Source organism: Algoriphagus antarcticus (genome assembly GCF_002150685.1).
GTDB lineage: Bacteria > Bacteroidota > Bacteroidia > Cytophagales > Cyclobacteriaceae > Algoriphagus > Algoriphagus antarcticus.
This window is the reverse complement of record NZ_MSSW01000042.1, coordinates 57,672-115,342: the sequence shown is the minus strand read 5'-3', so window position 1 is coordinate 115,342 and position 57,671 is coordinate 57,672. Positions and strand designations below refer to the sequence as shown.

The window sequence follows — 57,671 nt, the reverse complement described above, 5'->3', positions numbered from 1 at the left end:
GTATTTTCACTATGCAGAAGAAGCCTTCAATGTGAACCTCTACTATCATGCTGGATTGTTGTCAACGGCAGAAAATAAATTGATTTATCACCGTCCACCTAATGATACGATAAGCATTTTCTCTAAAGATGGACAGCTAGCAAATCGACTTATAATTGATTTTGCCGAGAATAGGTTGCCGGAAGAAGCAGTCAATGATTTCAATATCGTGGATAGCTACAGAGCTCAGGATGCATCGTTTCGCTATTTACAAACACCTGCTTTGCTTGCTGGAGATTATATAGTTGGGATAATTCTGAGTACAAAACAAGAATTTTGGACCTATGCCTACAAGATTAGCTCAAATGAATTATATTCTTCTAAAGTAGATTTGAGTCAGCTGCATCTGAAAGATATGATGCTTGCAGGTGCCTATAGAGATGATAAAGTAGTCGTGTCCATGATTGATCCTGTCACTTTTAGTCAGGATTCAAAACCAGATGCTTATCCTGAGCATGTAAGAACTCACCTTGAAAATGAGGGATCTGTGTTATTACTTCATTATCTGAAACCTTAAGCTATGATTCAAGCCATTGCAATCGACGATGAATCCATGGCTTTGGAAGTGATTAAAGCACACGCTTCCAAAGTTCCTTTTTTAGAATTGACCGCCACCTTTACCAACGCTGTGGAAGGTTTGGAATACCTGAAAAGCAACCCCGTAGAATTGGTGTTTTTGGACATCAATATGCCGGATATTTCCGGAGTGGAGCTGGCGGCACTTTTGCCGAAGGAAACGCTCGTGATCTTCACTACGGCTTATTCGGATTATGCTGTTCAAGGTTTTGAACTCAATGCTCTTGACTATTTATTAAAGCCTTTCAATCTGGTTCGATTCCTGAAAGCCTGTCAAAAAGCACAGGAATGGCAAGAGCTTCAACCAACCAAAGAGCCTATTTTTATTTACGTGAAAACTGCTGAAGGACAGCTTAAAGTGAGATTTGATGAGTTGATGTGCTGTGAAGCCACCGGAAATTATGTGACTTTTCATCTGAGAAATGAGAAAATCATGAGTCGCCTTACTCTTGCCGAAATAGAAAAGACCCTTCCCTCCTTCTTCCTGAGAACGCATCGCTCTTATATAGTGAATATGAGATTGGTGGATAAGGCTGAGCGACATCAGCTTTTGATTGACGCCAATTTATTTCCTGTCAGTAGTACTTATATGGATCAGGTGATTGAGAAGTTTGAAAAGAGTTGAAATCGTTCCCGTAAATAGCTCCAAGGAGCCTGACTATTCATAACCCTGGACAAAGTGCAGGGTAAAAATATACCCACAACCCTAGAGCCCCTAAGGGTCGAGACTACACAGTTACGCCCCTTCAGGGCTTATTTATCAAACGTTTTCTGCGCCCCCGGCTCTGCTGAGGGTTATGAATGGTTTCAATACTTCGGATCTCATTTTCGGATTAGGAATAATTTGTAGAAAGTGCGCTTCTTTTCTGCTACTTTCTGCGTGATACCTATCTAACTTAAAAATGCTCGATAAACTCCTTTTTATAGTTAAGCGGGGTTTTGCCGATTCTATCTTTAAACTGCTTGTTGAAATTAGAAAGTGTAGGAAATCCGCTTTCGAAGCATACCTGACTAATATTCAAATCCTCATCCTGAAGCAATTTCCTGGCATTGCTAATCCTCACATCTCCCAGAAAATCCGAAAAAGACTTATTTACTCTAGATTTGAAATAGCGGCTAAAGGCACTTTCAGACATATTTACCAAAGAAGCAACTTCTTGCAGTGTTATTTTTTCCTTGAAATTTCTTAAAATGTAATCGAGAATATCCCCCATTCTATCCTTTTCGGATGCGGGGTGGTTATAGGAATAATTGACCTGCGTAATAGTCAATAGCTCTGTGGACTCAGCCAATACATGTAGAATCTCCAATAGCTTGATTATACTCTGCACTCCCTTCAGATTCGCCATTTCCTTCATCAGGGCAGTTATTGTTTGGTTGGTTTTTCCGGTAATTTCCAAACCTCGGGAAGCGCGGGTCAAAAGATTTGATATTTCCTCAAATTCTTCCTTTTCCATAGAACCAGCTCCAAGGAAGTCTTCTGGGAAATAGATCACAATACCATGAATATCCAGACCATTTGCAGGATCAAAGTAGGCGTTGTCACTGCGCCAGACATGAGGAAGTCCGGGACCCGTCAACACTGTATCACCGCCCTTGAAAGGCTTGATGTGATCGCCAATGTAGCGGGTGCCACTTCCACGCAGAATCGCCACCAATTGATATTCAGGATGTGCATGCCATTGTTTGTCAAAAAATGGATCTCGCATTTCTCTAATTACAAAGGCTTTGTTATCAGGAATTCTGGATTTCTGTAAGGGATCTTTCATACTTTCTTGCTGGTTTACTATATCAATAGTATGTTTTCAACTCATAATTTGACAAAATTCAGTCATTTATCAAGCTAAAACAGGGAGAAACGATCAAATTAAAAGATGAATTTAGTAAGCTAAATAATGTTCAAATCCTGATATGATTTTCAAAACCCAAACAGTACCTAAGTCACCCTGTTTTGGACTGGTGATTTTAATGCTTGCTTTCCTTGCGGGATGCGGCCAAAGTAACAAAAACTTCCTTTCATCCACTGATCCCAGGCGAGTAGAGATTCTAGTTCTCGGACATGAAAGCGAGCATCACAATTCAGAAAAATTGATGATGTATCTTGAAACGCCTCTTTTCCAAAAAGGAATTAACCTCACATACACCACGGATGTGATGGATCTGAATTCTGAGACACTTAATAATTACGATGGCTTGATGATCTATGCCAACCATGAGCAGATCACGCCTGAGCAAGAATCGGCTTTGAAGTCTTATATAGAAGGTGGAAAAGCGATGATTCCTATTCATAGTGCTTCGTTTTGCTTCCAAAACTCACCTTGGTACATAGAGGCAGTCGGCGGACAGTTCAGCACGCATGGCACGGGTGATTTCACTGCTACCATCGTGGATGCTGATCATCCGGTGATGCAGGGCATTTCTGAGTTTGAGACTTGGGACGAAACTTATGTCCATAGCCAATTGAATCCAGACATGCACATCCTTATGGAGCGTATAGACGGAGATAAAAAAGAGCCCTACACTTGGGTTCGTGATCAGGGAAAAGGAAGGGTATTTTATACCGCTTATGGTCATGATGAGAAGACTTGGGAGAAAAAGGAATTCCAAAACCTCGTAACAAATGGTATCCTCTGGGCTGTGGGTGATGATGTAAATAAGTTGCTGACCGAGTATAATATACCTACTCCGAAGTTTGAGGATGCTGATATTCCCAACTATGAGAAAAGAGATCCGGCACCTCGCTACCAGTTGCCACTTTCTCCGGAAGAATCAATGAAGCTGATTCAAGTGCCGGTGGGCTTTGAATTGGAGCTTTTCGCGTCTGAACCGATGATTATCAATCCTATGGCAATGGCTTGGGATGAGCGCGGAAGATTGTTTGTTTTCGAGACAACTGATTATCCTAACGAAATCAGAAAAGAAGGCGGCGACGATAAAATCAAGATTTTGGAAGATACTGACGGCGATGGCAAGGCTGATAAAATGACTGTTTTTGCCGAAGGCCTAAATATCCCTACAAGTATGACGATGGTGAATGGTGGACTTTTGATCTCTATGGCACCAGACTTTATTTTCCTAAAAGACACTGACGGCGACGATATCGCTGATGTGAGAGAAGTTGTGATGACTGGTTGGGGCAAAAGCGATACACACGCAGGACCTTCTAACTTGAAATACGGTTTTGATAATAAGGTATGGGGAGTGTTGGGTTATTCAGGATTCAATGGTGAAGTTAGTGGTGTAAAGCATTCTTTCAGCCAGGGAGTTTATCGATTTGATCCGGATGGTTCAGATCTTGAATATTTGGGACATACCAGCAATAATACCTGGGGACTCGGTTTCACAGAGGATTTCGAAACATTCATTTCCACTGCAAACGGGCAGCACTCAGTTTACTTTTCCATGGCAAATAATTACCTGAAGAGACCAATCTATCAGGGATCTGCCAATACCGTTCATGGTATAGATACGCACTACGATATGCCGCACCTTACTCCTTTCTTGAGACAAGTGGATTGGCATGGTAGCTACACAGCTGCTGCCGGACATAACTTTTATACTGCAAGAAGCTTCCCAGAGAAATACTGGAACTCTATCGCCTTTGTAGCTGAACCTACAGGACGTGTGCTCCACAATGCCAAAATCCTTCCTGAAGGTTCGGGCTATACCGAGAAAAACAACTTCAACATCTTGGCAAGTTCTGACGAGTGGTTCTCCCCTGTTCATGCGGAAGTCGGGCCTGACGGTTCACTTTGGGTGGCTGACTGGTACAACTTTATCATTCAGCACAATCCCACGCCTAGAGGCAGGGAAAATGGTGAAGGAAATGCCTACATCAACCCGATGCGTGACCGTGAGCATGGCAGAATCTACCGCGTAACATACAAAGGTGGCGAGCCTTCGAAGATCTTCAATCTGAAGGATGCTGAATCTGATGAGCTTTTGGCAGCTATCCAAAGTGAGAATATGTTCTGGAGATTGACAGCTCAGCGTTTGATCGTAGAGACCAAAGACATGGATGTGGTAGATGGATTGTATGATATAATCAACAATCAGAAAGTAGACGAAATCGGACTGAACGCTCCTGCTGTCAATGCGCTCTGGGCACTACATGGTTTAGGAGTATTGGATGGAAATAATACAACTGCGCAGCAAGTCGTAGAGAAAGCATTAACCCACCCCTCTGCTGCAGTTCGAAAGAATGCACTTCGCGTTCTTCCGAGAAACCCTTCCGCTATGTCAGCCATTTTGGCTTCCAACCTGCTGCAGGATCATGATCTGCATACTAGAAAGTATGCATTCCTTGCAGCATCTGATATGCCCTTCTCAGAAGATGTGGCGAAAAAACTTCTCGAAGCAACAAATGACGAGGATAATCAAAAGGACGCCTATTTACCACAGGCGATATTCGCAGCAGTTCTTGCTCACCCTACTGCATTTTCAGAGAGAGAAAATTCACAAGCGATTCAGGATGTGGAAGGTATAGAACTGAGCCTAGCGGATAGAATATCTAGAAGTCTTGTGGCCGAGCAATACAATTTGGATCAGAGAAATACCATTCTTTTCCCGCCGGATCCTGCTGGTAAAGAGATTGATATCAAGATTATTGTTTCCAAAGCAAATGATCCTATTAGAGGTATTCTTGCTGCTCAGGGAAATGGAACCAATGGCTATAGCTTATACATCTATCAGGATGCAGTTCATTTTGCGATAGCACAGGAAGATGAAGTGAAGATCATCAGCTCACGCAAGAATATGCCGGAAGAACAATTCACGATTGATGCTTCCTTGAAAGAAGATGGAAATATGTCTCTGAAAATAAACGGAAATGAAGTAGCACAAGGCAAGACTAAAGGGCTATTTACAGAGCCCCTTACTCCTGCCCGCGTACGTGTGGGACAAGATGATAGCAAAAATCGGATAGGAAAATATGAAGGTGATTGGTGGTTTAATGGACGAATAAGCAACAAGTCAAGTTTAGCGTTGCGCAAACCGGGAATGGGAATGCAAACAGAAAAAACCGCTGGAGCGGAAGCCAAGCCTGCTTCTGGCAATGGTACAGTTATCAAAATCGCCGTAATACCTCATGAGATGAAGTTTAATAAAGCTACTATCAAAGTGAAAGCGGGTTCTCAGGTGACGATTGATTTCGAAAATCCAGATTTCATGCAGCACAACTTAGTGATAGGTAAAGCCGGTTCTTTGGAAACTATCGGAAAAGCAGCCGATGAACTTGCCCGCGATACAAAAGGTGCTGAGCAAAACTTCGTGCCCAAGATTCCTGAAGTGATTGTAGCTTCTCGTCTGGTGGATCCAAATGGCAAAGAATCTCTAGTATTCACCGTGCCAAATGAGCCGGGAGAATATCCATTTGTTTGTACAGTTCCGGGTCACTGGAGACTGATGAACGGAATTATGATTGTAGAATAAGCATGAGTTTAGACGTAAAATTCGGGGTGAGTACCTGGTTATGGACTTCCCCTTTCAGTTCTGAGACGCTTAGCCTTTTGCCAAAAATCAAAGGCTTTGGATACGATGTAGTGGAGATTCCTGTGGAAGATCCTACGCTGATAGATATCAAGGAAGTAAAGCAAGCACTTAGTGATAACGGCCTAGAGGCTGTTATTTGCGGGGCTTTTGGTACGAGCAGAGACTTTACCAATGAAGAGGCTTCTTTTCATCAAACCAGTTTCGATTACTTGGATCAATGCTTTGAGATAGCTGCTGGGTTGGGTTCCAGATTCGTTGCTGGTCCTATGTACTCTGCTGTGGGCAAAGCCAGATTGGTATCTGCTGAGCAGAAGAAAATAGAATGGGATCGAGCAGTGACCAACCTTAGAATAGTCTGTCAAACAGCCCGGAAGTTTGGTTTGGATATCGCTTTGGAAACCTTGAACAGATTTGAGACTGATCTGATCAATACCTGTGAGGAATTGATGCGATTGATCTCAGATATCAATGAGCCTGAAGCCAAGGTGCTTTTGGATGGTTTTCACATGAATATAGAAGAGCCAAATCCTGAAGCTGCCATTCGCAGAGCTGGAGATAAATTGATTCACTTCCAGGTTTCCGAGAATTACCGTGGAACACCCGGAACAGGTATCACGCCTTGGGATGCGCTTAAGCGCGGATTAGAGGCGGTCAATTACAATGGAGTGGTATCTATAGAAAGCTTTACTCCTGATGTGAAAGAGCTAGCTGGTGCGGTCTGCATCTGGAAGCCGCTGGTACCATCTCAGGATGGTCTTGCTAAAGAAGGTCTGGAATTCTTGAAGCAGTGGGCAGCGGAATAAGTAAGTGGTGAGAGGTGAACAGTAAGTAATTGTGAGTTTTCGAATTAGAAATTGTATCACTTTCAAAAATCAATTAGTAACCCTTTTTAACCCTTGAAATAGAATATCATGAGTAAGAAACCAATAAATATAGCCATTGTAGGTCTTGGATTTGGAGCAGAGTTTATTCCTATTTATCAGAAACATAAGCTGTCAAATATGTATGCGATCTGCCAGAGAAATAGAGAAAAAGCTGAGGAAATCGGCAAAGCTTTCGGAATCGAGAAAATATATACAGATTACGATGAGTTGCTAAAGGATCCCAATGTGGATGCAGTACATATCAATACTCCTATCCAAAATCACGCAGAGCAATCGTTGAAAGCACTTCGGGCAGGTAAGCATGTGGCGTGTACTGTGCCTATGGCTACTTCTGTGGAAGATTGCAAAGCTATCGTCGAGGAAGTCCAAACGACCGGTCTTACGTATATGATGATGGAGACAGTAATCTATAGCCGTGAATTCCTTTTCGTGAAGGATATGTATGAGAAAGGTGAGTTGGGCAAAATCCAATTCCTTAGAGCTTCTCATCAGCAGGAAATGGCTGGCTGGCCAGGTTACTGGGAGGGCCTCCCTCCTATGCATTATGCGACGCACTGTGTGGGTCCTGTTTTGGCTTTGCCAAAGGCGCAAGCTGAATATGTTTCTTGCTTTGGTTCCGGCCGCATTGACGAAAACTTGATCCCTAAGTACGGTTCACCATTTGCCATCGAAACATGTCACATCAAATTCAAAGATTCTGACTTGGCCGCTGAGGTTACTAGATCACTGTTCAATACAGCAAGACAGTACAGAGAGAGCTTTGATGTGTATGGTTCAAAGAAGTCTTTCGAATGGACATTGATCGAGCATGAGGATTCTGTGATCCACACAGGAGAAATTCCTGAGAAGGTGAAAATGCCAGATTACGGACATTTGCTTCCTGAGGAAATTGCATCATTCACTAAAGCTGGAGTATATGATGGAGATGACAATCAGCACTTGTCCTTTATCCAAGGTTCGGGTCATGGTGGATCTCACCCGCATTTGGTGAATGAGTTCTTGAATGCTTTGACCGAGGAAAGAGCTCCTTATCCAGATGCACAGGAATCTGCAAACATAACTTGTGTAGGAATTTTAGCACATGAGTCGGCGATGAATGGTGGTAAAATCATTCCTCTTCCTGAGTTTACTTTCAAAAAATAGGACAGTAAGTCATTACGGACTATAAACAGTAAAATAGATTGGGTTGCAAGAATAAAAAAGGTGGCAGAACGTTCTGCCACCTTTTTTTATACTTATAAATAGATCGGGTTATTAACAACTTTTACTCACTAATTCAATCTTAAAAATTACTTTGCTCTGGTTCCTTCAGCATCAAACATGCCCATTAAGTCTCCCTTTGCATGATCATCGTCTACTTTCTTGAGTGAAAGCGTGACATCGTAGCCGCTGATGTTGAATGCGGTGCTGATGACATCTCCCGTGATCGCGGCAGAGCTCATTTTCTTTTCTTCTGCAGCTCCTGCTTCTGTAAAGTAACCTGTGGTTTTCCCATCGATAGTTTCGAATCTCATCGGAATAGTGGCATCACCTTCAGGAGTTCCTACTACAAGGACATTCCATTTACCCTCGAAGTATTCTGGAGTCGGGGTGAATGGAGTAAATGCAAAGCTCATGGTCACCAACAGGATTAAGCTGCAAACAACTGTAATTTTTGTCTTCATAGTTTTGTGGTTATTGTTTTATAATGATACAATAACCGGAAAATCCTTGAATTCTCAAATTTTGCGTAATATTTTTTTCAAAATTGTAACTAACTGAATGACTCAATCAAACCATGGTATTATCATTTATTCAAAAACATTAAGTTGAGAACTGATGGAAAAGAGTCATGAGGTAGGATTAATGGGGATTTTCCCAGTGAATAATATGAATTGACATTCAAAATAGAGAAATTCTAGTCTCTGAAACGAGTCTCCTAATGGTCTATAAGAATGATTTGTGCTTTGGTCTGGATAACGGAAAATCAAACAGATTTTTATTAAATGCGGCCTTAATTCTACAGCTGAAAATGAAATTGAAAAAGTAAACTTGCCAGAGGAGTCTATCCTCGCGAAAGACCTGAGGATATAAACAATGAACATAAATAGAGCGCTTAATGCCCTAAAATACAAAAAGGGAAACATTTCTGTTTCCCTTTTGAGCCTCCTATCGGGATCGAACCAATGACCTACTGATTACAAGTCAGTTGCTCTACCAGCTGAGCTAAGGAGGCGTATTCCCTTATTGTGATGCAAATATAGCCGTTCACTTTATTTGCTCCAAACCCCCAGAAAAGAAAAACCCTATCTTCCTTATTCTGAGTGAGAAAAATTTAAAACTCTCTTAATATTGACAGTTTGCTTTTCAATTTTTCGACTTCCTCTTCTGCTTTTTGAATCTTCAGATCAAATTGGTCTTTTAACTTATCTGCAGTTTTAGAAGCAGCAAAGAATTCCAAGTTGTTTTTCCACAAAGTGATGTTATTCTCCAATTCAGAAATCTGCTTACGAATGCCATGCTCTTTCTTGTTCAGAGTTTTCACCGCATTAGGATCAGACTGGAGTCTATTCAGATTTAACCTGAAGAGGAAATCTTCTCTTCCCGCTCCTTCTGGACTTAATTTCTCCAAGTACAGATCTACAGCAGTTTTAAATTGAGCCTGGATCTCTTTCATGGCTTTTCTTGGCACAAAACCCAGATCATTGAATTCTCCGACCAATTTGGTCAAAGCTTCTTCAGAAACTTCTCCACTTTCGGCTGCTTCAGTAATCTGATTACAGATCGCCTGCTTGCTTTCAAGGTTTTCTTCGAATTCAGCATTTGATTGCTTGTTGGAGTCCCTTCTATTGTTGAAGAAAGTATCACAGGCCAGTTTAAATCGTTTGTAAAGGCTATCTCTGTTTTTCTCCGGGGTTGGCCCGAGTGTTTTCCAGTCTTGCTGTAGCTTCACCAAAGCGTTGGCAGTATTTTGCCAATCGGTATTATCTTTTAGTTCTTCAGCTTTCACAATCAAATCCTCTGCTTTTGCCTGATTGGTAGCACGGATCTCATCCAGTTCTTTGAAGAATAAATTCTTGTTGTGGAAGAATTGCTTGAAGGAAGCCCAGAATGACTTATTGATGTCCTTACCAGATTCTCTAGGAACGGGGCCTATTTTCTCCCATTTTTTCTGAATATCCAAGATTTCTTTCGTCTTGCTATTCCAATCACGAATTCTATCTGCTTTGAATTCAGCAAATGGCTTTAAAGTCTCAATTAAAGCTTCTTTCTGATCTTGGTTTACTTTGAAAACTTCCTTTTGGCCCTCATAGAAATCTTTTCTTCTATCATAAACAGCATCAGAAGCTCCTTTGAACTTTTGCCACAAAGCCTCTTGCTCATCTCTAGGAACAGGACCGATATGCTTAAATTCCTCGTGGAGGTCATTCAAAGACTTAATTGCATCTTTAAGGTCTTTTACATCCTTCAATGCTAGAGCCTTCTCTACAAGCTCTAATTTACTTTCAAGATTTTTCTTGCGATCAAGTTCTTTGAGCTCGAAATAAATGCTTCTATTGTCATAGAAGCGATCCATAAGTGCGTTATAGCTCGCCCAAAGACTTCTGTTTTGTGATGGGGGCACTGGGCCAATACTTTTCCATTCTTCCTGTAAGGCTTTGATAGTAGACATGCTTAAAGTAGTCTCTTCTCCATCAACCAACTCGCGAAGTTTATTCAGCAACTCGTTCTTTGCCGTAAAATTCGTTTCTTTTTGCTTTTCAGCTTCTTTGCGAAGCGCTACAAGTTGATGACGGTACTCAAAATAATAGGTATTGAATTCCTTCTCCTCATCACTTGGACGGAAGTCAAAATCATCTTCTACTCCACCCTCAGCTTTGAATTTCTCGAGTGCCTCGTCCTTCTCTTTATGTGTGAATTCATCGAAGGCAGCTTTAATCTCATGTACATGCTTATCGATTCTATGAATATTGTCTTGCTTAACTTTACTTTTCAGCAAAGCCACCAGTTCAATTTTGGAAAGTGAAGTGACATCACCCTCATCATGATGATCCTCTTCGCTGTCTTCTTCTGATTCCTCTTCTTCCGAACCTACAGCTACAGCTTGGTCCGCAGGAACTACCTCTTCCTCAGATACTACTTCTTCTGAAGGAGTATCAGTTGGCGTGCTTGTTTCTTCTTCAGAAATGGGTGCAGTTGGAGTGGTAGCTTCTACCTCAGGAGCAGGTTGAGCGATTTCGGGTGATTCGGTCTCTTCTGCTTTATCTTCTTGGGATGTAGCCTCTTCTACAGTTTCTTCAGGCTCAACTGTGGGTTTTATAACCTCAGTTTCCTTTTCGGTAGCTTCATCTAAGGATGGCTCAACTTCAGATTCAGAATCACTGTTCTGGTCTGCTACAGTTTCTTCGCTAGCTTCAGAATTAATTTCTTTTTCGATACCCTTTACCTCTTCAGAATTGGAGGCTTGAGTCACCTTGTCCTTGTCGGACAAATCATTACTTTTCTCAGTCATAAAAACAGTACTATTAGGGGGCAATATGAGCAAAAGTAGGGATTTTGCCTAATTTAATCTTGGATCAAGGGGATAATTTGCTTTTACTTTGAACTCCCCACCCATATTTTTTAGCAAGTTTCTCCAGAGCTCTTCAGGTGTAAAATTAAAGGTTTGCGCATCCAACTTATCTCTACATATTATCCACGTTTCCTCTGACAATTCATCATCCAATTGCTCAGACCCCCAGCCACTATATCCTAAAAAGAATCTCACTGAATCATGGTCAAGCAATCCTAGCTTTAATTTATCCACCAAAGAATCATAATCTCCACCCCACCAAATATTCTCTCCTAAGGAAATACTTCCTTCCAATGCCCTTTCACCGATATATATAAAGTGTAAGGTGTTCTGCTCCACAGGACCACCTACAAATACATCTTTGTCTAAAAAGTCTAACGCTTCCACAAGCTCTCCCAGTTTAAGAATGGAGGGTTTATTAATTATTAAGCCGAAGCTTCCTTCTTCTGAATGCTCACAAAGTAGAACCACTGAGCGAACGAAATTTTCGTCCTGCAAAAATGGCTCGGAAATTAGAAGATCACCAGCTTTGGGATTATGTAGTTCATCTTTACTCATTCTGCTTTAAAATCTAAATTCTTGAAAAATATAGATCATAATTTTTTAAATGCAATGCCAATGGTACTTTTATCTATAAGATTTTATTGATAAACATCCTAGCATGAACATCTCGGCAATACGTAAAGACTATTCTATTAAATCACTGGATCTCAGTGACGTAAATATCAATCCGATGACCCAATTCGAATCTTGGTTTGAGGAGGCTATAAAAGCTGAAGTTTTGGAAGTCAATGCAATGACAGTCTCCACTTTGGGTCTAGATGGCTCTCCAAATGCCAGAATTTTACTTTTGAAAGGTGTGGACACAGGTTTTGTATTTTTTACCAACTATGAAAGTGAGAAAGGAAAGGAATTAGAAAAGCATAATACTGCCGCGTTGACTTTTTTCTGGGCGGAACTGGAGCGTCAGGTACGTGTGCGGGGAAAAGTAGAAAAGGTAACTACGGAAGAATCTGACACCTATTTTTTCTCAAGGCCTCTAGGCTCACAAATCGGTGCTTGGGTATCGCCACAAAGTCAAAAGATCACTTCACGAGCTGAAATCAATGCAAGACAATTAGATGTGGAAAAACAATTTGCCGGAAAAGAGCTGACGAGACCGCCGCATTGGGGTGGTTACCGATTGACGCCCGAAACTATTGAATTCTGGCAAGGAAGACCAAGCAGACTGCATGACAGAATCAAATATGAACTGCAAGATGGCGAATGGATTATTGCCAGACTTGCTCCGTGATTACTTCAGATCAAAAAGATTATCTGATCCTATCATTCGCTCTACAGTAAAGCCTTCCCCGTATTTAACTAGGATTTTATGTCCAAACTCTCTTGCTCTAGCTTCAATAAAAGGAAGAAAATCAGGATCTGAGATAAAGCTCACAGGTTCTTCACTAGATGGATCGTAGAATTGCGACTGGAATGCTAGTATACTATCAATTTTTGTTTGCCAAAATGGAGTTATATCCATTACAAAATCTGGCTTTATATAATTGTTTTGGATATAGTGATAGACAAACTTTGGTCTCCATACCTCTTGCTGCACTCCGTCAAGTTGAGTTTCTATCTTACGAAGTCCACTCATGAAGCAAGCTGTACTAGCTAAGATTGAACCTTTGCCATGATCTGGATGCCTATCAGAAACCGCATTAGACAACACTATCTCAGGTCTGTATTTTCTGATCATTTCGATCAGTTTCAACTGATGGGCTTCATCATTTTGGAAGTAAACATCCTTAAACCCTAGGTTTTCTCTGGCGGTTAGTTTTAGGATTTTGCTGGAAGCATTTGCTTCTTGAAGGCGTATTTCAGGCGTACCACGAGTTCCCATTTCTCCCTGAGTGAAATCTACTATCCCTACTTTATGGCCTTTGGATACATGGGAAGCAATAGTTCCAGAGCACCCAAGTTCTGCATCATCAGGATGTGCTGCAAATACCAAAATATCAAGCTTTGTCATTTTTTAATCTGGCTAGCGAACGCGAAGGTTCTGTCCTATTCTTAAAATTGTGCGGGTAGAAATGTCATTTAGTCTGGTCAGCGCACTGACTGAAACTCCGTATTTGCGTGAGATAGAGCCCAGGTTCTCTCCTTTTCTTACTTTATGGTAAGCATTAGTCCTGGCTTGGACAATATTGCCAAAAAGTGACGGCGTTATTAAATAGTTTTGACCCAATATTTTATTATCTGCAAAATCATAAACATTCTGAGCGTCAAAAGCTAAACCTCTATATCTCAGCTCATAATGCAAGTGTGACCCTGTACTTCTTCCCGTGTTTCCTCCTTTGGCTATCAAATCCCCTGCTTTGACCTCTTGCCCTATATCGACGAGCTGTTTAGATAAATGACCATAAAGGGTTTCCAGACCGTTTTTATGACGGATTACGATGTAGTAGCCATAGCCATATCTATCATAAGATTTTATACGGACAATTCCATCAAAACCGCTATAAACAGGGTCTCCAGTTTCTAAGTCCAAGTCCGTGCCATAGTGCCACTTTCTCCATCTATAGCCATAAGGTGAGGTCACAGAAGTTGTTTCTAGAGGCATTTTCCAATCGTAACCAAAAAACTCGTCGTAAAGTTGAATGTTGACCGTATCTTTAAAGTTCTTAGGATCGAAATTATAAATGTCAATTTTATTTGAATCCCAAGAAGAGTAATATTCAAACGCGGTGACCCAAATACTATCTATTTGAATTTGTTCAGAAACTTTGATCAACTGATTCGTTGGAGCCCAGATCATGATATTCTGATCCTCACTGATGATAGAACGTACTCTACCCAAGTTAACATTATTTTCAAAAATAATAGAATCAGTGACTGAAGATAGGGTCCTAAGGTAAGATTCTTGATCGAATGCCCTTAGTTCAATATTTCTCCTCTCTTGGCTCGCTCCGGTGGACTGGGTGGTGTTATTCTTCTTAATAATCTTTGGAAAAATCTGAGCATTGGCATTTAATGCGCCAATGCTCAGATTTAAACAAAAGACTACAAATAGGATCGAATACCTCATTTATTGGGTTTAATCATTCTCAAACTCAGACAAATATCGTTCAGCATCCAGGGCGGCCATACAGCCTGTACCTGCCGCAGTGACTGCTTGTCGGTAGATATTATCTTGGGCATCTCCACAAGCGAAAACGCCTTCAACATTGGTTTTGGTACTCCCCGGTATTGTTTTGATATATCCGGCATCATCCATATGGATAAAATCTTTGAATATTCCAGTGTTTGGTTGATGACCGATAGCAACAAAGAAGCCAGAAATAGCAATTTCTGATTTATCTCCTGTTTTATTATTGAAGATTCTAAGGCCATTTACTTCCTCTTCACCTAGGATCTCGTCTGTCTCAGTATTCCAGAGAATTTGAATTTTAGGATTATTCATGACGCGTTTCTGCATGATCTGTGAAGCACGCATTTCATCCTTACGGATAAGCATGTACACCTTACTACAGATGTTAGATAAGTAGGAAGCTTCTTCACAAGCCGTATCTCCCGCACCCACTATCGCTACTTCCTGCCCTCTGAAAAAGAAACCATCACACACGGCACAAGCAGAAACACCTTTGCCATTTAATCGGGTTTCACTTTCGATTCCTAGCCATTTGGCAGAAGCTCCTGTAGAAATCAAAACAGTATCTGCATGGATCGTGACTTGTTCATCGATGATTACCGTATGTGGAATTGTGGTAAAATCCACACTTGTCGCCAGGCCATAGCGTACTTGTGTACCAAATCGCTCTGCTTGCTTTCTAAAGTCTTCCATCATCTCAGGTCCTATCACTCCATTCGGGTACCCTGGATAATTTTCTACATCATTAGTAATGGTCAATTGACCGCCTGGCTGTGCACCAGTATATAATATAGGACTAAGTCCCGCTCTAGCAGCGTATATAGCTGCAGTATAACCTGCTGGTCCTGATCCAATGATCAAAACTTTTACTTTTTCAATTTCTGGTTTCATTAATAGGGAAGTATTAAATCGGGCAAATTTTATGAATTCTACATTAGTAACAAAGTTGCATATAGTTAAAATTCCCTAAGCTTAGGACTTAAGGGAATAATACTATCTACAGGCGGACACTAAGGTAAAATGAAATGAAATAAAAAAAGGGGGTTAAAACCCCCTTTTTACTTGTGTGCTTACTTATCCGAGGTAAGGTTTTAGCGTCTTACTACGGGACGTATGTCTCAATCGTCGGATTGCCTTCTCTTTGATTTGTCTAACTCGCTCTCTGGTTAGGTTGAATTTTTCTCCGATTTCTTCCAAAGTCATTGCATGCTCACCATTTAGACCAAAGTAGAGCGTGATCACATCAGCTTCTCTTTGGGTCAAAGTGGAAAGTGCACGTTGAACTTCTTTACGAAGTGAATCATTCATCAAGCCATCATCTGGCTTTGCATCACCGTCATTTTCCAATACATCCAAAAGGCTGTTTTCTTCACCTTGAACGAATGGAGCATCCATAGATACGTGTCGGCCAGAAATCTTCATGGTATCCACGACTTCATTCGCAGTTACTTCCAGCACTTCCGCCAATTCCTCCGGAGATGGCTCGCGCTCAAATTTCTGCTCAAGCTCGCTGAATGTCTTGCTGATCTTATTCAGTGAACCTACTCTGTTCAATGGAAGACGAACAATTCTGGACTGTTCTGCAAGTGCCTGAAGGATAGATTGCCTAATCCACCATACGGCATAGGAGATGAATTTAAATCCACGAGTTTCATCAAATCGCTGTGCAGCTTTGATCAATCCAAGGTTACCCTCATTGATCAAATCCCCCAAGGAAAGTCCTTGGTTTTGGTACTGCTTGGCAACTGATACTACAAATCGAAGGTTGGCCTTGGTCAATTTTTCCAGTGCCAATTGGTCACCTTCTCTAATTCTCTTAGCCAAAACTACCTCTTCGTCTGCTGTCAACAGGTCAACTTTTCCAATCTCTTGAAGATATTTATCCAGGGATTGACTTTCTCTGTTGGTAATCTGTTTGCTAATCTTTAGCTGCCTCATTCAGGAATATGATTTGTGAAATTTAATTGTTTAAGAAAATCAAATTAATCAAATGTTTCGATTAACCTTATGCACTAAGCTTTGGTTTTTATGGTTTTGGCAATAAAGCTTTTCTTGAAAGCTTGAATTTGCCAGTTTTCTTATCGACATCGATCAATTTAACCTGTATTTCTTCTCCTGGCTCAAGTACACCGTCCATGGTTTCTAATCGTTCGTGCTTTATCTCGGAGATATGAAGTAAACCATCCTTACCCGGCATAAATTCCACAAAGGCGCCAAAAGGTTGAATATTTTTCACTTTACCTGTGTAGGTCTCTCCTATTTCAGGCTGAGCCACGATTGATTTGATACGTGCAAGTGCAGCATTAAGTTTATCTTGATTAGCAGAGAAAATATTGATTTTACCTTGATTGTCGATCTCTTCGATAACTATAGTTGCTCCAGTATCTTTCTGGATTTCCTGAATCACTTTTCCGCCTGGCCCGATCACAGCACCGATTAATTCCTTAGGAATCATCATGATAAATGAACGTGGAGTATGTGGCTTCAATTCTGCCTTAGGCGCAGCAAGAGTTTTGGTGATTTCATCCAAAATATGAAGTCTTCCGTCTTTAGCCTGAAGCAATGCTTCTTTCAATACGGAATAATCCAGTCCTTCGACTTTCAAATCCATCTGACAAGCAGTGATCCCTTTAGCAGTACCTGTCACTTTGAAATCCATATCACCTAAGTGATCTTCGTCTCCTAAAATATCAGAAAGAATAGAATATTTACCAGTCTTCGCATCAGAAATCATTCCCATTGCGATGCCGGTGACAGCAGATTTGATAGGAATACCAGCATCCATCAATGCCAATGAACCAGCACAAACGGTAGCCATGGAAGATGAACCATTAGATTCCAAGATATCAGAAACGATACGGATAGTATAGGGATTCTCTTCTACTGGAGGAAGAACTTTTCTCAAAGCTCTCATGGCTAAATTACCATGACCTACTTCTCTTCTTCCCGGGCCTCTGTTTATCTTTACTTCACCTGTAGAGAAACCTGGAAAATTATAGTGAAGATAAAATTTGTTGTAACCTGAAATGGTCGCTCCATCTACCATCATTTCATCCATCTTTGTACCTAAAGTACAAGTAGTAAGAGATTGAGTTTCACCTCTGGTAAATAATGCAGAACCGTGAGCAGATGGCAAGTAATCAACAACAGACCAGATAGGTCTTACTTCGTCAAGTTTTCTACCGTCCAATCTTTTCTTCTCGTTCAAGGTCAAGTTTCTTGCAGCCTCCTTGTGGATTTTGCTGAAATATGGACCAATTAGACTTGCTTCGAATCCGTGATCATCGCCTAAGCCAGATACAAATTCTTCTTTAATTTCTTTGATCAAAGCCGAACGCTCAGATTTGTTAGCAATCAGCTTGCTTACTGAGGCGTAAAGTTTGTCATACACATCTGCTCTCATCTTATCGAAAAGTGCTGGATCAGACTTCTCATGATTATATTCTCTCTTTACTTCCTTGCCTACAAGCTTGGTAAGCTCTATCTGAGCCTGGCAATGTCTCTTGATTTCCTCATGAGCATATTGCATGGCTTCAAGCATCTCTTCTTCCTGAATCTCGTTTGCCTCGCCTTCTACCATTAGGATAAAGTCGAGTGAACCTGCTACGATAAATTCCAAAGAAGCCGTTGCTAACTCAGTTGGAGTAGGGTTGATTTTCAACTTGCCATCAATTTTCGCTACGCGGACTTCAGATATAGGGCCATTGAAAGGTATATCGGAAACAGCCAAAGCAGCAGAAGCAGCAAGACCGGCTAATGCATCTGGAAGCACATCCTCGTCACCACTGATTAATGAAATGGCAATCTGAGTATCTGCATGATAATCGTCAGGAAAGATTGGTCGAATAGCTCTATCTACGATACGGCTAATCAAAATCTCGTAATCAGAAAGCCTTCCTTCTCTCTTCAAAAATCCTCCAGGAATTTTTCCTGAGGAGGCAAATTTCTCTTGATAGTCAACAGACATAGGTAAAAAATCCACCCCTTCTCCAGCTTCTTTCTTGGATACTACTGTAGCCAAAAGCATAGCTTTTCCCATCTTCACTACTACTGATCCATCAGCCTGCTTGGCCAATGCGCCAGTTTCTATTGTAATTTCTCTGCCATCTTCTAGGGTGATGGTCTTGGTGATTAAGTTCGGTAACATAAATGATTGTTTGTTTGCGTCGTTAGTGATAAAAGTCTTCGATAACCTAAAAATAAAAAAGTAAGGTTCTCACTCAAGAGAACCTTACTAAATTGGTTATTTTCTGATTCCTAGCTCGGCGATGATTGATCTATATCGCTCGATTTCTTTCTTATGAAGGTAATCCAATAGGCTTCTTCTCTTACCTACTAGCTTCAACAAACCAAGTCTTGAGGAGTGATCCTTTTTATTTGACTTCAAATGCTCAGTCAAATGCTTGATTCTGTGTGTAAAGAGGGCAATCTGAGACTCAGGAGATCCTGTGTCAGTAGCAGATTTTAACCGTCCATGATTCTTAAATAACTCTTCTTTAATCTCTGAGGATAAATACATGTTTAGCTAAATTTTGTAAAACAACCACAAATGTAGGGTTAATTTTGAGAAAATGAAAGCTTAATGCGCTTTTGAGCGAAGAACTTTAAAGCGCTTCTGAATGCTTTTCCAAATGCTTACATAAAAGTCTCCCTCAAACAATCGAGCATCTTTTCGTGCTTGCTTCACAAAGAATAATCCAAAAGGGAGCAAACATAAATTTGAAAACCAGGTCCCAAATAAGGGGTCGGTAATACCTTCCTTTGCCCACTTCTCACCCGTAATTGTGAGCATATAATAGACGATAAAGAAAATTATGGAAATCAAAACAGGCATTCCCAAACCGCCTTTTTTAATAATAGCTCCAAGAGGTGCGCCAATTAAAAACATCGCAAAACAGGCAAATGCTTGTGTGTATTTTTGATACCAAGCTATCTGAAACCTTCTGTAATCTCTTTGATAATTGTCGATTTGGGTCATTTTAGTATTGAAATTGTTTTGCAAACTCCGAGAATTATTCAACGCCATTGTAATCGCATTCTGATTATATCCTCGCTTTGTGACCATAGAGTCTATTTGTGCCTTCTCTATATCTGTTAATGCTGCAGTTCGTGGCACTTTGACCACTTTAATAGGAACTAAACTACTATTTGTATCCCGTTCAGCTAGTTTAGTTTGAGCCTTTTCTTTGCTTTTAGGCGAAAGAAATAGTGAATCACTGCGTGAAATCTTACTGGAAGCAGTGACTGACTTTATATTACTAATAACCGAATCGTTGGTCGTGGAGAGAGTCCTTGATTCTGGTTTATCAATCAATACGGATGAAGTATCTATCTCTGCTAGGCTTTCAATTAAGTAAAGGGAATCTAATTGATCTCTATCCCTTTTCATTCTTTGTGTTCTGATAGAATCATCCAGCGCTTTACGCTCCAGTATGTCCGCTGCAGGTATGAATTTTCTATCTCTTGTAAAAAAGGGATAAATACTTTCAGAATTCTGATAGTTTTGATAGAGCTGCTCATTGACTAAGGAACCAATTGAGTCGAGGCCTAGCTTTATTTCGGATATGTTTTTAATAGACCTGTTAGTTGACCAAGCATCTTCCGCAGTCCTATTGAGCTTGAAAGTATTATTTAGATCAAAAACAATCACATTTGCATCAAACGATGTCCGATTGAAGTCATTTGGTTTTTCAGCAATTCCTCTCGCTTGTCTATCTTCATGATAGTTTATCCCATGAAAAAGGGAGAGCTTCATATAATTTTCGCTAAAAAAAGGTTCCATCCTGCCAGAATCTGCAAGAGTTACATCTAAATTACCCGTTCCGTTTCCAGCATGGCTATAAATCAAAATATCTTTAAGCCCATACTCTCCTACTTTCTCATTGACTTTGATACTATATCCAGGAATACCATCGTAGAAGACCCCAGCTTTAATATCCAAGGCTGGGGATTTCATTCGAATGTCGTAGAGTAAACTAAAAGTCTTAAGATTTACCTTAGGCACCAGATAATTATTTGACAAGTAAGCTGCAAATGATAATACTATCACAAATACGCCGATTGGTCGTAATGCACGTAACAAGGATATTCCGCTGCTTTTGATAGCTGTAAGCTCAAAATGCTCTCCAAGATTACCAAAAGTCATCAAACTGGAAAGCAATACTGCGAGAGGTAATGCCATAGGAGAAATACTGATAACAAAATAGCCTATCAGCTCCATGTAGATCCAAAAATCCAGACCTTTCCCAAAAATCTCGTCGAAGTATTTCAGCATGTTGACGGTCAACAGGATGAAATCCACAACAATAAAGGTCAATAAAAATGGGCCTAAAAAAGACCCAAGTATAAGTTTATCTAGTTTCTTCATTATTCAAACTGCTCACAAGGCAAATACGAAGCCTTGGAGTCGAAGTTCAAATTTGGTAAAATCAATTGAGATTACCCACCTATAATTTCTTTCAATCTTCCAATCATCCCTTCCCAGATAGCGACTAACTCATCATCTTCATAGCTATCAGAGTAATCTATCACTTTTAAAAACAACGTTTGGGTGAGATCATTTTCTTCCAGTTTAAATTCTATGAAAGCATGATCTGACTCATCTGGATTTTTAGGATCGTAAAATTCAAATTTGACATGGGAATTACTTCGCTGAGAAGCTAGACGGGCATAATGGTCCTCGTTGTCAAAATTGAAGATATAGTTCTTATCCTCGTTTATTTTCACTTCATCTGCAAACCACTCTTCTAGTCCACTCGCGGTACTCAAATAATGGAATACTATTTTTTTGGAGGCATTGATTTGATAATCAGCCACAAACTTATTTTTAACCATGATATTCGCTTTTACACTATGTAAAAAATCACTTTTTTAAAGAACGTCAACTTGCATTTCACAGTACAAGACCTCATATTTGCATTCCCATTTGAAAGGGAGGTTTTCTGGGTTGATAATATACGATTCTCAACAAAATCATTAGACTGATGAATGTGCTTTAATATAGGCATTAATTTCAAAAATCAATACCCCATAAATGATTCTGAGGTATTAGAAAATGTTTGAAGTAACTGAATAAACATTAAAAAATATTTGGAGAGGTAGCTCATCCCGATATGTATCGGGAGTTATTATACATGGCGAGGTAGCTCAGTTGGTTAGAGCGCAGGATTCATAACCCTGAGGTCGGGAGTTCAAATCTCCCTCTCGCTACTAAAGGCTTTCAGAAATGGAAGCCTTTTTCTTTTTGCTTAAATTGAAAATAAAGAGAAGCGCAGGCAAGATTCCGTATAATCACAAAAATAATATTCTTCCTCATTATTCTTACACTCAGGATTCCTATACGCTACCTTTTAGACTTACATGCATAACCGATAAGGATTTGCGACCTACAGGTAAATTCAAATCTCGTTTTGTTATCCAAGAATACTTTGGTGAGCTTCAAAAATTTTCCCCCAATCACTTCCCTTTTGTTTCCTGTATCAAGTTTGCAACCAATGCCGTCCATCCAGTTTGATGGGATGCTCCTATGCCCCTACCATTGTCTCCATGGAAGTATTCATAAAAAAGGATAAGATCTTTAAAATTCTCGTCTGCATACCATTTCTTATGTAGAGAATTTACCGTGCGATCTCCATTTTCATTTTTCTCAAATATCTTGATCAATCGCTTACTTAACTCTTGACTGATTTCATTGAGATCAAGGAGATTTTTTGATCCGGTAGGATATTCAAACTTTAAATTTTCACCTGCATACTTAAAATATTCCTTCAGCGCATCGATGAAAAGATAATTTAAGGGAAACCACACTGGCCCTCTCCAGTTGGAATTGCCCCCAAAAAGAGAAGTGGTAGACTCCGCAGGTTCATAACTAATTCCATAATCAACCGAGTCAATCGTAATGTTATAGGCAGTTTCGTGGATTTTTGATAAAGATCGTATTCCATGAGGGCTAAGGAATTCATTTTCATCTAATAGGGCTTTAAGCAATTTCCTCGCTCTATCTTCAGGTACTAAGGAAAGAAGCAAATCTTTACCCTCATCATAATCCTGGATCACCTTATACTTCAATTTACCCCTTCTGTATTTCACAAACCACAACACACTTTTTTGAAACTTAGGCAACTTCTGTAGCACCTCTTTCTTTATACAAAACACAGCTGCCAGCGAGAGCATACCGGCAATAGATCTCACTTTTATCGGCATAAAAGTATTATCTGGAAGTATAAGTTGATCGTAAAAAAAAGCATCCTTGTCATCCCATATTCCTTCGAAGTCTTTACTCATTTTATTAAGCGATTCTGCAATAAATACAAAATGGCCAAAGTATTTGGTAGCCATGTCTTCAAACGTTTCATCTTCCAAGGCAAGTTCTAAACTTATTTGGAGCATATTCTGACAAAATAGCGTCATCCATGCGGTACCATCTACTTGTTCAAGAATCCCATTACCTGGCACCCCTTTGCTTCTGTCAAATACGCCTATATTGTCCAAACCTAGAAACCCCCCTTCAAATACGTTGTTCGATCTTCCGTCTAGTCTATTGACCCACCAGGTGAAGTTCAGGCTGAGCTTATTGAACATTCTTTTCAAGAAATTGATGTCCCCTTTTCCTGTTGCATTTTTTTCCAAAAGGAAAATTTTGATAGCAGCCCAAGCCTGCACGGGAGGATTGACATCGCTCAAAGACCATTCATAGGCTGGTATCTGACCATTGGGAGCCATATACCATTCTTTTGTAAAAAGTAGTAACTGCTTTTTTGCAAAGTCTGGATCTATCAATGCGAAAGTGACACAATGGAAAGCGGTATCCCATGCTGCATACCATGGATATTCCCATGCGTCTGGCATAAGCATAATATCATGGTTGCGCAGCTTATCCCAACTACTGTTCCTGCCCCTTAGTCGGGAAACTGGCGGTTTGGGTTCTTTAGCATCACCTTCCAGCCATGTCTCTACATCATAATTGTAATATTGTTTTGACCAAAGTAAACCTGCTAATGCCTGTTTTTGAATAGCAGCCTGATCTATGGAGATGTCAGCGGTTAACGTCTGATAGAAAATGTCAGATTCAGATTTTCTGGCTTTGAAAATTGTCTCAAAGTCTTCATCAAAAGGATTTTCCACAGCTGATTTGCAAAGTCTGAGCCGAATGATAACCTGCTCTCCTCCGCCGATATTTCGCTGATATAGAGGTGAAAATTTAGTTCCGCTTTGATTTTGGCAAGCTTTAGAAAAATCGTTGTTTACTACAGCATCGTGAAAAAGATCCTTTTTGAAAGAGTGATCGTTTTTTACGCCAAATAATTTTTCTGTATTGGTCTCATTTTCGGTAAAAAGTAACTGGTCAGCTTCTTCAAAATATAAATTGTAGTTGCCCACATAGGAATGTGAAATAGATACAAAGTGAGATTTGCTCTTCGATTGCTTTTGAATGGCTGGCTTTGGATCGATCTCTCGGAAACTCCAATAGTTGCGAATCCATAAAGTAGGTAAAATGCTGAGTGGTGCAGCCTCAGTATTTCTATTTGTAATGGTGATTTGGATGAGTAAATCTTCAGAATCTGCTTTCGCATATTCAGTGATCACATCGAAATAAGCATTTCCATCAAAAATACCAGTATCGAGAATCTCGTATTCTAAGGCATTTCTGTCTCTTTTTTGATTTTCCTTAATTAGCTCTTCATAAGGATATTCGTTTTGGCTGTACTTATACAGCTGCTTCATATACGAATGGGTAGGTGTATTTTCTAAATAGTAATACAACTCTTTCACATCCTCTGCATGGTTTCCCTGATTTCCAGTGAGTCCAAAAAGTCGCTCTTTTAATATTGGATCTTTACCGTTCCAAAGTGCCACAGCAAAGCAAATGTTGCAATATTCATCTGATATGCCAGCGATCCCGTCTTCCCCCCAGCGGTATACTCGTGACCGTGCATGATCGTGTGGAAAGTATTCCCAAGCGCTTCCATCTGCACTATAATCTTCCCTGACAGTCCCCCATTGTCTTTCACTCAGATATGGACCCCATTTTAGCCAGTCTTTTTCTTTGGTGTTTTTCTCTAAAATGCGCTTTTGCTCAGCAGATTCTTTTGACATCTTTATCTAAAATTTTAACCGTTTTCTGTAAAACCAGGATAGCAAGTCATGCCTCCATCTACAAATATTGTAGTTCCATTGATATATTCAGACTCATCAGATGCCAGCCAAGCAGCCGTACTTCCAATATCCTCTGGTACCCCAATTCTCTTATATGGAATAAGCCTATGCAGTTTCGTTAAAGCTTCTTGGCTTTCCCAAGCATCTTTATTAATAGGAGTCTGGATTGCACCCGGAGCAATGCCATTACATCGAACCTTGAGAGGAGCATATTCCTGACAAATACTTTCCATCAACATGACTATGGCTCCTTTTGTAGCTGCGTAGTTAGCATGCCCAGACCAGGGAATAATCTGATGAACAGAGCTTGTGTGTATAATTTTACCCAAAGAACTCGAAACTTCAGGACGCATTCCACGCCTTAGGAATTCTCGGATTGCTTCTCTAGCGCATAAAAACTGCCCGGTTAGATTCACATCCAAGACCAGCTGCCAATCTTCAAGTTTCATTTCATGCAAGCTTGAATCTCTTTGCAAACCTGCATTGGGAACACAGATATCAACAGTGCCAAAATGGTCTACTGCCTGTTTGAACATACTGACCACTTGATCCTCTTTACTCACATCACACTTCACAGCTATCGCGCCTCCGCAGCATTTATCTCCTATAATAGCATGAGCGATCTCTTCTGCTTTTTCAGGGTTGGAAATGTAATTGACTATTACATTTGCGCCTTCTCTGCCCAAAGCATAGGCAATTGCCTCTCCTATTCCTGAATTTGCTCCAGTGACTATGGCTGTTTGTCCTACTAATCGTTTGTTGATTTTTTGCATGTGTTCGTGGATTTCTAAGAGCATTCTTTGGAAGAAGTTTTTATTACAAAGAATGCTTTTGGATAAAAGGTCTAGTCGAACTTTCAAGGTATAAATATGAGGTAGTAATTTCATTAATAAAAAATATGTATGTACGCTTTTCTGCCAGTAAGCGAATTCTCTTTGGTCAATGGGTTGGAAGACCGAAGACCGGTGTAAATCAGAATTCAAGGTGTCTTTGAATTTTTGATCCTATAAATTTTCTACTGGCAAGATTCCGTATAATCACAGTAAAAAATCGCAGAAACCAAAAATAACCTTATCAGTCAACTCTTTTAGAACACGAAGCCCAGTAGCAGGTAAATTTTGCTTTTGGAGGGAGGTGGATATTCATATCCTCGCATTACCTAACGAAAATATATTATCTATTTTTAGCAGATGATATCTCCCGAAATAAAGAATCCACCAACTTCACTTTTTGAGAAATTCAAGTTTCTTGGACCTGGATTTATACTTTCAGCTTCCATTGTAGGTTCAGGAGAATTAATCGCTACTACTGTACTTGGAGCAAAAGGAGGCTTTATCACGTTTTGGATTATTCTAGTCAGTTGCTTGGTCAAAGTCGCCATTCAGCTGGAGTTTGGAAAAAATGCCATTGTAACCGGAAAGCCGCTTATGGGTTCATTCTCCAAGTTGCATGGGCCAAAAAACTGGGCAGTTTGGACTACCTTTTTATTGACACTTTTCAAGATTCTTCAATTGGGCGGGATGATTGGTGGAGCAGCCATAGCTTTAAGTATGCTTTTGCCTCAGCTCTCCCCTATTTTACTTGCTTTCATTTTGGGCGCAGTTACTAGCTTATTGATTTACAGAAATTACTACAGCATCGTTGAAAAGACTTCTATGTTTATGGTGGTGGGCTTTACTGTTTTTACGCTTGCTTCTGTGATAGCTGTTAACTACAGTCCGTTTGGTTTTACTTTTTCAGATTTGGCAAGTGGTTTAACCTTTACTTTACCTTCAGATCTGATTTTTGTCGCTATAGGTGCTTTTGGGATCACGGGAGTCGCAAGTGACGAGATTATTGCTTACACCTATTGGTGCCTGGAGAAAGGCTATGCCAAATATACTGGTGAAAATGACGGCAGTGAAGAGTGGAAAAATCGGGCAAATGGCTGGATAAAAATAATGTACTTGGATGCAATCGTCGCAATGGTAATCTATACGGTAGTCACTGCCGCCTTTTATTTATTAGGAGCCTCTATCCTATATGGCAATGAGGCTATCCCAAGTGGCAATGAACTGATAGAAACCTTAGCCAATATCTACACACAAACGCTGGGGGAAAATGCCCGTCTTGCTTATATCACGGGAGCATTCTTTGTGCTTTTTTCAAGTGTATTTGCTACACTGGCTTATTGGACGAGACTGTTTCCGGATATCTTCGGAGAATTAGGTTGGATAGATTGGCAAGATCTGAAAACCAGAAGAACTTGGGTGGCGATATTGGCCTGGGTTTTACCAGTTCTCTGGGCAATTGCCTTTGCTTTTGTGAAACTCCCTGCTTTTATGGTCTTGTCTGGAGGCGTGATAGGCTCTGTCTTGCTATTATTGGTTGTCTATGCAGCCATTCAGTTTCGATTTAAGAATGATGCTTTAAACCTAGCTTCAGGATATTTGTCAAGCATTCTGTTTTGGCTAAGTGTGGTTTCTATAGGAATGGTATCTGTGTATGGAATTGTGAAGCTGATCTAAGTCAAATTGAATCATGGATTAGCAAAAATTCTACAATTCAGATCTCTCCAAAATCAACACCATATCCTGCTCAAGTGGATTTTCAAATTCAAGCACATGACCTTGCTTATTCAAAGAAATTGCCTGATATGAATTCTTAACTGGGTCAAACCAACGCACGTTATATTCAATACCATCCAGTACAAAAAGTTTAACGAGCTGCTTTACGGGAGAATAAACCAAAATAGTTGATTTATCCTCATTAGCCACGACCGATACAAAATGATTAAATACCTTATCTCCAGGCTGCTCGACCAGTAATTCATTTGCTGGTCTGAATTTCACCCAATCAAACTTGCTAATCATCTCATGTAAGTAACCTATCTGGTGACTTCCATAGAAGTCAAGGCTTTCTTTCCAGGTATGCGTTCCTTTGGACGAACCATGGTTTTCTATTTCCTCTCCATTTCTCAGCCAAGGCCATATCCCATTGGCTCCGTAAGTAATTCCAGAAATCGGTGCTGCAAACACACTCCAATAAGAGGCATTTCGGACATCCTTAGCAGTAATTTTAAATCCAATCTCCTCGTAATTTGGTTCAGTATTGATGAGAGGAACCGGGCGGATCTTTTGCCACCTGTCAGCAACTGGTCCTTTATTAATCCAATTGACGGTATTTGCTTCATTGGAATGTGAAGATTGGTAGGTGACCACATCATACCATTCCTGATCTTCGTACAAGTCCCCTATCCATGACAATCCATGCGGATGCAGCGTAACCAAACCTAGATGCTTTCCCTCTCCAAAAACCTGAGAACCGATTGATTTCCATCTTTCTTCCAAATCCCCGTAATATTTACCGTCTCCCCCCAGTGTCCATAGCACATGGTTTCCCTGATATCTAGCGACAATATACTTTGCCAGCAAAACTGCTTCTTTTATCGGCAAATAATAGCCTGGACTAAATTCGGATCCTTCTCCAAATGGAAGCGCCCAAAGAATAACTGGGGAAACGACCAAACCCTTTTCATTGGCTTCTTCTATTTTCTGATCAATTCGATCAAAAAAAGTTGGATCGAGCGTAATTCTACCTGAACCGGTAAAAGCTACTTTTCCTTCGGCATTTGAAGTTCCACCTCTCCATTGAGTAGTTACCAATTGAATGGTATTATAGTGATGGGCCTTTCTATTGTTCAAATAATAATCCCATTCTTCATCAGTTGATTTCAAGGCTCCATTCCAGGCAGTACACGCTGTCCAGAAAAACGGAGTTCCGTCGGCAAGACTTAGATGATAGGTACCTTTTGGTTGGATCAGGTTACCTTTTTGGTAAATATCCAGCTCACTTTCATTTTCTATGCATTCGAAAGTTCCTTTGACCTCATGCAAACCTGAGTTATTTGTATCAGATGAGATAGATCTAAAATTCCATACACCCACTTCATCTGGCATAAATCTAACTTTCCAGTTTCTTCCTCCATCCCAAAAGCCTCTGACAGTTTTCTCCCGACCTGAAGGTGAAGAAAAAGTGATATCAAATGTATTGACATCATAAAGGGCATTTTCATAGTCTTTTGAGCTAGAAAATGTATGTTCAAACCGATCATATTTAGCCGTTTGGGCGAAGGAAAAGTGATGGCAAAGTGAGAACAGAATTATAAAAAATAATCGTAGGGATATCATAAACTATCTTCGGTTACCAGTGTCTTCGAATTAATTAAGGTAGTAAGATATGCAAATGAACGTTAACCAGATTTCCACCTAAATCTCCTAAACCAAAAAAGCCTTCCCGAGGGAAGGCTTTTAATAAAATAAGACAGTGCAACCTTATTTTACAGTTTCAACTACAGCTTTGAATGCTTCAGGGTGATTCATGGCTAGATCTGCCAAAACCTTACGGTTAAGTTCGATCTCACCTTTCTTCAATAATCCCATTAATTGAGAATAGGATACGCCGTGCATTCTTGCACCTGCGTTGATACGCTGAATCCATAAAGCTCTGAATTCTCTTTTCTTCGCTTTACGATCTCTGTACGCATACTGAAGACCTTTCTCATACTTGTTTTTGGCTACTGTCCAAACGTTGCTACCTCTTCCGAAGTAACCTCTTGTGGCTTTTAGCACTTTTTTTCTTCTTGCTCTGGACGCAACCGCGTTTACCGATCTAGGCATAGTGTTTTGTTTTTTGACAGTTGGTGCCTATTGCTAGGTCTTGATTACCAAACTATCTGGTGAATAAATAAACCTTAATTAATTAATTTTTTAAGCTACTGCTGAAAATCAGATTCTCAACATTGCTCTTACTCTACCTTCGTCAGATTCATGAACTAGACCAGTTTTGGTCAAGTTTCTCTTTCTTTTGGTAGCTTTCTTGGTTAGGATGTGGCTTTTGAAAGCGTGTTTCCTTTTAATTTTGCCGGTTCCCGTTAAAGCGAACCTCTTCTTTGCACCGGATTTGGTTTTTACCTTTGGCATTTTGCTGTATTTATTTAGTTGAAATTTATTTCTTTCCTGCCTTCGGAGCGATGAAGATGTTCATTCTCTTTCCTTCCATTTTTGGAAGCTGCTCTACTGCACCGAATTCTGCCAGCGCCTGAGCGAATTTCAGAAGTAGCATCTCTCCTCGTTCTTTAAACACAATGCTACGACCCACGAAATGTACGTATGCCTTCACCTTTGCGCCTTCTTTCAAGAAATTGATTGCATGCTTCAGTTTGAAATTGTAATCATGCTCATCCGTATTCGGTCCGAATCTGATTTCCTTCAAAACAATCTTCGCTGCATTGGATTTGATCTCCTTTTGCTTCTTTTTCTGCTCGTACTTAAACTTTGCGTAGTCAAGGATTTTACAAACTGGAGGTTCAACATTGGGAGAAATCTCTACAAGATCCAGATCATTTTCCTGAGCGAGTTTGATGGCTTTTTCGAGTGGGAGCAGTGCGTTACCGCCTTCGACGAAATCTCCAACCAGTCTTACTTCACGTGCTCTGATTTTGTGGTTTACTTTATAAGGCTCTTCCTGTCTACCTCTATAGGGTTGTCTTTGGTTTCTCAAGTTTGCGTTGATTGTTTTTATGAAATTGGATGCAAATATCGGAATTATTTCTAATTAAGAAAAACTGAATTAAATAATACCCTAGTATTACTTACTCAATGATGCTGAAATAATCCCTTGAAAATAATTTATAAACTCCTCCGCTGAGAAGTTACCTAGATCTCCTTCACCATGTTTACGGACAGAAAGCTTTCGCTCTTCCTGCTCCTTTTCTCCCACTATTAGCATAAAAGGCACTTTTTTAACTTCAGAGTCACGGATTTTTCTTCCGATTTTTTCATCTCTGTTATCTATAGAACCTGATATTCCTACCTCTTCGAGGATTGATTTTATCTCTTCAGCATATTCTACATATTTTTCAGAAATAGGCAAAATATTTATCTGCTCAGGAGAAAGCCATAGCGGGAAGTTGCCAGCACAGTGCTCGATGAGTACCGCAACGAAGCGTTCCAGAGAACCAAACGGTGCTCTGTGAATCATCACAGGTCTGTGTTTTTGGTTATCCGAGCCTATATATTCCAACTCGAATCTTTCTGGTAATTGATAATCCACCTGGATAGTTCCCAACTGCCATTTTCTTCCCAGAGCATCTTTGACCAAAAAGTCCAACTTTGGGCCATAGAATGCCGCTTCACCTAGCTCAGTAACTGTATCTAACCCCTTCTCTGCAGCAGCTTCGATAATCGCGGATTCTGCTTTGTTCCAAGCTTCATCACCGCCAATGTATTTGGTGGGATTTCCCGGATCTCTCAAGGAAATCTGGGCAGTGTAATCGTCAAAACCCAACGCTTTGAAAACCCAAAGAACTAAATCTATTACCTTGATAAATTCCTCTTTCACCTGATCCGGGCGACAGAAGATATGTGCATCATCCTGAGTAAATCCTCTCACACGAGTCAAGCCATGCAGCTCACCACTTTGTTCGTATCGATAAACTGTTCCGAACTCTGCATAGCGAATCGGCAGCTCTTTATAGGAATGCGGCTTATGCTTGTAGATCTCACAATGATGTGGACAGTTCATCGGTTTCAACAAAAACTCCTCACCTTCATGCGGGGTAGTAATCGGCTGAAATGAATCCTTACCATATTTCTCGTAGTGCCCAGAAGTCTCATACAAAGCTTTGTGGCCAATATGTGGTGTAGTTACCTGCTGATATCCAGCCTTATCCTGCGCTTTCTTCATGAAATTCACCAATCGCTCACGCAATAAAGTGCCCTTAGGAAGCCAAAGCGGAAGACCCGCTCCTACTTTCTCAGAAAACATGAATAATTCTAATTCTCGTCCTAATTTTCTATGATCTCGCTTTTTTGCTTCTTCCAGCAAAGTCAGGTAATCGGATAGCTCCTTAGCTTTTGGGAAAGTAACGCCGTAAATACGAGTCAGCATTTTGCGCTTCTCATCCCCTCTCCAATAAGCTCCAGCGATGTTTGTCAGCTTCACAGCCTTTACAAAACCAGTATTTGGAATATGTGGGCCACGGCAAAGATCTACGAAGTTTCCTTGCTGATAGAATGTAATTGTACCATCTTCCAATCCTTCCAAAAGATCTAATTTGTACTCATCTCCTTTTTCCTGGAAATAATTGATCGCGTCTTTCTTCGACACATCTGAGCGGAGATATTCATTCTTTTCCCGAGCCAATTCGATCATTTTCTTCTCTATGGCTTCGAGTTCGGAACCGTCCAGTGTCTTATCACCAAAATCTACATCGTAGTAGAAACCTGTTTCGATCGGAGGTCCGATACCGAACTTGATACCCGGATGAAGAGTTTCCAATGCTTCTGCAAGCAGGTGAGCTGAAGAGTGCCAAAAAGTATTTTTGCCTTCTCCGTCATTCCAGGTCAATAATTGGACTTTTGAATCTTCATTGATCGCTCGGGTAGCATCCCAAACCTGTCCATTTACTTTTGCGGCTAGAACGTTTCTCGCTAAACCCTCGCTGATACTTGCAGCAATCTGTAGTCCGGTAGTTCCTTTGTCATACTCCTTCACAGTGCCATCCGGAAGGGTAATGTTAATAAGTTGTGACATGTGTAAAATTAGTTCTGCCCATACAAAAAGGCATAAATATTAAGCTGCAAATATGCAAAACACGAATGCAACCAAAAAATATATGGGAAGGGAATATGGAAATGAATACTTATTTCTTCACGGTATAGACGATTAGTACAGGATTTTCAGAGTCTTTGGCTGCAAAAGCTGCTTTGTGAAAAATATTTTTAGGTGCCTATTTTCAAGGCTTAAAGAAGCGCGGTGGTTTCATTTGTCGTCCGCGAAAAGTAGTTAGAACTAAATTGTTGAGCAGTGTGTTCAGACGTTTAGTAAAGCTTTTAAAAGTTTTTTAGGGTCTTGCCGGTTGTCCCAAAATGCTGCTATAATAATTTGTTCATCGGTGACTTTGTAATAAATACTAAACTTGTCCAAAGCTGATACTTTAATATCTTTGAAATCAGTCGATGTGTAAATAAAAGACTTTTCCGAAATTTGGTTGGTTCTTTTGGAAACTAATTTTAAAAGTTTTTTAGAATAGCTGGCTGACTTATTTCTTAACCCAATATTCTAAATGCCGACAAATTGAAGGTCTGCTGTTCTTGTCCAGATTATCTTGCGTTTAGCCATTCCTGATTTCTTTTGTCCATTGCTTCTTGAGAAATCAGTTTTCCGTTTTTTATATCTATCTCGCTCATTTCCAACATCATTTTTTGTTCTTCAGTCAATTCCACCTTACCGGATAAAGGCGCACTTGAAGAAATCAGTTTATCAAGAGCTTCTAAAAAATCTCTGTTTTTTATTGAAAGAAGTTTTTCTATCAATTCATTTCTTATACTGTCAACTGTAGCCATATTATTCTGCTTTAAGCTTAAATGTCGTGATTTATTTCTTTTTTTCAAATGCTTCTCAAGCTGTTAAGCCAAGTAACTCAAGATTAAATCAATTCTTCAAAATAGCCTATTTATGGTGGAGATTTGGTTAAAAATTCTCAGCTTTTTATAGACGAAACTCGACTAATAGTAATTGATCACTAGGATATAACTTCGATAGGACCTACATTATTTAAAAACTCTTACCAAAACTTACTCCTGCCCAATAAGGATAGAAGGACCAATTTCCTCCTGTTCTTGGCCGAGAGTCAATAATTGGCGTATAGCCAACCCTAAAAAAGAATCCACCCTCAGGTTTTTGGTATCTATAGCCTATCCTTAGAGGTATGGAGGCATCATAACCCACTTTTTCGATTAATTCTAAGGTTTCCGGATCAAAATCGAGGGTACTCGCTAGGTAAGATGTTAAACCAAAACCCAATTCCAGATGATGGTTTGACTTGCCGTAAAAGGCTGATACCTCTACGGGTACTAGTGGAAGCCATGTTGTTTTAGAATTTAACCTTCGAGGCAGCATAGAAAAACCTGCACTGGCATTCAACTTTAGCTTCCCTTTCTGATGGAAAATTTTGCTGTAGTTAATCGCATAGATTCCAGAACTTCCGCCAACTTCGAGATAAACAGCTTTTTTTGCGGTGAATGTTTCGGTTTCGGTTTGGGCAAAAGATTGAAATTGTTTTGACATCAAAACCAGCAAGAGGACGATAAAAATTGATTTAAAAGAAGCTAACATAATTTTAAAATCTTGTTTAAGGACTGATCAAATACAAACCTAAAAACTTTTTCCAAAACTCACACCTGCCCAATAAGGATTGAAAGACCAATTTCCTCCTGTTCTTGGCGGAAAGTCAATAATTGGCGTATAGCCAACCCTAAAAAAGAATCCCCCTTCAGGTTTTTGGTATCGATATCCGACTCTAAGAGGAATGAAGGCACCAAAAACCACTTTATCTCTAAATTCAAATGTTTCCGAAACTAATTTTAAGCTCGTGCTTAAGAAGGAGGTAAACCCAAAACCCATTTCCAGATGATGATTTGACTTGCCGTATAGGGCTGTGACCTCTAAAGGAATAACGGGAAGCCAACTAGTCTTCGAATCTAATTTTTCATTCCGCCACATAGAAAAACCTGCACTGGCATTCAATTTTAGCTTCCCTTTTTGATGAAATATCTTGCTGTAGTTGACTGCATATCTTCCAGAACTTCCTCCGACCTCAAGATAAACCGCATTTTTTGCGGTAAATGTTTCGGTTTCGGTTTGAGCCCTAGCCCCGAAGGAAATAGCTATAGCAAAGATCAAAACTAGCAATAATGAAGAATTATGTTGATGGTCCATGATTTTTCAATTGAGATGTGTAAAACTCATATTAAATTCTTTGGTCAATTTTCAATTATAATTTGTTCTCTTAAGACTTGATCTCCAGAATAAATATGAAGGAAATAAGTTCCGGGTTGTAAGCCTTTAGTATCTAAATAAACCTTATTTTCTATAGATTTTCCAGTACCCACTAATTTCTCAGTTCGATCAAAAATGTCAACCTTAAATATAACAATAGATGGTTTACTATTCTGAGCCTGAGATTCACCATCAAATGATTTTCCTAATTGGTTGTTTTCAGTATCATATTCAACAAACAAATCACCAGATGAGGGATTGGGATAAATTTTAAAATCACCTGAAGACATCATATAGCTACAAGGTTGGACAGTTATTCCAGTCAAAGAAGTAGCACCACAGCCGTTGTTGACCGATACGCGAACAGGTCCGTAAGAATTATTGTATGAAGGAAGATAAAATGTTATTGTATTATTGGATGTGTTTTGCACATTCCATCCTGATGGATAAGTCCAGCTGTAGGTGTATCCATTTTGATGTCCTGTAGGAACATTGGCAGTATAAGTGTATGAATTGCCATTGCAAACCATTCCGGCACCTGATACCGATACTTGATACTGACTAAATGGACCGATTTGGACAGAAAAGTCTCTTTTAGTACTATACCAAAAACCCCCCGATCCTGGTTTTGATATTGAACCTTGGACGGAAATGGTATAACTTCCTGCAGGGGTACCCGCAGGTGCGACTATACTCACCGTTTCATTTGTAAATGCTGAATTTCCACCTCCATTGATAGACCAACCTGCAGGAGCAGTCCATTGATAGGGATAATGGTAAAAACAATTTCCAGTCACAGGAAAAATACTGGCTAAGGTTGGACTTGTGGTGTAAGAATAGGCTTGTCCTGGGGTACACATGGCTGGACCTGAAATTGGGCTTGGAATCGGTACTCGTGAATTTGTCGAAATAATTTTTTCTCCATCACCATGCCAGGAGCAATTACGTGCATTGACTTTAATTTCGTAAATTCCGACATCGGGAAAAGTAAAAGTGAAACTTGCACCCGTACCATTGCCTACGATTTCAATACCTTTATAAACAGTCCAAAAAATATTACAGGAATAAATTTGGTATCCAAATTCTCCGCTATATGTTTTTGCGGTATAGGTATAGGTTCCTTTCGGACAAACAAAACTAGATGCTCCCTCAATAACGACATCTACTGCTGCATAGGCTTTAGGGGAAAAAACGAACGCGGCAAAAATTAGAAAAACAAAAATAATCTTTGGTCGGAAGAACCGATTGACAGTCAAAACAATGTTGAGAATCGAAGAAAAAGAAGGAATTGGTTTCATATTTAACATTGACTATTTTTTTCATCTAAAAATTAATTTGAAATAAATCTAAAAACTAATTAAAAGATTAGCAACTGCTTTTTTAAGAAAAATTATATTTTTTCTTTTCTAATCACAAAATAAACTGCGCACTAAACTTTACATGATATGGCTTTGCTCCCGGATTATCCAAATAGGTCATTCGGTGGAAAAAGTCCACCCGGAAAAATTTAAAAATATTCTCTACCCCATAGCCCAATTCCAAATAGGGCTTGGTCGGATCTAATCTTCCAAAGCTCTGAAGCCTATTTCCCTCAGGATCAACCCTAGGTGAATTCAAGGTATTTTTATCGCTTACACTGCCAAAAAGCACATTCGCATTGGCCACAGCACGCCATTTTAATTTTTTGAGCAATGGAATTTTATTCAGTAAAAAGCCTTCGAAATAATGTCTATACCGCAAACTAGCATACTGATCTGAGGCAAACTCATTGAAATTCATCGTATTGAAAGCGGCAGAGGTGTAGAAGAAGGTCTCATTCCCCAGATGATTTTTCAACACTGGATATGGAACTTCACCAAACACTTTGCCTGCATCAAACTCGTATCGGGAAACGCCAAACATGCCCATGTTCAGTCGCTGATACACATAGAAATTCAACTTGGAATAAGATACATCCCCTCCAAGCCAGTTCATTCCTTTGGCATAGCTCAAGTCAAATATTGGCCATTTCAAAGGGCCCAAGGATGATCGCTCATTGTCATTGATCAAGATTGTTTCATCACGTCCATAACGTAGGCCAAACTTCGCTTCGGTAGTTTCAAAATTGGATCTGTACTCTCCTGTCCCCTTTTCGAAGTAATAGAAATTGTAAAGCGGTTCGAATTTCATGAATGTCAGATCTGAATACATAAGAAATCCTTTGAAAAACTCACGCTGAAAATTCACCTGATGCTTTCTGCTGAAATACGGTCTTCTCAGCGTCCCAAATCTACTGGCTGCAAGAAAAATACTATTTCCCTGCAAACTGGAAATCTCTAAACCGACTTGATCAATTTCCTTTTGTGTAGATAATGAGACAGAAGTCCAATGCATTCTATCCAAGATTCGCGTGACCTTTGCAGAATACTTCAGCTGAGTGTCTTTAAAGCCATAACCTCCATAGCCATAGAGGACCCATTTATTACTGAATTTCAGATTGGTTCGGAATCCCATTCCCAGCCTCACTCCTTCTATATTGTTATAATTGAAAAAGCCCGGCCAAGGACCAATATCCACTTTACCCAGCGGCAAATAGCCTGTTCCAAAAAACTTAAGACTCTCAGAATAAAAGCGAATGATTGGGATTCTCTTTAAAGTATCCACCATTTGCAGCACTGCTATCTCTTCTTGAGTGAGAATATCCTGGCGATTATCTTTCCAGAATTCCTCACTCGCCTCATCAAAGTCAGGCATTAGTACGACTGATTGATTGAAAAAAGATGTGGGTTGCGGCTCGCCTACCATTATACTATCTGCTGAAGTATAGAATTTTGCCAGTAAGCCCGCCGTTTTTGGAGTGATTTGACCAATTTTTATCTGAACTCGAGTCTTGGAAGGAATCAATGGGCCTGCAGAGGTAGAAGTCATCTCCTGCTGGATTTTGATTCGCTCTATGAAATTCAGGTTTGCCTCTTTCGGTATCGTCAAATCCACCTGCTTCAAGCCATACGTCTCTTTATTTATCCAAACAGTCCCGGAGAATGCCAAGTCTTGCTCTCTTAAAGGATAGACTTTCAATAAGTAGCAGGAATCATTTCCAACCAACACTGAATCAACTAGATCATAATCGTAAAACTGCTTCCATCCGTCCGCTATAGGCGATACAAATTCCTTCCCTACGATATTTAGCCAGTTTTTATAGAAATTGTATTCTTGAAAAGCTGACCCGGTAATCTGTGAAGTGGTCGATCCATCGGTGATGCCTACTCCGGTAACTTTGGATTTCTCGACTACTTCTTTTCTGAGCTCTGGATTATTTCTAAAGTAGAATTTGGAAAGTGTCTCTGAAAAGAAAACAGGCAATATTTTCTCACCTTCGTCATTAGTCAGCTGCTTTATAGAATCAAGAACAGCGGTAACTTTTTGCACGGTTTTCCTATTGGAAAAATCCTCTGAGACATGGTCAATATCGATTTCTATCTTTGTATAGTTATTTGTTTGATAAGCAGATAATCCTCTTTTATCAAAGTCCTTTTTTCGATCTACAGCCTTCCTTATTATTTCAAATGCAGGGTTTTCTCCAGCTTCAAAAACAAAAGCTTCCATTTCAAAATCTGAAGGCTTGAGCTGGAAATTGATGGTTTGCTCACCTATTTTTTGCAAAGCTTTTACGCCAGTGATATACCCCAAATAACTTACCGTTATACTATCTGTTAATGCCCTCGCATCTAGGTTATAATTCCCTTCAAAATCAGTAGAAATCCCCACTGTAGTGCCTTTCAAAAGAACTGAAGCAAACGGAATCGGATCCCCTGTAGCAGAATCTGTCACTTTCCCTTTCACTACAAATTGGGCAAAAGACTGGGTGCTGAGAAGAAGGAGGAAAAGGAAAAAGTAATTACGGGTCATGAAATATTTAAAGCACTGAACATTAATTCCTGCAAAATAAATTCATTAACCATTCAAATTGCTACTTGGGCAGGTAAAAATTACTAAGGTTAGTATATCAGGAGAGGTATAGAAAAGGAAATTAGAAAAATCCGCTAGTATATTTGAGATTGAAAATCGAGAATCATGATATACGATATTATAATAATTGGTGGTGGGATTGTAGGCTTGGCAACTGCACTTAAAATCAAAAAAGCACGTCCAGATCTGAATATCGCCATTTTGGAGAAAGAAGATCAGCTAGCAAAGCACCAGACTGGCAATAATAGTGGGGTCATTCACTCTGGGCTATATTACAAGCCTGGCTCTCTGAAGGCTACCAATTGCATCGGCGGATATCATGAACTCATTCAGTTCTGCGAAGAAGAAAAAATCCCCTTTGAGATCACAGGAAAAGTAGTAGTTGCCACAAGAGAAGCCCAAAAGCCATTGCTGAACAACTTGTATGAAAGAGGAATTCAGAATGGATTGGCGGGAACTAAGTATATCACCTTAGAGGAGTTGAAAGAGTATGAACCTCATTGTGCTGGAGTAGCAGCTCTTCATGTTCCCCAGACTGGAATAGTGGATTATTTTCAAGTCGCGCTAGCTTATGGAAGGAAGATAATCCAGAATGGCGGTGAGATTTTTTTGAATCATAAAGTACTAGGAATAAAGCAACAGGAAGGTATCAATTACATTGAAACTTCTAAGAAAACCTTTCAAAGTAAATTGGTAATTAACTGTGCCGGACTTTATTCGGATAAGGTTGCACAGATGAGCGAAAAAGATCCGATAGATGTGAAAATCATTCCGTTCAGAGGTGAATACTTCAAACTTAGAAAGGACAGAGAGTTTTTGGTCAAAAATCTAATTTACCCAGTTCCTGATCCTAACTTCCCTTTCCTTGGCGTTCATTTCACTAGAATGATAAAAGGTGGCGTAGAAGCTGGGCCAAATGCAGTTTTAGCTTTTCGCAGGGAAGGATACAAAAAATCACAAATCAACCTCAAAGAGCTTGCTGAATCGTTGGCTTGGCCTGGATTCCAAAAAGTGGCAGCCAAATACTGGCAAACAGGCTTTGGCGAGATGTATAGATCTTTTTCGAAAGCGGCATTTACCAAAGCACTTCAGGAATTGATACCTGAAATCCAAGAATCTGACCTTACCGAAGGCGGAGCTGGAGTAAGGGCTCAAGCCTGTGATCGCACAGGTGGACTTTTAGATGATTTTGCAATCAGAGAATCTGCGCATGCCATCAACGTCCTCAATGCTCCTTCCCCAGCCGCTACCAGCTCTCTTGCTATTGGCGGAACTGTGGCCGACTTGGCCTTGAAAAGATTTATGTAACGGTTGAGATTCCAGATAAGCGATCCGGATGAAACCTCGAAAGTTTATAAAATGAGTGCTGAGCCACATCTTCAAGGAGCACAATACAAAAATTTAGTTTAAACCCTTCGACTTCGCTCGGGGTGACAGTGCTCTTCGAAGGTTTGATTATACTTGAGTGTTCACAGAATCAGGCAGGTAACGGTTAGCTAATTTGATCATTTCATCACCTTTGACTAGGTCACTTGCACTGAGTTCAGAAGTATGTTTATGACCAGAAGCACCAAGTAGTTCCTGGACTGCGTGAACCGTGTTTTTGTGGAAATTATAAACCCGCTCTGATTTGTCTGTAATCACCAATCCCCTAACCAAGCTTGCTTTTTGCGTAGCTACTCCAGTCGGGCACTCATTTGTGTTGCAGCGAAGTGCCTGAATACAACCTATGCTGAACATAAAGCCTCTTCCCGAATTACATAAGTCTGCTCCCAGGGCTATGTTTTTCAGAATCGCAAAAGCACTGATGGCTTTACCTGAAGCAATGATTTTAATTTGACTGCGTATCTGAAACTTTTCCAATGTTATCCTTACGAAAATCAGAGCAGGCTCAAGAGGTAATCCTACACTATCTGAGAATTCTAAAGGCGCAGCACCCGTCCCGCCTTCCGCTCCATCCACAGTAATGAAATCCGGATAGACATTCTTAGCCACGATCTCTTTACAGATCGCCGTAAATTCCTCTGTTCTACCTATGCAGAGCTTGAAACCTACAGGTTTACCGCCGGACAATTCTCTTAGTCTGGTGATAAACTCCAGCAACTCGGTAGCATTGGTAAATGCACTGTGAGCAGGTGGTGAAAGGATGGTAGTTCCTTGCAAAACACCGCGTATTGCAGCTATTTCTGCTGTATTCTTCACTCCGGGAAGTACTCCCCCATGACCGGGTTTCGCACCTTGTGAAATCTTAATTTCTATCATTTTGACTTCCGGCCAATTTGCTTTTTCGGCAAATTTCTCCTCACTGAAATTACCGTGGTCATCACGGCAACCAAAATAGCCTGTACCGATTTGCCATACCAAATCCCCTCCTTCTCTATGATGTTCAGATATCCCACCTTCTCCCGTATTGTGACAAAAACCGCCTTTTTTAGCGCCAAGATTCAATGCTTTAATAGCATTAGAGCTGAGTGAACCAAAGCTCATTGCAGAAATATTAAAGATAGATGCTGAATAAGGTTGCTTGCAGGAGTCATTTCCGATAGTCACCCGTGGATCTTCATCTTGCGTGTGAATCGCGTAGATAGAATGTCTAAGACCAATGTAATCTTCTCCACTAATATCTTTCTGAGTACCAAACGGATGAGTGTCATTCACATTCTTTGCACGTGTATAAACTAACGAACGTAGGTTTCGACTAAATGGTCTTCCATCTGTGTTTGTTTCAATAAAATACTGTTGTATTTCCGGACTTATTTTCTCAAGTAAATAGCGAAAATGTCCAAGTACAGGAAAATTTCTCAGGATGGCATGAGTCTTCTGATTGATATCATAAATACCTATAGCAAAGAGAATTACAAGAATTCCTAATATGAAATATCCCAATTTGAACTGTACAAATTGGAAATACCACATTAGAAAAAATGTAAGTAGTGACAGCAGCACCAAGCTTCCGAAAAACACTTTTCTCATATCAAATTCTTTTGGTGATTTGGTTCACAATATAGCAAATGCTAAAGTCTAAGCTTAATCCAATAGGAATTCTTGAACTCTAAGTTCTGCCCAAGTGAACTCTTGGCCTCGAACCACAAAACCTGTATGCCCTCCTCTCTTTGGCATTTCGAGTGTGAGCTCATTCATTTTTTCTGCGAGCTTGACTGGGTAGCATTCAGCCCCTAGCAGCGGGTCATTTAGCGCATTTATAATTAAGGTGGGAATGGCAATCGAAGGCATCCAATTATCAGCACTTACAGCTTTGTAGAAGTCATCTGCATCTCTGAATCCGTGCAATTTGGCTGTAAAATGTGTATCAAAAGAATCAAAATCATTGACTTTCTCCAGCAGATCCAGATCTATCAATTCGGGATATTGAGCTGCTTTTGCACGAATTTTAATTTTAAGTTTTCCTAAAAATCTGTTTCTATAGAAAGAATTGCTTCGACGTTTCAGTGTAGTAGCACTTGAAAGTAAATTGCACGGGGTAGAATACACTGCGGCTCGTTTAATTTCTATTGGCAAATCTCTACCTTTTTCCCCAAGGTATTTGAGTGTTTGAGCGCCTCCCATACTTATTCCTGTCAGGTAGATCTCTTCGTATGAATGAGTTCTAAGCACATGAGAAATCGTAGTTTCCAAATCATAACTAGCTCCATGATGATACAAGATTGGCCTCAAATTGATCTCCCCGCCGCATGAACGGTTGTTCCAAACCAATACATCTATTTTATTGGAATTGAACAATTTAACCATTCCTTTTACATAATGACGCTCAGAGTCGCCCTCTAATCCATGGGAAATAATCAACAGTTTGGAGCTACCAACCTTCGACCAATCCAAATTCAAAAAATCACCGTCTGGTGTGTCAATTTTTACTCTGGTATAGGCTACATCAAAAACTTTTCTAAATAAGCTGGGAATAATCGTTTCCAGATGTCCATTGAATAAGTATGCCGGAGGCCCTGAGTAGCTTGATTTGATTATACTCATGAGACCTCAAAAATAAAAAGCTTTACATGAAATTCATGTTCTCTTAAAATTCGAAAAGTATTTACCCATTACTTTTGCAACGTAAAATTCTTCATAGGGTACTTGATTTAAAAAGTGGAGCGGCGGGTGCTAGCTCCTTTTTTTTATAGGGTTAATTCATAAACCCGATTAATTGCCAGGTCTAACTTTTCTTGCAAATTTTGGTAATGCGAATCAAAGGCTAATCCCTCGTATCCTTCATTTTCAATGATCTCTTTACCAATTTGTAGCTCTTCAATGATGTGAGAAAATTCAAACATACTAAGCGTAGGCTTCATCTTGTGGCGAATTTGCTGAATTATAAAATCATCTTTTACGAATGAACCTTCAGCATATTTTTCTTTAAGTTCCATAAGTCCTTTATAAAGCGCTAAAGTCAATTCCTTCTGAAATTCTACATCACCCTCTGACATGTCGCAGATAAGCTGATCAAGTTCTGGATAAATTAGTTCCATATTCGTTAGTTGAATGTTGCTATACCAGCAAGAAATCCTGTGGACCAGGCAGCTTGGAAATTAAAGCCACCAGTAATTCCATCAATATTCAAAACTTCCCCGGCAAAGTAAAGGTTTGGGTAATAATTACTTTCCATGGTATCAGGATTCACCTCATTCAAGGCTATTCCTCCGGCTGTTACAAATTCTTCTTTGAATGTGGTTTTGCCTTCGACTCTCAAAGTATAGCAAAAAAGATTCTGTACCAACTTATTGATTTGCTTTTTCGAAAGTGTAGCAAATAGTTGCGAATTTTCTATTCCTGAACGCTCGCAAAAATGCTCCCAAAGTCTTGAAGGAATATCAAAAAGTGAATTGCTTACTACTTTGCGATTAGGGTGAGCGAGTGCGTAGCTTTTGATATGAGCGTTGTATTCCTCCTCACCAAATGCTCCATTCCAATTGATTAATGCATTGGCTACGTAATTTCTGTCTTTTAGCCATTGCGCTCCGAAAGCTGACAACTTCAAAACTGCCGGTCCACTTACTCCCCAATGTGTCACTAATACCGGCCCTCGATAAGTCATTTTGGTGCCTTCGATTTTGACTATTCCATCTGCCACTGATAGACCCATAAGTTCACGTAGAGATTCCTTAGGAGTATTGAAAGTGAAAAGTGAAGGAATAGGTTCTACAATACTGTGCTTGAGATCTTTGAGAAAAGAGTAACTATCTAATTTCGGATGACCGCCAGTTGCGATGATTAATTTATCTACTACGATAATACCTGCATCTGTTTCAAGTTTATATTGCTTTTCCACAGGAGTTATTGACTTAACTCCACATGATTTCCGAATGGAAATATTGAGCTTGTGAGCCTCTTTGAGCAATACATCAATGATGGATTGGGATGAATCCGAAACAGGAAACATCCTTCCGTCTGCTTCCACCTTCAGTTCTACTCCTCTACTTTCAAACCAATTGATGGTATCCTCCGACTTGAATTTTGGAAAAATACGTTTTAGAAATTTCTCTCCACGAGGATAGTTTTTGACCAATTTCGAGATTTCCATCGGTCGATGCGTGACATTACATCTCCCACCACCCGATACTTTCACCTTGGATAATAGCTTGGGTGATTTTTCGAAAATGGTAACTTCTCTACCCTGCCCGCTTGCGTGGATCGCTGCAAAAAATCCAGCTGCTCCACCTCCAATTACACCTATTTTCAAAACTTATAATCTATTGAAATACAACTTACTAATACAATCATCTTTTCCTTCTGAATGAACCTAAAATCCCTCTTGTCAATTCTCTGAAAATCGTTTTTCCCAATTGTCTCACCATCGTATTTTTACTCAGTTCCTCTATGAGTGAAGCTTCTTGAGCTGTTCTTTGTGTTGTCCTAGCTGGAGCTTTTGGACCTGGTAATTCGGCTTTTTTTTGAACCTCCTCCAGATCAGCCATTTTTTTTTCTAAAAGCTCAAAAGCACTTTCTCGGTCTATGTCTTGATTGTATTTGTAAACTAAAGCAGAATTTTCGATTACAGCATCTATTTCCGAGGGATTCAAAATATCCATTCGGGTAATCGGGGCTCTGACTAATGTATGCGCTAGAGGCGTAGGAATTCCTTTTTCATCCAAAGCAGTGATCAGCGCCTCTCCTATTCCCATGGACGTCAGTACTTCTGAAGTATCATAATAAGGCGAATCAGGATAGTTTTCAGCAGTTTTGGTAATTGCCCTTCTATCCTTTGCGGTAAAAGCTCTCAAGGCATGCTGGACTTTCAGTCCTAATTGACCTAAAATACTATCTGGAACATCCGTGGGAGATTGGGTACAAAAATACACTCCAACTCCCTTAGATCGGATCAACTTCACAATAGCTTCTATTTTCTCCAGAAGGTCCTTTGAAGCATTGGAAAATACTAAATGGGCTTCATCTATAAACAGGCAAAGCTTAGGCTGATCAGCGTCTCCTTGTTCGGGGAAGGTTTCATAGATCTCCGAAAGCAGGCTCAGCATAAAGGTCGAAAACAGCTTGGGACGGCTTTGAATATCAGTCAGTCGGATTACGGATATCACACCTTTACCATCTTTGGTTCTCAAAAAGTCCTCGACATCAAATGATTTTTCACCGAAAAAACGCTCAGCTCCTTGCTGCTCAAGCTCGATAATTTTGCGCATGATAGTATTCACAGAAGCGGATGAAACCTGTCCATATTCCTTTTGGATAGCTTCTTTGCCTTCATTAGTGATGAACTGAAGCACTCGCTTTAAGTCTTTCAAATCCACTAAAGGCAGGTGATGCACGTCGCAATAGCGAAAAATCAGAGAGATCACTCCTTGTTGCGTATCATTGAGCTCAAGTATCTGAGCAATCAAAACTGGCCCAAATTCAGAAACAGAAGCCTTCAGTCTAACTCCCTTTTCGTCAGAAATAGACATCAGCTCTATCGGTAATCCCATCGGCACATAATCCACTCCTATGACCTGAGATCTGTTTTTGATAAAATCATTGGCAGTACCTGGCTGAGAAAGACCTGATAGATCACCTTTCAAATCCATCAAGACCGATGGAACGCCTTTCAGTGCCAATTGCTCGGCGATCACCTGCAAGGTTTTTGTTTTTCCTGTTCCCGTTGCACCTGCTATAAGTCCATGTCTATTCATGGTCTTTAGTGCGATTTTGATTTGTGCACCAGTCACTGGCACTCCATCCAAAATTCCTGTACCAAGCATAATTGAGTCTTTCTTATATTTTTGACCTTCGGCCAAATGGGTGATGAATTCGTTTGTTTTACTCATGATGAAAATGATTGTTAATCCAAACTACAAAAAACATTCATGAATGAGGACTGCACAACCACGGTTAAAATAAAAATATGGAATTAGGTGAAATTTGTGCGGTGAAAAGTTGTAAGTATTTAGATGTAAATTATGATTAGTCAATGAGTGAATTTTGATATCTATCTCCTTGTCGAGGCCGTCTGTAGCCAGATAGGCTTGCCGAACCTATGTGAACTTCGTGGTTAATTTCCATTCAGAAAGAATTTCTAGTAAGTCACCATCGGCTCTAGAGTCTTTGCTTCCTCTATGAAGTCAGCCACTTTAAAGGCAGCAGGAACTACTCTTGTTAACCCCTTTTCTTGCTGGGTTCTCACCAAAGCAGCATGTAGATTTTCAGCATTTCTGGTTCTCAGTTCCCTCATTGTATCCACTCCGGCAGATTTAAGAAGTTCAGTAAATTGGCTTGCTATTCCATTAATCCTAAAAAGATCGGCCATGTTCACCCACACCAAGATTTTACTTTCATCTATGCCCGATGCATCTGCAATAGCTTTTCTTCCAGCTTTACCACCTCCTTTTTCCAGTAGGACTTCTATAGAAGTTACTCCAGCAGCCGCAAGTCGGTCTTTCATAGCAGGACCTATGCTCTCGATCATTGTGATTGGTTTTCCCATTTTTTGATTTATTAGGTTAAAATAATCTGAGTAAAATTCAGTATTCAGCTCAACGAATAAATATGACTCTGGATTAGAGTTTGATCCAATAATAAAGGCAATTTTAACTTATAAATCTATTTCTAAATTATGGGCAAATATGCCCATTTGGAAATATTAACTTTAGGAAAAAGAAACTTCTACCTTTACTGCTTCCCTAGAAAAATTATATTCCTGTGAGCTTTAGATTTCTCCTCCCCATTCTCCTATTCAGTTTTATTATTTCGTGTTCATTTAGCCTGATTTCGCTTGGACAAATAGGACCCAATCTTGGTCAGACAGATCACTGGATGAAAGGCGCTAAGGCAGCTATCGAGAGAAATGACTTCGAGGCCGCAAATTCTATTTTTCGAAATCTGATCGATTCAGGTCAGCCACTTCCAGAGGAAATGCCTTATTTATTTGCTGAAACTCTATTTGAAATCAAGCAATATGACAACTCAGCTAATTTTCTCAATAAATACCTAGAGTTAACAGGCTTCACTGGCTCACATTATAAAGGAGCTCAGGAACTCCAGAAAAGACTGAAAAGTCCACTGACTGATATCCAGCAATGCCAGCTTTGCGACCGTAGAGGCTATCGCTACAAGACATGTTTTACCTGTGAAGGAAAGCGACAGATCGAGCAGGATTGTAACTATTGCAAAGCAAAAGGTGTGGTAGGATGCAGTCGATGTAGTGGGTCAGGAATGATCACAAAGATGAATATCTTCAAAATTGTAGAGTACTTCGAGTGTGAAAAATGCGCTGGCAAAGGACGACTTACTTGTCCAGTTTGCGAAGGAAGTTTAAAGGAAGTTAGTTCTTGCCAAACCTGTAATGGAAGTGGGAAATTGAGTTCGGAAGATGTCTGTGATCACGTAGAAGAATCTCATGAACATTAACAAATAAAGGGTTAGCGATAAGAAACAAGTGGTGAAAAGTAGTTAGTCAGAAGTAGCTCAATCACAAGTAACATATCTCAGAAAACAATAAATTCCTGAATGTCTTCTTCGGTAACTCTTTAAGAATCGAAGTTTTCATCAAAAGTCAAATCGTAAGTCACGGTCTTCGTTTATCCCTCTATGAGCCTTGCGGTAAAACCAGCATAAAAAAACCGGCCTAAGCCGGTTTTAAGATCATTTACAATATTTGTCGTAGGCATCTTCTGACCCGGGATATTCGAGAGCGGTTGCGAGTTGAAAATCCTCACAGGCACCTTTCACATTTTTTGTGGAAATTTTCAACAATCCTCTGTTAAAGTACGCTTGCCCAAATTCCTTATCGACTGCGATTGCATTCCCGTAAGCTTTCAAAGCTTCGTCAGGTTTGCCAAGTTGATGTAAGGCTCTTCCTTTCATGAAAGACGCCATAGCGGGAGCACCTGATATCTCAGCTGCTTGATCAGCATAAAGCAATGCATTTGTATAATTCTTCTGAATGTAATGCACATTAGCTAAACTAAGTAACACCTGAAAATTTTTCGGCTCTACTTCCAACGCTTTTTCAAAATCAGCCTTTGCTTCTTCATAATTTCCCTGCTCCTCATTCGCTCTGCCCCTGTTATAGAGCATTCGAACATCATTTGGGTTAAATTTCAAATCTTCAGAATACTCGTCTGCTGCCTCAGCATACTCTCCTTTATTGAAATACTTGTCTCCAGAACTCGTCTTCTTTTCTGTACAAGACAAAAGAGACACTGAAATTAATAGAGCTATAATCGCTTGTATACACGTTTTCATTGTAGTTTTTTTAGACTGCTACACTATTATCCCTTAGGGCATCATTGAGGGATGTTTTGAGATCAGTAGAGGCTTTTCTTTGACCGATAATCAAAGCACATGGAACTTGGAACGTGCCTGCATTGAACTTTTTGGAGATAGATCCAGGAATCACTACAGAACGATCAGGCACATAGCCTTTGTATTCTACAGGCTCAGACCCCGTCACATCAATGATCTTAGAACTGGCAGTCAACGTGACTCCAGCGCCAATTACTGCTTCTTTACCGATTCGAACGCCTTCAACTATGATGGCTCGAGAACCGATAAATGCACCATCTTCGATGATTACTGGCGCTGCTTGAATAGGTTCTAACACTCCTCCGATACCTACTCCACCACTCAAATGAACATTTTTGCCGATCTGCGCACAGGAACCGACTGTAGCCCAGGTGTCAACCATCGTGCCACCGTCCACATAGGCGCCAATATTAACATAACTTGGCATCATCACGACTCCGCTAGCTAAATAAGCACCATAACGGGCTACAGCGTGGGGCACTACACGAATCCCCTTTTCAGCGTAGTTTGTTTTAAGAGCCATTTTATCATGGAATTCGAAAGGTCCTACCTCGATAGTTTCCATCTTCTGAATCGGGAAATATAGAATTACAGCCTTTTTTATCCAGTCATTTACCTTCCATTTGCCATCTTCACTAGGCTCAGCTACACGAATCACTCCTGCATCTAGGTCGGCTATAACAGCTCTAATGGCTTGTTGAGTTGTTTCTTCTTTTAATAATTCCCGGTTGTCCCAGGCCTTTTCAATGATTGTTTTCAGTTCCATTATTTTGGTTAGTTTCGTTTAATGAGTGAACAGTCAGCTTCCCGAATTCCAGTCTTAATCGCGTCAAGCCTTAAGCCAGCCAAAGATACAAGAGCTTGGGGAAAGCTTGGCCTTTCACTGCGAGAAACAGAGCAGTTTACCTTAAGTTTTATGGGGTTTTTGCAATACCCCGTGGGAAATTGCAAAGATGAAAAGTATTATTCTTCAGTTTCAAACACCAACTCAGTCTGGGCAAGAATCTCCTCACAGTTCAGGTTTCTAAGAATCTTATTGATGGATCGTCCGAAAATCCTCATTTGTTGCACCTACGAATACCTTCCAATTGCCGCGTTTTTTAAAGGAATTTTAGGTTATAAATTGGTCTATGATGTGCAAGAAAATTATGTCAAAAACCTTGATCTAAACCCAATTTTAAACCCGGAGAAAAATTCTAAAATTAGCCGAATTATTAGAAAAATGGAAAGCGTAAATGGAATCGATTTGTTCCTGCTTGCAGAGAAATGCTACGCGGAAGAGATGCCTGAAAAAATTCCATTTTTGGTATTGGAAAATAAATTTGCCGGAGAAATAAAGGCTGGAAATCCAATTAGATTTGGGAAAAAACAAGGCTACATTTTTTTGATTTCTGGTACGCTGACTCCAGCTTTTGGCACACTCGAAGCAGTCAGTTGGTTCAAGGAAATCCTTAAAGAATTCCCTGAATCCATGCTTAAGATCATTGGACATTGCACCTTGCCGAGCTTCAGAATTGAGCTTGGAAAAGCCTGTGAAAATATCCCGCAAATTCAGCTAAAGTCATCCAATTTCCCTATTCCTCATGAGGAGATTCTAATGGAATATACAAGAGTAGATTTTGCGATTTTACCTTATCAAAATAGGGAATCCATACAGGATAAAATACCTACCAAACTTTTCGAATCCGCAGCTCTTGGAGTGCCTGTTTTGATTGGAGGAAATCCTAAATGGTTGAAGTTTTTGGCTCCATTTTCCGGAGGATTTCCTATAGATTTTTTCGACTTGGGCCATGCTTCTCAGCAATTCAATGCTGCGCTCGAAAAGGAATATTTCACTCAAATTCCTGATGACTCTGTCCTGTGGAAATCTCAGCACGCAGAATTCATCTCAGCGATCAACTCCCTTTAATTTCTGAACAGGCTGTGGATTACTATCCACACTTATCCACCCATGCCCTATTATCTACACTCGTTTTCATAAAATGGAAACTGGAAAATTCCATCTGAAATCGTGTAGAATTAAAAAAAGATATAATTTTAACTTGCACAAATTCAGCTGTTTGAAACGTTTTTAACTAGTGTCTAATTTTATTTTTAGTCAAGACTAAAACCGTAAACACATTTGAAAATGAGTTATCCACAGGTGATTTAGTCTCTATCAAATATATTTTTAGCTATATCTAAATTATTCTTTATATTTGCCTCAGTACTAATTGCACTACCATGGTTTTAACCACAGCAGAGGAGAATTACTTAAAAGCGATCTATCATCTATCGGACGGAGGAACAAAGAGCGTGTCCACTAACGATGTGGCGGCACAGATAAAAACTAAAGCCGCATCTGTCTCCGACATGCTACGAAAACTTGGAGAAAAAGAGGTGATAGAATATCGAAAGTATTACGGGGTTAACATCACGGAAGAGGGTAAAAAAAGAGCACTTCAGACCATCAGAAAACACAGGCTGTGGGAAGTGTTTTTAGTAGATAAATTACAGTTTGCCTGGGATGAAGTTCACGAGGTAGCAGAGGAACTCGAGCACATCCAATCGCCCCTGCTTATTCAGCGTTTGGATGAGTTTTTGAACTACCCGAAATTCGATCCTCATGGAGATCCAATACCTGATGAATTTGGTGATGTGAGAGCTCGGCCAAGAGTGGCGCTGATCGAAATGGATATAGATCAATCGGGTCAGATCGTAGCAGTAAAAGACAGTTCCGCAGCCTTCCTCAAGTACCTCGACAAAGTGGGTGCATACATCGGCGCAAGAATTAAAGTTCTGGACAAGGTAGAGTTTGATGGATCGATGGAAATTCTCGTCGATCAGAAGAAAACACTCTTTATGTCGAAGGATGTTGCTGCAAATATTTTGGCGATTCAATCATGAAAAAACTCCTGGTTATATTGCCAATTCTCCTCCTTTCATTTGCCTGCAAATTTGATAATCCAAAAGAAAGAATAAAGCCAAAAATCGTGGCGACCACGAGCATCCTGGCAGATGGAATTAGGAATCTCGTTGGTGAAAATGCGGAGGTGGTTTCCCTAATGCCTGCAGGAGTTGATCCACATTTGTACAAGGCTTCTGTTCGAGATTTGGACTTACTTCAAAATGCCGACTTAGTCATTTATCATGGTCTATTCTTAGAAGGAAAAATGACGGAGATTTTCGAGAAACTGGCCTTCAGCCAAAACCTGATCAATGTCTCTGAAAACATACCGAATGAGTTACTCTTAAGATCAGGACCAGAAGCTCACTCCGTAGATCCCCACATCTGGTTTGATGTTTCGCTATGGTCTTTGGCTTTGTCACATGCCTCGGAAGAAATCATAAAATGGAAACCAGAATGGAAGTCAACAGTAAATAAAAACACGGATTCTTATCTGTCCGAATTAGCAAATCTGCACCAGGAAAATCTCACCAAAGTAGCCGAGCTTCGTAAAGCAAATCAAGCGTTGATTACTGCCCATGATGCGTTCTCCTATTTTGGGAAAGCATATAACCTGGAAGTTTTGGGACTTCAGGGTTTGTCTACATTGAGCGAACCAGGACTTAGAGATTTGACCGGCTTGGTGAGCTTTATCATAGAGAGAAACATCCATGCCGTTTTCGCGGAGCAGACTATTTCCCCAAAAGCAATAGAAGCCGTGGTCGCCGGATGTGAAAATCAAAACCATGAAATAAAACTGGCGGGCCCGCTCTACACCGATAGTTTAGGTGCTTCAGACTCCCCCGCTGGCACTTATATAGGAATGGTAACCACCAATGTTCAAGTAATTTTTGAAAGCCTAACACAATGATCATAAACGTAGAATCCCCTATTTTAGAAATACACGACCTGACGGTCAGTTACGATCAAAGTCCTGTATTATGGAATGTTGACTTAAGTCTACCTGGCGGAAAACTTATAGGAATTCTAGGTCCAAATGGTGCTGGAAAGTCAACACTAATTAAAGCCATCATGGGTTTGATACCAATAACCGGAGGCTATGTTAAGCTTTTTGACCGAGAGTTAAATGACGTAAGAAGTCGCATCAGCTACGTTCCCCAGCGAGAATCTGTGGATTGGAATTTCCCTGCCTCTGTGCTGGATGTCGTGATGATGGGAACCTATGGAAAACTTGGTCTTTTTCGAAGACCCGGAAAAAAGGAAAAGAAAATTGCGATGGATTGCCTGGAGAAAGTAGGTATGCAATCTTTCGTGGATCGTCAGATCTCTGAACTTTCCGGTGGCCAGCAGCAGCGCGTTTTTATTGCAAGATCACTAGCTCAGGAGGCAGATTTGTACTTGATGGATGAGCCTTTTGCCGGAGTCGATATGGCAACGGAAACGGCAATTTTCCAGCTTCTCCAAGAAATGACCGCCGCTGGCAAAACGGTAATAGTGGTGCATCACGACATACATTCTGCGATGAATTACTTTGACTGGATCATCATGCTGAATCTTCACTTAGTAGCATCCGGCCCAAAAACGGATGTAGTAACAGAAGAATTACTTCGTAAAACTTACGGTGGCAAACTCAACCTCCTCACCAAAGTCAGCGACATCATTAGACAAAAGGATTTTAACCCATTGAAAAGCTGATGAGCGATTTTGTCTATTTCTTTACATTTCAGGATTCTTCGATTGCCTTTGTAGTAATCGGGATTACCCTGTTGGGCATTGGCTCTGCTTATGTGGGAACTTACAGTTTTCTAGACAAAAAAGCCTTGCTCGGCGATGCCATTTCGCATGCGGTACTTCCGGGTATTTGTTTGGGATTTATGCTAGCTGGCGAAAAGAATCCCATTTACATTGTCACCGGTGCATTTTTGTCTGGAGCGCTTGCTACATTTCTTACTTCCTGGCTGAAAAGCAACACGAGATTAAGCGACGACGCGATTATTGCTTCCATCCTGTCCATCTTTTTTGGATTCGGAGTGGTTCTTCTCACAGTCATACAGAAATCAGGAAACCCAGAAATGGCTGGCCTCAATCAGTTTATTTTCGGAAATGCAATTGCCATTCTTGAAGAGGACCTCTATATCTATGGCGGTCTCGCGGTGCTGATCATTATCACACTGACGGTCTTCAAAAAGGAATTTTCGATGTTAGTCTTCAATGCTGACTTCGGAAAGTCAATTGGCTATCCCATGGGAGCGATTCGATTGATATTTAATGTGCTGATGATTTTGGCAGTGGTGATCGGAATCCAAGCAATCGGAGTAGTGCTGATGGCTGCACTGCTGATAGCACCCGGAGCTGCAGCGAGATTCTGGACCGACAAGCTCAGCAAACTTTTGCTTATCGCCGGAGCATTTTCAGCCGTTTCAGGAATCATGGGTACCTATGTTTCATTTGTGATCCCCCAAATGCCTACAGGCCCATGGGTGGTAGTCTTTCTTTCTCTGTTTGCGTTTGCATCTTTTCTTTTTGCTCCAAAAAAAGGAGTGCTTTCACGCTACGTAGCCAGAAGATATTATTTGAAAAAAACGCATCAAGACCATTTATTGAAAGCTATTTTTCATGGAATAGAAAAAGGTAAGAGCTCCTTCCCGATAGAAGAAATCTATCAGTCCTTTCCTTACAGAAAGGGTGAAACAAAGCAGTCTATCGATAATTTAGTTAAATCAGAGTTATTGATTAATAATCAGGGTTTTATAGACTTCACTCCGAAGGGAAAATCAGAAGCAAAAAGAATCGTAAGACTTCATAGACTTTGGGAACTATACCTCAATGAGTACATGAATATCGCCCCTGATCACGTGCATGATTCTGCCGAAAAACTAGAGCATATCCTTACACCTGAACTCGAAGCTTTGCTTGAGAACAGGCTTAATTATCCTAAACTCGATCCTCACCAGGAAACTATCCCCCGCGACAACGATGAGCTTTGACCAAAACGCATTTCTGATCATTTTCACCGCCTCCATTATCTCCATTTCCTGTGGACTTCTTGGTGTTTTTATGATGCTGCGCAAAATGTCTATGACTGGAGACGCCATTTCCCATGCAGTGCTTCCTGGGATTGTAATAGGCTTTTTTGTGTCAGGAAGTCAGCGTGGATTAGAGGTTATTATTGGAGCGGGATTACTCGGGATACTAGCCACGCTGATAATCAACTGGCTGAAAAACAAAGCTAAAGTTCAGCTTGATGCATCCATTGGTATCACGTTTACCCTACTATTTGCTATCGGAATTATCCTCATAAATATGCTTGCTTATAAAGTGGATTTGGATCAGGAATGTGTGTTATATGGTGAGATTGCCTACCTGCCTATTGACCTTTGGATCACTAATTCAGGCTTTAGCATGGGGCCAAGAATCACCTATTTGGCAGTATTGAATTTGGTTCTAGTCAGTGCGTTTATATACTTATTATACAAAGAGTTAACGCTAACAAGTTTTGATGAAAACTTTGGTCTGGTGATAGGTATTCCTGCTGGTGCAATTAATCTTGCTTTGATGAGTATGGTATCTTACACGACAGTGAGCAGTTTCGAAGCAGTAGGCGCTATTTTGGTCGTTGCCTTATTGGTTGTACCTCCTGCTACAGCTTTCCTATGGACTAAAAAATTAACATCTCTTATCAAACTTACCTGCGCTTTGGGTATTTTTATTGCTATAGCAGGATATTATATGGCATATTTGGTGGATAGCTCAATTGCTGGGATGATGGTTGCAGTTGGCGGCGTCATATTCTTGGGGAGCGCTTTATTCAAAAGCATCAAGCCGAATTTCATATTCGGAACTTCCACACCGAGCAAGCCGTTGGAGATTTGAAACTTAAAAGCATGAAAAAAATAGTAATCATAGGCTTACTTCTAATAACTGCGCATTTTGCGCAAGCGCAGGATAAAATAGAATGGCTGAAATTTGAAGAGGCTGTAGCAGCTACTGAAGCAAATCCAAAAATGCTTTTGGTGGATGTGTACACCGATTGGTGCGGCTGGTGCAAGAAGATGGACAAGGAAACTTTCACCGATCCAGCTGTAGTCAAATACATCAATGATAATTTTTATGCCGTCAAAATGAATGCTGAGGATGACAATCGAAAGTTTGATTTCAAAGGCAAAGAATATACTGAAGCAAAAATGGCGGCTGCTATGCGTGTCCAGTCCTACCCTAATTTTGTGATCATCGACCCTACCTTAATGAATATCACCCAATTACCCGGTTATAGACAGCCAGTGGAATTCTTGGCCGGATTAGGAGAGATAGTAGACAAAGGAATTGGCGCAAAATGAGTTTTTCCCTTTCTGAGCAAAATGACACCATCATTGCGTTAGCGACCCCACAGGGTGTAGGAGCTATAGCAGTTATTCGCCTTTCAGGCAAAGACGCCATTCAGTTGACAAACGAAGTCTTTTTTGGCAAAAACCTATCAATTCAAGAATCACACACCATCCACTTTGGCACTATTCGCGATGGAGAAAAAATCATCGATGAAGTGTTGGTATCACTTTTTATAGCACCTAAATCATTTACCAAGGAAAATGTAGTGGAAATCTCCACACATGGCTCTTCCTATATCGTCAATCAGGTTCTCAAACTGTTTATCCGTAAAGGTGTACGTCCTGCAAAGCCGGGGGAATTCACTCAACGTGCATTTCTGAACGGTCAGTTTGATCTGGCGCAAGCTGAGGCTGTTGCAGATTTGATTCATGCAGATTCCGAAACTTCCCATCAGGCGGCACTTAGCCAAATGCGTGGTGGATTCAGTTCTGAAATTCAAGAACTTAGAAATCGATTGATCCATTTTGCTTCCATGATAGAATTGGAACTGGATTTCGGTGAGGAGGACGTAGAGTTTGCAAGTCGCGAAGAATTGCGGGCACTTGTTGAGCGTTTACTTCGTGTCGTTGAAGAGTTGATTCTGAGTTTTGATCTGGGTAATGTGATCAAAAACGGAGTTCCGACTGTGATCGCCGGAAAGCCAAATGCTGGAAAGTCCACCCTTCTCAATGCCTTGCTCAATGAGGAAAAAGCAATCGTCTCAGAGATCGCTGGAACCACCAGAGATTTTATCGAAGACGAAATCAATATAGGAGGTGTGATCTTCCGCTTTATAGATACGGCTGGATTACGGGAAACAACAGATATAATTGAAGCAATCGGTGTGAGCCGAACTCAGGAGAAAATGAAGTCAGCATCCTTGATTTTGTACCTATTTGATTTGGGTGATACTGATTTGGTAGAGATCAATAGAGATATCAATAAATTGGAGAATCAAGGAGTTCCTTTTCTGAAAGTTGCGAATAAGGTAGACAAGGGTAATTCACAGTTAATTAGTGAGTTAAAAGATAAATATCCTGATACTATTTTCATCTCTGCTGGTAATAAAGAGAATTTGGAAGAGCTGAAATCCAGAATACTTGTGTTGGTAAATCTGGACAAATTCAGAACCGGTAACACTGTTGTGACTAATGTACGCCACTACGATTCCTTGGTCAAAACCCGTGAATCCTTATTGGACATTCTTACTGGTTTGGACAATGAAGTGACCAATGATTTTGTGGCTATGGATATCCGCCGCTCGCTGCATTTCCTTGGCGAGATCACAGGTGAGATCACCACAGACGATTTGTTGGAGAATATTTTTAGGAATTTTTGTATCGGGAAATAAGTTTCCAAAAACAGTTCTTTATGCAATAGAATCTGCAAATTTGAATTAGAGACTCTTTTCTTTAAAGTCTTAAAGTATGGATATCGTAGAATTAATAAAAAAATATAGATCGTTAAAAATCGATGAAGTAATTGATCATGAGAAATTCAACCTCATTTCAATTGTTCATCATTCTACTTCTATAGAAGGTTCTACGCTGACTGAAATTGAAACTCAAGTTTTGCTGAATGAAGGGCTTACACCAAAAGGAAAGCCTATCCATGATAGCTTAATGGTTACCGACCATTTTAAAGCATTACAGTTTACACTCAAAGAAGCTAATAGTAAAAAACCAGTAACACCCACTTTTATTCAAGAAATCAACGCCCTTGTCATTCATAGTACTGGAGCGGTTTATAATACTGTTTTTGGAACGATTGACGCACGAACTGGCGCGTTTCGAAAGGAAGATGTAAGTGCTGGCTCTTCCTACTTCCCCAATTATGACAAAGTAGAATCTTTGACTACAGCTATGGCAAAGAAGGTCAATGAGTTAATGAATTCGGCCATTGACATAGATGAGCAGTTAAATCTTTCTTTTGATGCACATTTCAACTTGGTCAGTATTCATCCTTTTTATGACGGAAATGGACGCACGTCAAGGCTACTAATGAATTATATTCAACGCTATTTCAACTTGCCGTTGGCAATCGTATTTAACGAATCCAAAGCTGAATACATTCAAG

The 57,671-nt window shown here is 40.2% G+C and carries 50 protein-coding genes and 2 tRNA genes (2 of these 52 cut by a window edge); 19 read left to right on the top strand and 33 right to left on the bottom strand.

The annotated features are described in order from the left end of the window. Both BVH04_RS14410 and BVH04_RS14405 read left to right on the top strand, forming a co-directional pair. Positions 1-556 carry the 3' portion of a 6-bladed beta-propeller gene (locus BVH04_RS14410; protein ID WP_086542165.1) on the top strand. It extends 587 nt beyond the left edge of the window, so 556 of the gene's 1,143 nt are visible here — the last part of the coding sequence; its start codon lies off the left edge, out of view; its stop codon occupies positions 554-556. A gap of 3 nt (positions 557-559) precedes the next feature. Continuing rightward, positions 560-1,240: a LytR/AlgR family response regulator transcription factor gene (locus BVH04_RS14405; protein ID WP_086542164.1), complete on the top strand. Its 681-nt coding sequence runs from the start codon at positions 560-562 to the stop codon at positions 1,238-1,240. A 271-nt stretch (positions 1,241-1,511) separates the two neighbouring features. Here the strand turns inward: BVH04_RS14405 and BVH04_RS14400 are convergent, their stop codons facing one another. Then, positions 1,512-2,384: an AraC family transcriptional regulator gene (locus BVH04_RS14400; RefSeq protein ID WP_086542163.1), complete on the bottom strand. Its 873-nt coding sequence runs from the start codon at positions 2,382-2,384 to the stop codon at positions 1,512-1,514. 142 nt (positions 2,385-2,526) lie between these two features. Between BVH04_RS14400 and BVH04_RS14395 the strand changes: the two genes are divergently transcribed. The 3 genes from BVH04_RS14395 (at position 2,527) to BVH04_RS14385 (ending at position 8,132) form a co-directional block, all read left to right on the top strand. Next, positions 2,527-6,045 (top strand): PVC-type heme-binding CxxCH protein, encoded by a 3,519-nt coding sequence (locus BVH04_RS14395; RefSeq protein WP_205635857.1) that lies wholly within the window; start codon positions 2,527-2,529, stop codon positions 6,043-6,045. A gap of 2 nt (positions 6,046-6,047) precedes the next feature. Further along, positions 6,048-6,908, top strand: coding sequence for a sugar phosphate isomerase/epimerase family protein (locus tag BVH04_RS14390; protein WP_086542162.1), 861 nt, complete (start codon positions 6,048-6,050; stop codon positions 6,906-6,908). 108 nt (positions 6,909-7,016) lie between these two features. Next, a complete protein-coding gene (locus BVH04_RS14385) occupies positions 7,017-8,132 on the top strand; it encodes a Gfo/Idh/MocA family oxidoreductase (RefSeq protein ID WP_086542161.1) in 1,116 nt (371 codons plus the stop codon). Positions 8,133-8,278: 146 nt separating this feature from the next. Here BVH04_RS14385 and BVH04_RS14380 read toward each other — a convergent pair whose 3' ends face one another. From BVH04_RS14380 to BVH04_RS14365, 4 genes are all read right to left on the bottom strand, one after another. Further along, complete coding sequence (locus tag BVH04_RS14380; RefSeq protein WP_086542160.1) at positions 8,279-8,653, bottom strand: hypothetical protein; 375 nt, start codon at positions 8,651-8,653, stop codon at positions 8,279-8,281. 478 nt (positions 8,654-9,131) lie between these two features. Continuing rightward, positions 9,132-9,204: transfer RNA gene (locus BVH04_RS14375), tRNA-Thr, on the bottom strand. Positions 9,205-9,303: 99 nt separating this feature from the next. Then, the gene (locus BVH04_RS14370) at positions 9,304-11,481 is read right to left on the bottom strand and encodes a DUF349 domain-containing protein (RefSeq protein WP_086542159.1); all 2,178 of its coding nucleotides are present in this window, start codon (positions 11,479-11,481) and stop codon (positions 9,304-9,306) included. Between the two features lie 48 nt (positions 11,482-11,529). Continuing rightward, on the bottom strand, positions 11,530-12,099 hold the full coding sequence (locus BVH04_RS14365; RefSeq protein ID WP_086542158.1) for a YqgE/AlgH family protein: 570 nt from the start codon (positions 12,097-12,099) through the stop codon (positions 11,530-11,532). Between the two features lie 103 nt (positions 12,100-12,202). Between BVH04_RS14365 and pdxH the strand changes: the two genes are divergently transcribed. Then, entirely contained in the window at positions 12,203-12,835 is a 633-nt protein-coding gene (gene pdxH / locus BVH04_RS14360; protein WP_086542157.1) for a pyridoxamine 5'-phosphate oxidase, read from the top strand. On the opposite strand, the gene bshB1 is transcribed toward pdxH, so the two are convergent. From bshB1 to BVH04_RS14320, 8 genes are all read right to left on the bottom strand, one after another. Continuing rightward, a complete protein-coding gene (gene bshB1, locus BVH04_RS14355) occupies positions 12,836-13,555 on the bottom strand; it encodes a bacillithiol biosynthesis deacetylase BshB1 (protein WP_086542156.1) in 720 nt (239 codons plus the stop codon). It lies immediately after the preceding gene. A gap of 12 nt (positions 13,556-13,567) precedes the next feature. Further along, entirely contained in the window at positions 13,568-14,611 is a 1,044-nt protein-coding gene (locus tag BVH04_RS14350) for a peptidoglycan DD-metalloendopeptidase family protein (RefSeq protein ID WP_086542155.1), read from the bottom strand. Positions 14,612-14,620: 9 nt separating this feature from the next. Further along, positions 14,621-15,565 carry a thioredoxin-disulfide reductase gene (gene trxB, locus BVH04_RS14345; RefSeq protein ID WP_086542154.1) on the bottom strand — a complete coding sequence of 315 codons (945 nt, stop codon included), beginning with the start codon at positions 15,563-15,565 and terminating at the stop codon, positions 14,621-14,623. Between the two features lie 183 nt (positions 15,566-15,748). Next, on the bottom strand, positions 15,749-16,612 hold the full coding sequence (locus BVH04_RS14340) for a sigma-70 family RNA polymerase sigma factor (RefSeq protein WP_086542153.1): 864 nt from the start codon (positions 16,610-16,612) through the stop codon (positions 15,749-15,751). A gap of 88 nt (positions 16,613-16,700) precedes the next feature. Further along, positions 16,701-18,821 carry a polyribonucleotide nucleotidyltransferase gene (gene pnp, locus BVH04_RS14335; RefSeq protein ID WP_086542152.1) on the bottom strand — a complete coding sequence of 707 codons (2,121 nt, stop codon included), beginning with the start codon at positions 18,819-18,821 and terminating at the stop codon, positions 16,701-16,703. Positions 18,822-18,917: 96 nt separating this feature from the next. Further along, on the bottom strand, positions 18,918-19,193 hold the full coding sequence (rpsO, locus tag BVH04_RS14330) for a 30S ribosomal protein S15 (protein ID WP_057936311.1): 276 nt from the start codon (positions 19,191-19,193) through the stop codon (positions 18,918-18,920). Between the two features lie 60 nt (positions 19,194-19,253). After that, complete coding sequence (locus BVH04_RS14325) at positions 19,254-21,041, bottom strand: LptF/LptG family permease (protein ID WP_086542151.1); 1,788 nt, start codon at positions 21,039-21,041, stop codon at positions 19,254-19,256. A gap of 71 nt (positions 21,042-21,112) precedes the next feature. Next, positions 21,113-21,508 carry an START-like domain-containing protein gene (locus tag BVH04_RS14320; protein WP_086542150.1) on the bottom strand — a complete coding sequence of 132 codons (396 nt, stop codon included), beginning with the start codon at positions 21,506-21,508 and terminating at the stop codon, positions 21,113-21,115. 301 nt (positions 21,509-21,809) lie between these two features. On the opposite strand from BVH04_RS14320, the gene BVH04_RS14315 reads away from it, so the two are divergent. After that, positions 21,810-21,883 (top strand) — tRNA-Met (locus BVH04_RS14315). A 246-nt stretch (positions 21,884-22,129) separates the two neighbouring features. On the opposite strand, the gene BVH04_RS14310 is transcribed toward BVH04_RS14315, so the two are convergent. Next, positions 22,130-24,769 carry an MGH1-like glycoside hydrolase domain-containing protein gene (locus tag BVH04_RS14310; protein WP_086542149.1) on the bottom strand — a complete coding sequence of 880 codons (2,640 nt, stop codon included), beginning with the start codon at positions 24,767-24,769 and terminating at the stop codon, positions 22,130-22,132. Positions 24,770-24,783: 14 nt separating this feature from the next. Then, positions 24,784-25,602, bottom strand: coding sequence for an SDR family oxidoreductase (locus BVH04_RS14305; RefSeq protein WP_086542177.1), 819 nt, complete (start codon positions 25,600-25,602; stop codon positions 24,784-24,786). 417 nt (positions 25,603-26,019) lie between these two features. Here BVH04_RS14305 and BVH04_RS14300 point away from each other — a divergent pair, with 417 nt between their 5' ends. Then, positions 26,020-27,336, top strand: a complete 1,317-nt coding sequence (locus BVH04_RS14300; RefSeq protein WP_086542148.1) for an Nramp family divalent metal transporter — start codon at positions 26,020-26,022, stop codon at positions 27,334-27,336. A 30-nt stretch (positions 27,337-27,366) separates the two neighbouring features. Here the strand turns inward: BVH04_RS14300 and BVH04_RS14295 are convergent, their stop codons facing one another. The 10 genes from BVH04_RS14295 to BVH04_RS14245 all read right to left on the bottom strand — a co-directional run bounded on the left by BVH04_RS14295 (position 27,367) and on the right by BVH04_RS14245 (position 38,539). Continuing rightward, positions 27,367-28,998: an apiosidase-like domain-containing protein gene (locus BVH04_RS14295; protein WP_086542147.1), complete on the bottom strand. Its 1,632-nt coding sequence runs from the start codon at positions 28,996-28,998 to the stop codon at positions 27,367-27,369. A 144-nt stretch (positions 28,999-29,142) separates the two neighbouring features. After that, the gene (rplT, locus tag BVH04_RS14290; protein WP_086501406.1) at positions 29,143-29,487 is read right to left on the bottom strand and encodes a 50S ribosomal protein L20; all 345 of its coding nucleotides are present in this window, start codon (positions 29,485-29,487) and stop codon (positions 29,143-29,145) included. Between the two features lie 108 nt (positions 29,488-29,595). After that, positions 29,596-29,790 (bottom strand): 50S ribosomal protein L35, encoded by a 195-nt coding sequence (rpmI, locus tag BVH04_RS14285; protein WP_086501405.1) that lies wholly within the window; start codon positions 29,788-29,790, stop codon positions 29,596-29,598. 25 nt (positions 29,791-29,815) lie between these two features. Further along, a complete protein-coding gene (gene infC, locus BVH04_RS14280; protein WP_086542146.1) occupies positions 29,816-30,370 on the bottom strand; it encodes a translation initiation factor IF-3 in 555 nt (184 codons plus the stop codon). An 87-nt stretch (positions 30,371-30,457) separates the two neighbouring features. Continuing rightward, positions 30,458-32,404, bottom strand: coding sequence for a threonine--tRNA ligase (gene thrS / locus BVH04_RS14275; protein ID WP_086542145.1), 1,947 nt, complete (start codon positions 32,402-32,404; stop codon positions 30,458-30,460). Positions 32,405-32,973: 569 nt separating this feature from the next. Beyond that, positions 32,974-33,216 carry a hypothetical protein gene (locus BVH04_RS14265; protein ID WP_086542144.1) on the bottom strand — a complete coding sequence of 81 codons (243 nt, stop codon included), beginning with the start codon at positions 33,214-33,216 and terminating at the stop codon, positions 32,974-32,976. 211 nt (positions 33,217-33,427) lie between these two features. Continuing rightward, on the bottom strand, positions 33,428-33,988 hold the full coding sequence (locus tag BVH04_RS14260; protein ID WP_086542143.1) for a hypothetical protein: 561 nt from the start codon (positions 33,986-33,988) through the stop codon (positions 33,428-33,430). 39 nt (positions 33,989-34,027) lie between these two features. After that, positions 34,028-34,591 (bottom strand): hypothetical protein, encoded by a 564-nt coding sequence (locus BVH04_RS14255; protein WP_086542142.1) that lies wholly within the window; start codon positions 34,589-34,591, stop codon positions 34,028-34,030. Between the two features lie 44 nt (positions 34,592-34,635). Further along, the gene (locus tag BVH04_RS14250; protein WP_086542141.1) at positions 34,636-35,949 is read right to left on the bottom strand and encodes a T9SS type A sorting domain-containing protein; all 1,314 of its coding nucleotides are present in this window, start codon (positions 35,947-35,949) and stop codon (positions 34,636-34,638) included. 112 nt (positions 35,950-36,061) lie between these two features. After that, complete coding sequence (locus tag BVH04_RS14245; RefSeq protein WP_086542140.1) at positions 36,062-38,539, bottom strand: DUF5686 and carboxypeptidase-like regulatory domain-containing protein; 2,478 nt, start codon at positions 38,537-38,539, stop codon at positions 36,062-36,064. A gap of 165 nt (positions 38,540-38,704) precedes the next feature. Between BVH04_RS14245 and lhgO the strand changes: the two genes are divergently transcribed. Further along, complete coding sequence (lhgO, locus tag BVH04_RS14240) at positions 38,705-39,907, top strand: L-2-hydroxyglutarate oxidase (protein WP_086542139.1); 1,203 nt, start codon at positions 38,705-38,707, stop codon at positions 39,905-39,907. 147 nt (positions 39,908-40,054) lie between these two features. On the opposite strand, the gene BVH04_RS14235 is transcribed toward lhgO, so the two are convergent. From BVH04_RS14235 to BVH04_RS14210, 6 genes are all read right to left on the bottom strand, one after another. Further along, the gene (locus BVH04_RS14235; RefSeq protein ID WP_086542138.1) at positions 40,055-41,572 is read right to left on the bottom strand and encodes an FMN-binding glutamate synthase family protein; all 1,518 of its coding nucleotides are present in this window, start codon (positions 41,570-41,572) and stop codon (positions 40,055-40,057) included. Positions 41,573-41,626: 54 nt separating this feature from the next. Beyond that, positions 41,627-42,586 (bottom strand): YheT family hydrolase, encoded by a 960-nt coding sequence (locus BVH04_RS14230; RefSeq protein ID WP_086542137.1) that lies wholly within the window; start codon positions 42,584-42,586, stop codon positions 41,627-41,629. A 143-nt stretch (positions 42,587-42,729) separates the two neighbouring features. Beyond that, entirely contained in the window at positions 42,730-43,080 is a 351-nt protein-coding gene (locus tag BVH04_RS14225; protein WP_086542136.1) for a hypothetical protein, read from the bottom strand. Between the two features lie 5 nt (positions 43,081-43,085). Beyond that, positions 43,086-44,291 carry a BaiN/RdsA family NAD(P)/FAD-dependent oxidoreductase gene (locus BVH04_RS14220; protein ID WP_086542135.1) on the bottom strand — a complete coding sequence of 402 codons (1,206 nt, stop codon included), beginning with the start codon at positions 44,289-44,291 and terminating at the stop codon, positions 43,086-43,088. A 37-nt stretch (positions 44,292-44,328) separates the two neighbouring features. Beyond that, positions 44,329-45,867, bottom strand: coding sequence for a helicase HerA-like domain-containing protein (locus tag BVH04_RS14215; RefSeq protein WP_086542134.1), 1,539 nt, complete (start codon positions 45,865-45,867; stop codon positions 44,329-44,331). A gap of 248 nt (positions 45,868-46,115) precedes the next feature. Continuing rightward, positions 46,116-46,523 carry a DUF4332 domain-containing protein gene (locus BVH04_RS14210; protein ID WP_086542133.1) on the bottom strand — a complete coding sequence of 136 codons (408 nt, stop codon included), beginning with the start codon at positions 46,521-46,523 and terminating at the stop codon, positions 46,116-46,118. A gap of 329 nt (positions 46,524-46,852) precedes the next feature. Between BVH04_RS14210 and BVH04_RS14205 the strand changes: the two genes are divergently transcribed. After that, positions 46,853-47,446 carry a molecular chaperone DnaJ gene (locus BVH04_RS14205; RefSeq protein ID WP_240510937.1) on the top strand — a complete coding sequence of 198 codons (594 nt, stop codon included), beginning with the start codon at positions 46,853-46,855 and terminating at the stop codon, positions 47,444-47,446. Positions 47,447-47,680: 234 nt separating this feature from the next. On the opposite strand, the gene BVH04_RS14200 is transcribed toward BVH04_RS14205, so the two are convergent. Both BVH04_RS14200 and BVH04_RS14195 read right to left on the bottom strand, forming a co-directional pair. Further along, complete coding sequence (locus BVH04_RS14200) at positions 47,681-48,283, bottom strand: tetratricopeptide repeat protein (protein WP_086542132.1); 603 nt, start codon at positions 48,281-48,283, stop codon at positions 47,681-47,683. 10 nt (positions 48,284-48,293) lie between these two features. Next, entirely contained in the window at positions 48,294-49,109 is an 816-nt protein-coding gene (locus BVH04_RS14195; protein WP_086542131.1) for a 2,3,4,5-tetrahydropyridine-2,6-dicarboxylate N-succinyltransferase, read from the bottom strand. A 21-nt stretch (positions 49,110-49,130) separates the two neighbouring features. On the opposite strand from BVH04_RS14195, the gene BVH04_RS14190 reads away from it, so the two are divergent. From BVH04_RS14190 to BVH04_RS14150, 9 genes are all read left to right on the top strand, one after another. Next, complete coding sequence (locus BVH04_RS14190; RefSeq protein ID WP_086542130.1) at positions 49,131-50,252, top strand: glycosyltransferase family protein; 1,122 nt, start codon at positions 49,131-49,133, stop codon at positions 50,250-50,252. 314 nt (positions 50,253-50,566) lie between these two features. Beyond that, positions 50,567-51,229 carry a metal-dependent transcriptional regulator gene (locus BVH04_RS14185; protein ID WP_086542129.1) on the top strand — a complete coding sequence of 221 codons (663 nt, stop codon included), beginning with the start codon at positions 50,567-50,569 and terminating at the stop codon, positions 51,227-51,229. Then, positions 51,226-52,140 (top strand): metal ABC transporter solute-binding protein, Zn/Mn family, encoded by a 915-nt coding sequence (locus BVH04_RS14180; RefSeq protein ID WP_086542128.1) that lies wholly within the window; start codon positions 51,226-51,228, stop codon positions 52,138-52,140. The genes BVH04_RS14185 and BVH04_RS14180 overlap by 4 nt, the downstream gene beginning before the upstream one ends. Beyond that, positions 52,137-52,925, top strand: coding sequence for a metal ABC transporter ATP-binding protein (locus BVH04_RS14175; protein WP_086542127.1), 789 nt, complete (start codon positions 52,137-52,139; stop codon positions 52,923-52,925). Before BVH04_RS14180 ends, BVH04_RS14175 begins: the two co-directional genes overlap by 4 nt. Then, positions 52,925-54,217, top strand: a complete 1,293-nt coding sequence (locus tag BVH04_RS14170) for a metal ABC transporter permease (RefSeq protein ID WP_086542126.1) — start codon at positions 52,925-52,927, stop codon at positions 54,215-54,217. The genes BVH04_RS14175 and BVH04_RS14170 overlap by 1 nt, the downstream gene beginning before the upstream one ends. Then, entirely contained in the window at positions 54,207-55,103 is an 897-nt protein-coding gene (locus tag BVH04_RS14165; RefSeq protein WP_086542125.1) for a metal ABC transporter permease, read from the top strand. The genes BVH04_RS14170 and BVH04_RS14165 overlap by 11 nt, the downstream gene beginning before the upstream one ends. Before the next feature lie 11 nt (positions 55,104-55,114). After that, on the top strand, positions 55,115-55,567 hold the full coding sequence (locus tag BVH04_RS14160) for a thioredoxin family protein (RefSeq protein ID WP_086542124.1): 453 nt from the start codon (positions 55,115-55,117) through the stop codon (positions 55,565-55,567). Then, entirely contained in the window at positions 55,564-56,946 is a 1,383-nt protein-coding gene (mnmE, locus tag BVH04_RS14155; protein WP_086542123.1) for a tRNA uridine-5-carboxymethylaminomethyl(34) synthesis GTPase MnmE, read from the top strand. Before BVH04_RS14160 ends, mnmE begins: the two co-directional genes overlap by 4 nt. A 76-nt stretch (positions 56,947-57,022) precedes the next feature. Further along, on the top strand, positions 57,023-57,671 hold the 5' portion of the coding sequence (locus BVH04_RS14150; RefSeq protein ID WP_086542122.1) for a Fic family protein. It continues 149 nt past the right edge of the window; 649 of the gene's 798 nt are visible here — the first part of the coding sequence; it begins with the start codon at positions 57,023-57,025; its stop codon lies off the right edge, out of view.

Excerpts from the sequence above, each read along its gene's own strand:
- BVH04_RS14405 (WP_086542164.1), top strand. The coding sequence starts at position 560 with ATGATTCAAGCCATTGCAATCGACGATGAATCCATGGCTTTGGAAGTG.
- BVH04_RS14400 (WP_086542163.1), bottom strand. The coding sequence starts at position 2,384 with ATGAAAGATCCCTTACAGAAATCCAGAATTCCTGATAACAAAGCCTTT.
- BVH04_RS14395 (WP_205635857.1), top strand. The coding sequence starts at position 2,527 with ATGATTTTCAAAACCCAAACAGTACCTAAGTCACCCTGTTTTGGACTG.
- BVH04_RS14390 (WP_086542162.1), top strand. The coding sequence starts at position 6,048 with ATGAGTTTAGACGTAAAATTCGGGGTGAGTACCTGGTTATGGACTTCC.
- BVH04_RS14385 (WP_086542161.1), top strand. The coding sequence starts at position 7,017 with ATGAGTAAGAAACCAATAAATATAGCCATTGTAGGTCTTGGATTTGGA.
- BVH04_RS14380 (WP_086542160.1), bottom strand. The coding sequence starts at position 8,653 with ATGAAGACAAAAATTACAGTTGTTTGCAGCTTAATCCTGTTGGTGACC.
- BVH04_RS14370 (WP_086542159.1), bottom strand. The coding sequence starts at position 11,481 with ATGACTGAGAAAAGTAATGATTTGTCCGACAAGGACAAGGTGACTCAA.
- BVH04_RS14365 (WP_086542158.1), bottom strand. The coding sequence starts at position 12,099 with ATGAGTAAAGATGAACTACATAATCCCAAAGCTGGTGATCTTCTAATT.
- pdxH (WP_086542157.1), top strand. The coding sequence starts at position 12,203 with ATGAACATCTCGGCAATACGTAAAGACTATTCTATTAAATCACTGGAT.
- bshB1 (WP_086542156.1), bottom strand. The coding sequence starts at position 13,555 with ATGACAAAGCTTGATATTTTGGTATTTGCAGCACATCCTGATGATGCA.
- BVH04_RS14350 (WP_086542155.1), bottom strand. The coding sequence starts at position 14,611 with ATGAGGTATTCGATCCTATTTGTAGTCTTTTGTTTAAATCTGAGCATT.
- trxB (WP_086542154.1), bottom strand. The coding sequence starts at position 15,565 with ATGAAACCAGAAATTGAAAAAGTAAAAGTTTTGATCATTGGATCAGGA.
- BVH04_RS14340 (WP_086542153.1), bottom strand. The coding sequence starts at position 16,612 with ATGAGGCAGCTAAAGATTAGCAAACAGATTACCAACAGAGAAAGTCAA.
- pnp (WP_086542152.1), bottom strand. The coding sequence starts at position 18,821 with ATGTTACCGAACTTAATCACCAAGACCATCACCCTAGAAGATGGCAGA.
- rpsO (WP_057936311.1), bottom strand. The coding sequence starts at position 19,193 with ATGTATTTATCCTCAGAGATTAAAGAAGAGTTATTTAAGAATCATGGA.
- BVH04_RS14325 (WP_086542151.1), bottom strand. The coding sequence starts at position 21,041 with ATGAAGAAACTAGATAAACTTATACTTGGGTCTTTTTTAGGCCCATTT.
- BVH04_RS14320 (WP_086542150.1), bottom strand. The coding sequence starts at position 21,508 with ATGGTTAAAAATAAGTTTGTGGCTGATTATCAAATCAATGCCTCCAAA.
- BVH04_RS14310 (WP_086542149.1), bottom strand. The coding sequence starts at position 24,769 with ATGTCAAAAGAATCTGCTGAGCAAAAGCGCATTTTAGAGAAAAACACC.
- BVH04_RS14305 (WP_086542177.1), bottom strand. The coding sequence starts at position 25,602 with ATGCAAAAAATCAACAAACGATTAGTAGGACAAACAGCCATAGTCACT.
- BVH04_RS14300 (WP_086542148.1), top strand. The coding sequence starts at position 26,020 with ATGATATCTCCCGAAATAAAGAATCCACCAACTTCACTTTTTGAGAAA.
- BVH04_RS14295 (WP_086542147.1), bottom strand. The coding sequence starts at position 28,998 with ATGATATCCCTACGATTATTTTTTATAATTCTGTTCTCACTTTGCCAT.
- rplT (WP_086501406.1), bottom strand. The coding sequence starts at position 29,487 with ATGCCTAGATCGGTAAACGCGGTTGCGTCCAGAGCAAGAAGAAAAAAA.
- rpmI (WP_086501405.1), bottom strand. The coding sequence starts at position 29,790 with ATGCCAAAGGTAAAAACCAAATCCGGTGCAAAGAAGAGGTTCGCTTTA.
- thrS (WP_086542145.1), bottom strand. The coding sequence starts at position 32,404 with ATGTCACAACTTATTAACATTACCCTTCCGGATGGCACTGTGAAGGAG.
- BVH04_RS14265 (WP_086542144.1), bottom strand. The coding sequence starts at position 33,216 with ATGGCTACAGTTGACAGTATAAGAAATGAATTGATAGAAAAACTTCTT.
- BVH04_RS14260 (WP_086542143.1), bottom strand. The coding sequence starts at position 33,988 with ATGTTAGCTTCTTTTAAATCAATTTTTATCGTCCTCTTGCTGGTTTTG.
- BVH04_RS14255 (WP_086542142.1), bottom strand. The coding sequence starts at position 34,591 with ATGGACCATCAACATAATTCTTCATTATTGCTAGTTTTGATCTTTGCT.
- BVH04_RS14250 (WP_086542141.1), bottom strand. The coding sequence starts at position 35,949 with ATGAAACCAATTCCTTCTTTTTCTTCGATTCTCAACATTGTTTTGACT.
- BVH04_RS14245 (WP_086542140.1), bottom strand. The coding sequence starts at position 38,539 with ATGACCCGTAATTACTTTTTCCTTTTCCTCCTTCTTCTCAGCACCCAG.
- lhgO (WP_086542139.1), top strand. The coding sequence starts at position 38,705 with ATGATATACGATATTATAATAATTGGTGGTGGGATTGTAGGCTTGGCA.
- BVH04_RS14235 (WP_086542138.1), bottom strand. The coding sequence starts at position 41,572 with ATGAGAAAAGTGTTTTTCGGAAGCTTGGTGCTGCTGTCACTACTTACA.
- BVH04_RS14230 (WP_086542137.1), bottom strand. The coding sequence starts at position 42,586 with ATGAGTATAATCAAATCAAGCTACTCAGGGCCTCCGGCATACTTATTC.
- BVH04_RS14225 (WP_086542136.1), bottom strand. The coding sequence starts at position 43,080 with ATGGAACTAATTTATCCAGAACTTGATCAGCTTATCTGCGACATGTCA.
- BVH04_RS14215 (WP_086542134.1), bottom strand. The coding sequence starts at position 45,867 with ATGAGTAAAACAAACGAATTCATCACCCATTTGGCCGAAGGTCAAAAA.
- BVH04_RS14210 (WP_086542133.1), bottom strand. The coding sequence starts at position 46,523 with ATGGGAAAACCAATCACAATGATCGAGAGCATAGGTCCTGCTATGAAA.
- BVH04_RS14205 (WP_240510937.1), top strand. The coding sequence starts at position 46,853 with ATGAAAGGCGCTAAGGCAGCTATCGAGAGAAATGACTTCGAGGCCGCA.
- BVH04_RS14200 (WP_086542132.1), bottom strand. The coding sequence starts at position 48,283 with ATGAAAACGTGTATACAAGCGATTATAGCTCTATTAATTTCAGTGTCT.
- BVH04_RS14195 (WP_086542131.1), bottom strand. The coding sequence starts at position 49,109 with ATGGAACTGAAAACAATCATTGAAAAGGCCTGGGACAACCGGGAATTA.
- BVH04_RS14190 (WP_086542130.1), top strand. The coding sequence starts at position 49,131 with ATGAGTGAACAGTCAGCTTCCCGAATTCCAGTCTTAATCGCGTCAAGC.
- BVH04_RS14185 (WP_086542129.1), top strand. The coding sequence starts at position 50,567 with ATGGTTTTAACCACAGCAGAGGAGAATTACTTAAAAGCGATCTATCAT.
- BVH04_RS14180 (WP_086542128.1), top strand. The coding sequence starts at position 51,226 with ATGAAAAAACTCCTGGTTATATTGCCAATTCTCCTCCTTTCATTTGCC.
- BVH04_RS14175 (WP_086542127.1), top strand. The coding sequence starts at position 52,137 with ATGATCATAAACGTAGAATCCCCTATTTTAGAAATACACGACCTGACG.
- BVH04_RS14170 (WP_086542126.1), top strand. The coding sequence starts at position 52,925 with ATGAGCGATTTTGTCTATTTCTTTACATTTCAGGATTCTTCGATTGCC.
- BVH04_RS14165 (WP_086542125.1), top strand. The coding sequence starts at position 54,207 with ATGAGCTTTGACCAAAACGCATTTCTGATCATTTTCACCGCCTCCATT.
- BVH04_RS14160 (WP_086542124.1), top strand. The coding sequence starts at position 55,115 with ATGAAAAAAATAGTAATCATAGGCTTACTTCTAATAACTGCGCATTTT.
- mnmE (WP_086542123.1), top strand. The coding sequence starts at position 55,564 with ATGAGTTTTTCCCTTTCTGAGCAAAATGACACCATCATTGCGTTAGCG.